A 56949-nucleotide genomic window follows, 5' to 3' on the forward strand; every position below is an offset into this window, starting at 1 on the left:
ACGACCATAGCGGTCTGGAACCACCTGATCCCATCCCGAACTCAGCAGTGAAACAGACCAGCGCCGATGGTAGTGTGGCTTCTGCCCATGTGAGAGTAGGTCATCGTCAGGCTCCTAATACCCAAACCCCAGCACCTCAAGTGCTGGGGTTTTTTATTGGATGGAAGAAAAGAAGCCGGAATGTATGAAATCAGGGCAACCAGATTTCGAAAACACCGCCACCCAGTTCTCCGCCGTTGTGAAGGCGGATCGAGCCTTCTGTGTCACCTTCGCGGTGAAGCTTCGCTACGGAAGCGGCAAAGAACAGACCCAGGCTGGTGCTGCCCGTGTTGAAATCCAGTGCTTTGAAATTTGGAGTGCCGGTGTGCTGCATGTTTTCGGGGTATCCGTGGCCGTCGTCTTCCACTGCAATGACAAGGTAGCCATCCCGCTCTGCGGCTGTTAACCGGATCTTGGATTTGGTATAGCGAAGTGCATTGTTGATGGTGTTGTTCAACACGCCTGTCAGAAGGTCCGCATCGAAAAAACCGTTGGTCTCTTCTGCATCCAGCTCGAACTCTATGCCCATGCCATCGAGAAGGGGGGTGTGCCGTGCCATGTGTTCGGAGAGAAAATCCGGTACGAAATGCTCTTCAATATGCGCAGACAGGTTATTTTCGCCAAGCCTGTATATGCCCAGCAACTGCACCAGATCGCTGTGCATGCGTTCCGCTTCGTATTGCAGCGTGTTAAACGAGGGTGTTTCGCCTAGCGCCTGATTCTGTTCACGACGCAAATCATCAAGGGTGTTAAGAAGCATTCCCAGCGAGTTCTTCATGTCGTGGACAGCCGATGCCAGGACCATTGAAAAGTCGATCTCATGATCCGATTGCCGCGTTGTCTTTTGGGTTTCCGGATAATCAGAGGTCATGCACTCATTCCTTTCAGTTTCTGTCTCAATGACACCAGCCGACGATACTGGCGGTGTTGTTCTGGTAAGCTGTCGAGTCTCGCGATGTGCTTTTGGGCGTCCCGGATGAGAGATTGATCTTCTGATCCCTGATACTTCTTGATCAGAACCTGAGTGAGGTTCAGATTAAGGGCGGCGTGATCAGGGACAATAGACAGGGCTTCCGAGAAGATCCTGATGGCTTCGTCCAGGTTCCCGTCTTCGAAGGCTTTGATCCCGTTTCGATTCAAAGAACGGGCTTTCAGCTTTTGTTGGAATCCAACGGGTTCATCCAGCAGATTTTCGATCTTCTGGAGCAGTGAGGGGTCGTTTTCGCAGCGGTGCGCCAACTTTCCGAGTAGCTGTTTTGCCTCATCGTGTTCGTCGAGGCGAAACAGGGTTTTCGCGTAATCAAGGCCCAGTTCCGGATCCAGGTTTTCTATAGTCGCGAGTTCGTCCTTTACGCTCTCCAGGGCTTTGTTCGCTTCTTTAAGGCTGCCCTGGCCGGCGTGAACCCTTGACTGAACAACCCTGCTTCGCAGTTTGACATTTTCCTCTTCTGGGAAGCGCCTTTCCATTCGCCGGAGTATGGCCAGCGCCTCCGAAGCCCAGCCCTGACCATCCGTTGAGGTGTCACCTTCGCTCAGATCGGACAGAGAACTGCCTAATTGCAGGTAGTGATCTGAACTGTCGTGAATAGAGTGTGTGCCAAGGGTGACGGTCTGACGCCAAGCGTCAGACGCCGTCGGAAGATCCTGGTTCGAGGTAGCCAGATTGGCCAGCTGTTTATGTCGAAGCAGCGCGTTGGGCGATAGGTCGGCGGCTTTTTCAAGTATCTTCTGGGCCTGCGTGGGTTGCCCTTTGCGCTCAAGAGCCTCGGCTAAAAGGTCGTAAGCCTCCATGTAGTCAGGGTGTTTTTCGACTAGATCGCTCAGGTTGGAGATGGCTTCTGGATAGTTTTCGGTTGCGACCTGAATGCGTCCCTTTCCCAGTCGGGCCCAGGACAGATCTCTTTGTCCCAGAACGTCGTCATAGATTTTCAGAGCGTGGCTAAAGTCGCCAACCTGAAAGTAGAGGTCGGCAAGTGTCTTCAGGAGCCAGGTTTTATATCTGGGCTGGGTTGGCAAATATTTCAGGCAGAGCGAAATGGCCTCGGGGTAGTTCTCAAGGTCGATTTCGCGGTTAATTGGAAGAAGGGCGTTGCGCTGTCTTATCAGACTGTCCAGACGCTTCTTAAGTACTGAACGGTTGATAGGTTTGGTCAGGTATGCATCCGGCTGATATTCCCTGGCGCCCATGACCATTTCTTTTGAGGTTTCCGCAGTCACCATGAGAAAGATCGATGAGCGTTTCAGCAGTTTCTTGTGTCTCAGCTCTTCAAGAACGTGTTGACCGTTTTTTCCTTCCCCCAGGTTAAAATCGCAAAGCACCACATCGACATGATTATAGGCACAGTGCTGGATGGCAGGCGCTGCCTTGGCGAAGGTTTCGATGCGTTCAGCACCGCAGCTTCTGAGCATCTCACGAATGGAGACCCGAAAATTCTCGAAATCATCGATAACCAGGTAGCTTAATTTACCAAATGGATTGGCTGCCGATGTGGATTTTGTGTCAGTCATTGTTTCCGCTGCTTGAGAAGTTTATTAACCATAGCCCGCAGAGCGGCTGGTTTTACCGGCTTGTACAACACCTGATAGCCCCGGTTGATGGCGTCTTCCCGCACTTCGGGGGCCATATATCCTGTAATCAGAATGCCGGGAATGTTCATGTCCAGTTCCTTTCGAATTGAATCCATGGCATCCAGACCATTCTGATTATCATCAAGCTGGTAGTCGGCCAGAATGATGTCTGGTCGTTCGTTCTCCAGCTTGTTTCTGGCAGCTTCAAGGCTCTCGGCTGTCTTGATGTCGCAATCCCAGTTCGCCAGAAGTGCGGTCATGCCGTGCAGTATCGACGGGTCATTGTCGATACAGAGCACCTTTAGCCCTCCCAGACTGGACACCCGTCGGCTAGCAACATTCTGCTGTTTTGGGGTTGCTTCAGTTCGCTCCGGGACAGCCAGTGGCACGGTAATGGAAAAGACGCTACCGATACCCTGCACAGAGCGCACATTGACCGGGTGATCCAGCATATTGCTGATCCGGTCGACGATCGCCAGGCCAAGCCCCAGGCCTTTTTGATCCCTGCCTTGCTGAAATCGCCGGAATTCCTCGAATATTTTTGCAATCTGATCGTCGGGAATTCCCGGCCCGGTGTCCCAGACCTCAATACGAATATAGCCGCGAAGTCGCCGACAGCCCAAAAGTATTCGTCCATTCGGAGTATAGCGAATGGCGTTCGAGAGGAAATTCTGGATGACCCGTCGCAAAAGCTTGGAATCCGACCGCACCCAGGCACGGCTTGGCACGACATGCAGGTCCAACCCTTGATCTTTCGCAATGGCAGAAAAATCATTGGCCAGATGACGCATGATGTCATTAACAGGAAAGGTGCCTATGTCTGGTTCCAGGGCACCGGCATCCAGTTTGGAAATGTCCAACAGTGTGCTGATGATTTCCTCTGCCGCGCCCAGTGAGCTGTCGATGTGGTCTACCAGATCGGCGGTCTCGGAATCGGTCTTTTTGCCGGCCAGCGCTGAAGTGAACAGGCGGGCAGCGTTCAGAGGCTGAAGCAAATCGTGGCTGGCCGACGCCAGAAAACGGGTTTTGCTCTGGTTGGCCTGTTCCGCCACTGATTTGGCTTTCAGCATTTGTTCGTTGATAACCTGCAATTCCTGCGTGCGCTCTTTGACCCGTTGTTCCAGGTAGATGTTGGTTTCCTTCAGGGCCTGCTCTGTGCGACGCATGGACGTGATGTCCTGGAAGGTGGTGACGTAGCCACCGCCGGGAATGGGGCTGCCATCAATACGGATGACAGTTCCGTCAGGTCGCTGACGCTCGTAGGACATGGGCAGGCCGTCGCGCATGCTGCTGCAGCGGTCCTCGATGATTTCATCGATGCGTGTGGCAGGTAGATTGGCGCTGGTAAGGTTGTACCGCATCAGGTCCTGAATTGGTCGCCCGACTCGCACAAATCCGGTGGGGTAACCGAACATTTCCAGATAGCGATGGTTCCAAACCACCAACTGCTGCTGATTGTTAACCAGGGACACGCCCAGGCTGATGTTCTCGATAGCAGACTGCAGGAGTTCCCTGCTGAAGGTCATTGCCTGCGATGCTTCGTCGACAATGCTCACCACATCCTCGATCTGCATATCGCGACCGGTGAGCGTGGACTCCAGCACCACCCGAGCGGTTGACGCACCAATCACCGATGCCAGTTGCCGCTCAATGAATTTCATCAAATGGGCAGACGCAGGACGCTGGGGATGCAGGCGAATGGCATTTCGCCGTTCGTAGTTACGGAAGATGGCTTCCGCGCGCTCTTCCCCCATGAACCGGTCCGTGATGGCTTGCAGATCCGAGGTCAAAACCTCGCCTTGCCAGCTTTGCTGTTGGACAGTCTCAGCGCGGGGCTGTGGGTCATGGAAAAAAGACGCAATCTGAATTTTTTCTCTGACTCTTTGGCGGGTAAGCAATGACAGAAGCACATAAGTCGCCGTGTTGACCCCAAGGCTCCAGATGATGCCGTGGCTGATCTGGTCAAGCTCAAGACCAAACAAAGCGGTAGGTCTTGTCCAGCTCAGGCCGCCAATGCCATTGGTAATCAGCGTGTCGTTTAGCCAGCCAGTCGAGGCAAGCGCTGGAAGCAAAAGGGTATATCCCCACAGCAGGAAGCCCAGCCCAAGCCCCCAGATAGCGCCCTGATAGTTGCCGTTACGCCAAAGTATACCGCCCACCAACGCGGGCCCGAATTGGGCGGCTGCGGCAAAGGATAGCAGCCCAAATGCTGTCAGGCTGTAGTCCTCACCCGCCATTCTGTAGAAGCCGTAGGCTGTCAGCAGAATCACAAAAATGGCAATACGCCGAATGCTTAACAGCAGGTCGCTCAGGTCCGCACGCTTGTTCATCCTGGGCCGGAAAAATTTCAATAGCGCCGGCATGATGATTTCGTTGGAGATCATGGTGGAGATGGCTACTGAACAAACGATAACCATGGCGGCAGCGGCAGAACCTCCCCCGAGAAAGGCCAGTATCGCCAGCCATTGTTCCCCGGCCAGAATCGGCAGGTTGAGAATCAGGATGTCAGGGTCTGCAGCGGACGCTTCAGCAGACAGCAACCCGGCGGCGGCAATAGGAAGCACGAAAGCGCTGGCAATCACCAGATAGATGGGCATGGCCCATCTGGCTGTCTCGAAATCTCGATGGTCGGTGTTCTCCACGACCATCACATGGAATTGGCGGGGCAAACAGATAATGGCCAGCATCGCCACCAGCGTCTGAGTAATGAAGGCAGGTGCCTCAATACCGTCCGTGGTTAGCTTACCCATCAGATTCTTGTCGCTTACCTGCTGCCAGAGATCGCCAAAGCCGCCGTAGAGTCCATAACCGACGAACAGTCCCACGGCAACAAACGCAACGATCTTGATGATTGATTCGAAGGCGACGGCCTGAATCATGCCGCGATGGTGCTCGGTGGATTCCAGGTGACGCGTGCCGAACAGAACCGTGAAAATGGCCAGCGCCAGAGTGATGTACCAGGCAGAGTCGTTCCATGCCAAATTGCTGACGTAGTTGCTGGTATCTCCTGAAGAAAGGACATTGAAGCCCATCGAGATAGCTTTCAGTTGCAGGGCGATGTAGGGCACGCTGCCAATCAGCGCAAAAATGGCAACCAGGGCAGCAAGCGACTGGGATTTGCCATAGCGCGAAGCAATAAAGTCAGCGATGGACGTGGTGTTGTTACGTTTGCTGATAAAGATGATGCGTCGGAGCAGGGGAGCGCCAAACACAAATATCAGCAATGGGCCAAGGTAGATCGGCAGATATCCCAGCCCCTCCTGGGTTGCGCGCCCGACGGCACCGTAGAAGGTCCATGATGTGAAATAGACCGCCAGAGAAAGCCCATAGATGTGTGTTCTGACCAGACGCCGACGGTAAAGTCCCGGATACTTGTCGCCGGCCCAGGCAATGAAAAACAGAACCGAAATGTAGGAAATTGAGATTAATACCAGTAGCCAGGCGCTGATCATATCCTGCTCTTTACTGACAGACGGTCTGGAGCAGCCTGTCTTTCGCTCCCAGCCGCTTCATATTATCGACCCTTGGCTTACCATCGGAGCCAACGGGCACCAATTCCCGGTTGCCGCAGTGCAGCAGGTGCACCTGATGTGACACGACATCGGTGATTTTCTGCTCAAATCGATACAGGGTGAAATGGAATACCTCCTCGTTGCCTTCACTACGCTTGATGCTTTTGGTGTCAACGGTTGAAAAAGCGGTCACGTAGGGCGCAACAAATGTCCATGGGCGCCAGAGAATGCCGTCAGATTCTGTATCCACGATAACGGCTTCTTCTGGCAACTGAGACTGTTTCAGTTCGAACCAGGTGTACTCGCCATATATAAGGTAGCCCAGCATGCCGGCGCCGGCGAACACGGGAATGAGCCATTTCGGAGCTTTGTTGCCGGCAACGGCGCGGATGCCGAGCGCAATGCCTGCTGCCCCCAGCCCGCAGAATATCGTGGCGATAAACGTCCAGAACATAGATAGAATTCCCTCAAAAAAGAACGGGCTCCCTCAAGGAGGAAGCCCGCTCGGTATTAACCTGCCAGCCAAGAGGCCGTTTCAGGTTGGTTTAGTACTCAGTGGTCGTGAGCTGAGCCGGCCCCACGTGGGTAACGGACGCTTTCGACCAGTTCCTGAATCTCAACCGGCGGTTCTTCAGTTGCATTGGATACAATGAAGGCTACCGTAAAGTTGACGACTGCACCAATCGCACCGATGGACAGTGGGGAGATGCCCAGTACCCAGTTTTCAGGGGTATCTGCCAGGTTGTTGGTGCCAGGAATGAACAGCCAGCCCTTGTAGACGAATATGTAGGTCAGCGTGAAGGCCAGACCGCTCAACATGCCGGCAATGGCGCCAACGTTGTTCACCCGCTTGGAGAAGATCCCCATCATCAGGGCAGGGAACAACGATGCGGCCGCAATACCAAAGGCCAGTGCCACCACCTGCGCCGCGAACCCGGGCGGGTTTGCACCCAGATAGGTTGCGACGACGATCGCGACTGCCATTGATATCCGCGCTGCCATCAATTCCCCTTTATCCGTTATGCTGGGATTGATTCGCCCTTTTATCAGGTCGTGACTGACTGCCGAGGATATCGCCAGCAACAGACCGGCCGCTGTCGACAAGGCTGCTGCCAGACCACCCGCGGCGATCAGGCCGATGACCCAGCCGGGCAGGTTGGCAATCTCCGGGTTGGCCAGTACCAGGATGTCCCTGTTAACGACCAGCTCGTTGCCGTTCCAGCCACGGGATTCGGCTTCATCCTCAAATGCTGGCGTGTCGTTGTACAGCTGAATACGGCCGTCGTTGTTCTTGTCTTCAAAGGTGATCAGCCCGGTGATTTCCCACTCTTTGATCCAGTTCGGGCGCTCATCGTACTCAAGCGGTGCCGCTGCCGTGCCATCAGGATAGATGGTGGTCATCAGGTTCAGGCGGGCCATGGATGCAACGGCCGGAGCAGTCAGGTACAGCAGTGCAATGAATACCAGAGCCCAACCACCAGACCAGCGGGCATCGGCTACTTTCGGTACCGTGAAGAAGCGGATGATCACGTGTGGCAAGCCGGCAGTACCGATCATCAGGGTCAACGTAAACAGAACCATGTTCAGTTTATTGTCGACATCCGCCGTGTACTCGTTGAAGCCCAGATCAGTGATGACCTGGTTCAATTTCTGGAGCAGAGGCAAGCCCGATTCGGTGTGGGTCGAGAACAGTCCCAGGCCCGGAATCGGATTGCCTGTCAGCTGCAACGAGATGAACACCGCAGGAATGGTGTAAGCGATGATAAGCACGCAGTACTGGGCAACCTGGGTATAAGTGATGCCCTTCATGCCGCCCATGACGGCGTAGAGGAAAATCACCACCGCAGCGATCATCAGTCCCATCGTGGAATCGACTTCCAGGAACCGGGAGAAGGCAACACCGGCACCGGCCATCTGTCCGATTACGTAGGTGACCGAAGCCACGATCAGGCAGATAACGGCAACCAAACGGGCATTCTGGCTGTAGTAGCGATCACCAATAAATTCGGGAACGGTGAACTTACCAAACTTACGCAGATAAGGCGCAAGCAACATCGCCAGCAGAACATAACCACCGGTCCACCCCATCAGGAAGGTGGAGTTGGCATAGCCGCCTGCCGCAATCAGGCCCGCCATGGAGATGAACGATGCTGCGGACATCCAGTCAGCACCGATTGCTGCGCCGTTGGTGATCGGATGAACACCGCCACCGGCCACATAGAAATCACTGGTACTACCGGCTTTCGCCCAGATGGCGATACCGATATAGAGGGCAAAGGAGCCGCCTACGAATAATAGATTGATATAAAACTGGTCCATTGCGTTTACTCCTCATGTACGCCGAATTTTTCATCGAGCTTGTTCATGCGCCAGGCATAATGAAAAATCAGAGCGATGAAGGTAAGAATGGAGCCCTGCTGGGCAAACCAGAAACCGAGGTCGGTTCCGCCAATCGGAATGCCTGCCAGCATGGGCCGGAGTAGGATGGCAAAGCCATACGAAACCAGCGCCCAGACAACCAGGCTTCCAAATATTAGGCGGAGATTAGCCTTCCAGTAGGCTTCAGCGTCGTAGCTATGACCTGACATAGGATCACTCCTGTTTTGTTGTTGTAGTGGTGCGTTTTTTGGTGGTACGTGAACGTTCTTATTGCTTTTCGAATTGACGGTCCTTTCTTGACCGCTAGTCCTAATTGACTTTACCCGTCAATAGCGGGATAGATATTGGCAAAAGGTCTAATTCTCGGGTACTTATGCCGGATTGAGAGATTCTTGAGAGCGATGAAGCGGCGGTATTGCTGGCGTTCAGTGGCGATGAACGTCGCGCAGACGACGATAGTATTTAAGGCGTTCGCTGAGCGCTTTCAGGGTGGAAATTCCTTTTTTTTGAGCCTGGTTGATAGCCACCAGGGTCAACTCTGCAGTCGCCAGGGCATCTGCGGCTGCGTGGTGTCTGGCACTGACCTCAAGTCCGAAATGATCAGCCCAGTCGTCCAGGCCGTGACCGGAAGGCTTTGAATCAGGAAAAAAAGCAGGCATAAGATCGGCGACATCGAACCAGGTGTGGCTTTTGGTGTATGCGAGTTTTCGTCGTAGAGTTCGTTCGAGAAAGCTCTGATCAAAGGCCGAGTGGTAAGCCAGAACCGGATCGCCATTCATCCATTCCAGCAAATGCAACAGGGCATCTTCGGTTTCATGTCCTCGGGTCAGGGCTTCAGGCCCAATACCATGAATCAGTACCGTTTCACTGATATCCAGTTCCGGTCGACGTAGCACCAGATCGAACTGATCGCTTAAATCAACGGCATTGTCCTGAATAGCCACAGCGCCAATGGCGATCACCTCATCCTTGGATTGATTGAGACCGGTTGTCTCCAGATCCAGTACGATCAGGCGGCAATCCGTCAGAGACTGCTCTCCCGGCACAACCGGAGGGGGCAGGTCTTCCAGTCTTGGATGCTTGGCTCCCTTCGAACCGATTCGTCCTATAAGCTGCTTCAAGCTATTGATCATGGTCGCGTTCCGGGCGTCTAGAGCTGATAGGTCACTTCCAGTTTCTGCTGAAGGCGCTGGGCTTGCCGAAAAGACTCTCGCAGGATGCGCCGATCCAGAGGATTGAGATCGTCCGGATTAATATAATTGGACAGCGGTTCATTCCGATTCAAAAGTTCCTGATGAGAGCGCATCCTGATGGCCTGGATCAGGCTGTATGCTTCTTTCCAGGCATTGGCGTCCTTCGGATCGAACACTCCTTTCTTCGCCAGCTGATCCATTCTCTCCAGCGTGTTGGCTTGAGCCACGCCGTTGGCGAGGGCAAATACCCGGGCCGCCTCCACAAATGGAGCAAGGCCTTGCCGTTTTAGATCCAGAGATTTGCGGTCGCCGTCTGGCGCGTATCGAAAATTCCGGAACATGGTCAGCGGCGGTTTCCTTTGAACGGCATTACCGGCCAGCATTTTCTGGAACAGATCGTTCTTGCGAATTCTGGTCAAGACCTTGTCCAGCAGTTTGTCCAGCGGCGCCCGGTCGCCAAACACGGCGCGCATGTCGAGAAAGATAGAGGAGTAAACAAGATTCTGGGGTGTTGAGGCGTCGATAAACCGGAGGAACCATTCGTCCCACTCATCACCGCTCAGGCAGAGCTTGGGGTTGCTCGCCATAATGTTGCCCTTACACAGTGTAAAGCCACACTCTGCAAGCTCTTTGGTGACGGTTTCTGCGAAGGGGAGCAGTTTCTCTCGTGCCTGATCTTCTGACATGCCATCCGGCGTCACAAACAGAATGCCGTTGTCCTGATCGGTCAACAGCGTTTGCTCTTGCCGGCCTTCGCTGCCAAACGTCAGCCAGGTGAAGGGCACACCCGGGTCGTTTTTCATCAGGTTGAGTTCCAGAACACGCCGAACCGTCACGTCGTTTAACGTGGTGATGATTTTTACCACCTGTCCGGAGTCCGCTCCGTGTGCCAGCATGGCGTCAACCAGCCGGGATACGTCAGTGCGCAGGCTGACCAGAGTGCGCAGATGGTTCGCCGTGCCAATGGTGCGGGCAAGATTAACCAGGTCAACTCGTTGAAGGGCGAACAGATCTCGTTCTGAAACCATGCCGATCAGCCGGCCGTCATCATCCACCACGCACACGTGCGAAAAGTGGAATTCCGCCATTTTCATCGCCGCCTCGAATGCGTCGGCCTCTGCCGTCAGGCAGCAGGGATCAGGTGTCATCACCTGGCCGATAGGCGTGTCGAGTGGCGCCCGTTCCTCGGCGACCAGTGTTCGCAGATCCCTGAGAGTGAAAATTCCTTTGGGGTGGCGCGTGTCATTGGTAATGACGATGCTGCCCACGCTGTTCTCATGCATGCGCGCTACCGCTTTTCTCACAGGCAGGTCAGGCGAACAGACAATTGGATTACGGATGGCATAGCGTTCCAGCGGCGTGTCCAGCGAGCTGCCGCCACCCATGGATACCATGGCGTTGGACTGAATATTCTGATTGACCTGATCAAGCAGGCTGCTAACGCCGCGAATGCAGAAATCGCGGAAGGCTTCGCTCTCGGATAGCAACGTGATGAATGCATCGTTCTCGATGCTCAGACAGAATGTGTCTCCGGCGGCGCGATGAAGGGTGTGTGTTGGCCGTTCACCAATAAGCGCAGCCAACGGGAAGCATTCGCCAACACTGATTTCGAAGGTGGTTTCTGTCTCTCCGTCTTTCAGACTTCCGCGCTCCCCAACGATTCGCCCCTGCTTTACGATATGAAAGCGGGTAACCGGACCCTCATCGGGCGATAGCACGACATCACCGTCAGCATAGAAACGAAGCGACGCGTGTTCGGCAAAGTGGGCGAGGTGGTTCTCGTCCATGCTCGTAAAAGGCGCATGCTCCCTCAAAAAAGCCATGATGGCTCGGGTATTCTGGGGGCGCGGATTGTCCCTGGAGGTTGCAGGTGATGAAGCGGCCATAATCACTTTCCGTAGTCTTCGATTGTAGCGACAAGTGTAGCCGAATGCAGACCGGCGATTCTTTATGATGGGACAGGCCGGTGATAAAGTTCCAGCTCGTCATGAAAGAAACGATAGCAATATGACAAGTAGAGATGAACGGTTAAGTTTCCTTGAAGAGATGAAAGACGTGCGTCGCATCCGCAAGGCGAACAAAGCCGACGTCAAAGCGCCGAAAGATCTGACGCCCGGGCACCTTGAGCGCCAGAGGGCTGCCGTCGACCAGCGGGCGCCTGATCGCAACCCGCTCACTTCCGATATGGTGGAACCACTGACGGCCCACGATGTCCTCAGCTGGCAGCGCCCGGGTGTACAGCACGGTGTGTTCAAAAAACTGCGGTTGGGGCATTACCCGATTGAGGCCAGGCTGGATCTGCATCGTATGACGGTAGAGCAGGCCAGGCGAGAGGTCTTCGGCTTCGTGAATGACTGTGTTCGCTATGGTCTTCGCTCGGTCATAATTCTGCACGGTAAGGGCGAGCGGAACCCGGATGGCATCGCGCAGCTGAAGAGTTATCTGGCCAAATGGCTGCCCGAATTGAGTGACGTGCTGGCTTTTCACTCCGCCCAGAAACATCATGGTGGCACTGGCGCTGTTTATGTGATGGTTCGTAAAGGCGATCGAGACAAACAGCGTAATCGTGAGATTCACGGCCGAAGATAAGTGTCGGCCTCACTGACAATTACTAGAAAGCCCTGTAACCCTTGGAGAAATTGATGAAGACACTGGTTTTGGTTGTATTTGCAGCGTTCGCGCTGATCGGGTGTAAAGACCGGGTTATCTGGAACGATAACGGCAAAGTGGAAAGCGCGACTGAGGGACGTGAAATCTGGGATTCCAAGGGAAAAATCGACACGGGCGAGCGCAAGATCTGGAACGACAAGGAAGGCGACGCGGTCGTCAAATAACGTGTACGAACGATAACAAAGAACGGGAGAGGACGAATGGCAGTTAACCTGACTGTGAACGGGCAGCCACGCACGCTGAATATTGAGCCGGACACGCCGTTGCTCTGGGTTGTGCGGGATGAGTTGAATCTCAAGGGCACCAAGTTCGGCTGTGGCGCCGGGCTTTGCGGTGCCTGCACCGTTCACCTGAATGGCCAGCCGGTTCGTTCCTGTTCGACACCCGTGCAACTGGCGGAAGGCCAGAGTGTGGTCACGATTGAAGGCCTTGCCCCTCAGGATGGCCTTCATGACCTGCAGCAGGCATGGATCGACCATGGCGTTCCCCAGTGCGGTTACTGTCAGTCTGGCCAGATCATGAGTGCTGCTCATCTGCTTGCCCACAATAGCAACCCGTCCAGGGACGATATTGTCGCTTCTCTGAGCGGAAACCTGTGCCGCTGCGGCACCTATTCCCGAATCATTGCGGCGGTTGAATCGGTCGTTGAGGGTCGAAAAATGAACGATACCGCCAAGGAGGAAGCGTAATGACGTTAAACCGACGCGACTTTCTCAAGGTATCTGCGGCCAGTTCGGGAGGCTTGCTGATTTCATTGTCTCTGCCCGGATGCTCCACTCTGTCCTCTGAATCGGAGAAGGGCGACGAATCCTGGCAGCCTGATGCTTGGCTGGAGCTGACAGGCGATAACCAGATCTATTTCACCCTGGCCCGCGTTGAAATGGGGCAGGGCACCTACACTGGCCTGACAACGCTGATCGCTGAAGAGCTGGACGTCCATCCGGACTTGATCCAGCCAAGATTTGCCCCTGTCGCATCCGTTTACCGAAACCCCCTCTACAAACTTCAGCTGACTGGTGGCAGCACCAGTGTCGCGACCAGTTGGGAGCCGCTGCGCGTGGCAGGGGCTTCTGCTCGAACCATGCTGGTCAAGGCGGCTGCAAAGGTCTGGAAGGTTGATCCTCAATCCTGCTCAACCTCTGACGGCCAGGTCTTTCATCCCAATGAGTCCGATAGCCTCAGTTACGGCAAATTGGTGGCGCTGGCGGCCAAGGAATCGGCACCGTCTAATCCTGCCCTGAAACCACGCAGTGACTGGAAATACATTGGCAAGCAGGGCCCAAGACTGGACGCCGAAGCCAAGTCCACCGGCCAGCCCATTTATGGCATTGATGTGGAACTGGACGACATGGTGTATGCCGTGGTCTCGCGGGCCCCGCGCCACGGAGGCCGTGTTGGTTCTTTCGATGCGTCTAAAGCCCTTGCCATGCCGGGCGTTCTGGATGTGTTCGAGATTGATCGTGGTATCGCGGTCGTGGCAGACAAGTATTGGCGTGCCAGAAAGGCACAGGATGCGCTGACCGTCGAATGGGACAACAGTGAGGCGCTGTCGCTGTCCACTGAGGACGTGTTCGCAAGCTATCACCAGGCCGCGGAAGAGGACGACGGAGAAAGTGAGCGCAGCGAGGGTGATTTTGAAGAGGCGGCAGATACGGCAGATTCCATCGTCGATGCCAGCTACGAGCAGCCCTATCTGGCGCACGCAACCCTGGAGCCGATGAACGCAACGGCGCACTATCGCGATGGGAGTATCGATATCTGGGCGCCGACTCAGGCCCCGGATCTGGGCCGAATCGCAGCAGCCCGGGCCACGGATTTGTCGCCTGATGAAGTCACTATTCACACAACCTTTCTGGGCGGTGGCTTTGGGCGCCGTTTGACCAACGATTACATTGAAGAAGCCGCTGCTGTGGCTTACAAAACCGGCCGACCGGTTAAATTGATCTGGAGCCGGGAGGAAGACACCCGCCACGACTTTTACCGACCAGCCATGCTGCACCGTATGAAGGCCAGTATAAAAGGTGATCAGGTGACGGGTTGGCACCATCAGATCGTCGGGCCACAGATTCTTGACTGGTACGTTCGCAACGCCGCCCCTGCGCAATACCCCTGGGCCCCCAAGTTCATGTACGACACCCTTGGGAAAGTCGGGTTGATGGCGGAAGGCATTGCGACTCCGAAAGATCACTCGGCTATTGAGGGTGCCATCGAATACCCGTATGCGGTTCCCAGCCTGGATATTCGCCATACTCACACCGACCCTGGCGTGCCGATTTCCTGGTGGCGTTCTGTCGGTTTCTCCCACAACGGCTTTGCGGTGGAAACCTTTATGGACGAATTGGCCCACACCCTTGGCCAAGACCCCTACGAGTTTCGGCGCTCGCTGATTGATCATGAGCCCAGGCATCTGGAAGTACTTGAGCGTGTCGTCGCCATGTCCGGTTGGAAGCAGCCTGTGAAAGAGGGGCGTGCCAGGGGTATTGCGCTGTTCCGAAGCTTTGGCACTTACGTAGCTCAAGTTGTGGAGGCAAGCATCAACAATGGCCAGGTTGAGGTGCATCGGGTGGATTGCGCCGTGGATTGTGGCCAGGTGGTCAACCCCGGAATTGTGCGCGACCAGATTGAAGGCGGCATTGTGTTCGGTATTACGGCGGCATTGTTCGGCGAAATTACCCTCAAGGAGGGTGAAATCCAGCAAAGTAACTTCCACGATTACCTGTTGATGCGCAATTATCAGTTGCCGGAGATTGCAGTGGACATCGTGGATAGCCAGGAATCACCGACCGGTGTGGGCGAGCCGGGAGTGCCTCCTGTGATCCCGGCGCTCGGCAATGCGCTGTTCGCATTGACCGGCAAGCGCCAGAGGCGCCTGCCATTGACAGCGAGCGTCTGATCCATGTTTGATGTTATTCGATATTCGAAAGCTGCTGAGGCCATCGTCGAGGCTGGCCGCTTTCTCTACAGCCGCGGCTGGTCTCCGGCTACCAGCAGCAATTATTCTGCGAGAATCGATGAGCAGCATGTTGCTATCACGGTCTCTGGTCGCCACAAGGGCCGCCTGGAGGCCGCAGATGTGATGGTTGTGGATCTTAATGGCAGCCCGGTTCAGAGTGATGCACGGTCGTCAGCCGAAACGCAGCTTCATACGGTGCTGTATCAGGTGTTTCCTTCGGTTGGTGCGGTATTGCACACCCATTCTGTGAACGCGACCGTGCTGAGCCGGCTGTCATCGGCCAATGGCCCGCTGGTGCTGGAAGGGTATGAGCTGCAAAAGGCGTTCGAAGGCATCGATACTCATGAATCCACACTGACAGTGCCGGTGTTCGACAACACCCAGAACATCAGCGAACTGGCAGAAAAAACAGCTCGATGGTTTACCGAACACCCTGACCAGCCTGGCTACCTGATCAGAGGCCATGGCTTGTATACCTGGGGCTCGACCATGGAAGACTGCCTGCGCCATGTAGAGGCCTTTGAATTTCTTTTTGAATGTGAACTTGAAACCATGAGGGTTCGACCATGACGACTTTGAGCATCTTTGATCAAAACACACCAGACACACCGCGTGTGGTGACCGAAGACGCCGGGAAAATTGCCAATCTGCTCGCCGAGCACGGCATTCGGTTCGAGCGTTGGTCTACCCGGAATTTGCCCGCAGACGCCTCGCAGGATGAGATTCTTGAGGCCTATGACGAAGAAATCCAGGCGCTCAAAAAACAATGTGGTTTTCAGGCTGCTGATGTCATCAGCCTGAACCCCGACAATCCTCAGAAAGAGGCCTTCCGCAATAAGTTCATTGATGAGCACGTGCACAGTGAGGACGAGATCCGATTCTTCGTTCGGGGGCAGGGCCTGTTCTATCTCCATCTGGGAGATCAGGTGTATGCCGTGATGTGCCAGAAGAATGATCTGATCAGCGTACCCCACGGTACCCGACACTGGTTCGACATGGGGCCGGAGCCAGCGTTTACCTGTATCCGTCTGTTCACCAACCCGGAAGGCTGGGTAGCGGATTTCACCGGCGAAGACATTGCCAGTCGTCTGCCGCGCTATGAAACTCTGGAGCAGGCGACCGCATGATTCGGGTAATTCTGACGGACATAGAAGGGACAACCAGTTCGATATCCTTCGTTCACGATGTTCTGTTTCCCTACGCGGCGGAGCACATGGCCGACTTCGTCAAAGATGCCTACCAGAGCAGTACGGACGTGTCTGAACAGTTGGATGCGGTAGCAGAAGTGTCCGGAGTTGATCGAGATGACACAGACGGCCTGGTGGATGTTTTGCTGGGCTGGATTCGGGAGGATCGCAAGGAAACGTCTCTCAAGACTCTGCAGGGTATGCTCTGGCAGAAGGGGTATCAGGAGGGGGCGTTTAAGGGCCATGTCTACCCGGACGCAGCCGATTACCTTCAACGCTGGCATGATCGGGGTCTACGGCTATTCGTCTACTCTTCCGGTTCCGTGAAGGCACAGAAGCTGATCTTCGGATTCAGTGAAGCCGGAGATCTGACCCCCTTCTTTTCGGGCTATTTTGACACGCGGGTTGGCGGTAAAAAGGAACCTGAGTCTTATCGAACCATTCTAAACGAACTGGGCGTGGAGGCCTCCTCGGTTCTGTTTCTGTCGGACGTTGAGGCCGAGCTTGAGGCGGCTGAGGCGTCCGGCATGAAAACCGTCTGGTTGGTTCGGGACGCGGACAAGCCCGATTCCCATCGCCCAGTGGCGGCCAATTTTGCGGAAGTCGACGCCGTCCTGCAGGCACGCTGACATGCGGTTCTGCCGATTGCTTGCACTGCTGGCGGTCGGATGGCTTCTGACCGGTTGCAACCCTTTTGACAGCGCCGACCCGATGATGGAGGAGTACGTCGAACGGGTGGCAAGGGTTTTGGAACTGGATGCTGTTTACTCTGAACTGCCTGCCGCTTCCAATCTTCCCCGACGCCGCGACCGCCAGCTGGTCATGCCCGAGCTGGACATGGATATGCTGGACTTCCTGTCACTGTATGGCTGCGAACTGCAGTACGTGATCGGCGAGAAGAATTCTGTGATGGGAAAGGTCATGCAGCCGCTTAACCGTTTGCGATATGAATTGCGGTTTATTGACGCAGCCGAGGACTGTTTGCCTGATATTGAACGGGAAGGAGTAAAAGCGTCTCTACAAGAGGCGGTGGCCAGTAAAAAAGAATCGCTTCCAATTGCCTTGTGGAATGCAACCTGGGGTGTGGAAGAAATCGAGACGCTGTTTACCCTGGCGAAAGGAGATTATCCCGTCGCGCATGAGGGCAATCCGGTCTCTGATCTTTCGATTGATGCGAACCGACTAAACGATACAGCCGCACAATTGCTTGCGGGAGATCTGTCACCTTCACTGGATTACGTGGGCGGCGTCCAACAACGCTGGCAGGCAGAGCATCGTGCCGGGCAGTTGATTAACAGCGCCAGGCTGCTGGTTGCCCGCCTGGAGGATGCGTCGACCTTGCTTAAACAGCGCATTGACGGGCGCCCCCTTTGCATCGATGGAAAGCCGAACAATCAATCTGACATCGTGCAGAGCATGTTTTTCAGCGTTTATATTGAGAAAATTCAGCCCTACATGAGTCAGGTCCAGAAAGCCGAAACGCAGCTGCTAGAGCCATTGAGCCAACTGGCGAGCATGCAATTTCCCGTCATGCCGCCGGAATTCAGGGAATGGTATGACTACCACCTGAATATTGAGGGGAAAGAATCTTTGTGGGGTAGGTTGGACAGTGCGATGGCAGAGCATACCCGCTTGTGGCAAACACTGTTGGAGCAGTGTGGCCTCAGGCCGCAAGCCTAGGGGGTGACCCGCAGCCACTAATTCTGGCGCTGGCTCTCTGGCGTTACCCGCAGAATTTCCTCGACGGTGGTTTCGCCAGCAGCCACCTTCTGAGCCCCGCTCAGCCGCAGGGACTTCATTCCTTCTTTATAAGCGGTAATGCGAATCTGCTCCAGCTCGCACTGTTCGGTGATCTTGTTGATCAAACCGTCGCTCAGTTTCATGATCTCGTACACCCCCGCCCGGCCCAGGTAGCCAGTATTTCGACATTCCAGGCAACCAACAGGTTGATGAAACTGCTTGGGCGCAGCCGCTTTCCAGGGGCGCGTCAGGCTCTGCCACGCCTTTTCATCGGCATCGCACGGTGCCTTGCAGTGCGGGCAAAGCGTGCGCGCCAGTCGCTGGGCCATGACGCCCAGCACGGTGGCGCGAATCAGGTAAGGCGGAATGCCCAGTTCCATAAGCCGGGTTATCGCGCTGGGAGCATCGTTGGTGTGCAGGGTAGACAGCACAAGGTGACCGGTTAATGCTGCCTGAACCGCCATTTCCGCTGTCTCCAGGTCCCGGATTTCACCAATCATGATGATATCCGGGTCCTGTCGCATCAGCGCCCGCACGCCGGAGGCGAAGGTCAGGTCGATATTGGTTTGCACCTGCATCTGATTGAAAGCGGGTTCCACCATTTCAATCGGGTCTTCAATGGTGCAGATGTTTACCTCGGATGTGGCCAGCTGTTTCAGAGTGGAATACAGCGTCGTGGTTTTGCCCGAGCCGGTCGGACCGGTCACAAGCACGATGCCGTGGGGCCGCTCCGTAATGCTGCGCCACTTCTCGCGATCCTCTTCAGAAAAGCCCAGTTGTTCGAAGGATTTCAGCAACACTTCCGGGTCAAAAATTCGCATGACCATCTTTTCGCCAAACGCCGTGGGCATGGTCGCCAGGCGCAGCTCAATTTCCCGGTTGTCGGGCTTCCTGGTTTTGATCCGGCCGTCCTGGGGCTTGCGCTTCTCGGCCACGTTCAGGCGGCCCAGAATTTTAAGGCGACTGGTTACCGCAACGCCCACTTGTTCCGGGAATTCGTAGACATTGTGCAACACACCGTCGATACGGAAACGCACTTGCGTGACCGTCCGGCGTGGCTCGATGTGAATATCCGAAGCCCGCTGGTCAAAGGCGTACTGGAGCAGCCAATCCACGATCTTGACCACATGTTGGTCGTTGGCGTCCGGGTTTTGGCTGGCGCCCAGGTCCAGCAGCTGTTCAAAGTTCTGGGACCCGGCGGCGTTGCCACCCTTGTTGCCGCTGGCTTTGCTGACAGAGCTTGCCAGCTGGTAGAACTCCACCGTGTAACGGCGAATGTCTTCGGGGTTGGCCACAACGCGACGGATGTCTTTCTGGACGGCCTGGCGGAGGTTACTTTCCCAATCGCTCTTGAAGGGTTCTGTGCTGGCGATCAGCACTTCATCCCGTCTTATTTCTACCGCCAGAATGCCGTGGCGCTGAGCGAACGCATAAGACATCACCCTGGCGATTGAGGGTGTGTCAATTTTCAGAGGGTCGATGTGGTAATAGGGTTGATCCGCCCAGCCTGCCAGCCACTGGGTAAGCCGGTCCAGATCGAGCGTCAGGCCGGTTCTCTGGCTTTCAAGGCCTGCCTTGGCGATCAGTTCCAGCGGGTGGCGTTGATTTGCCGGATGGCCCGCCTGGGTATTAAGACCGATGTTGGCCGACAACACCTTTTCGGCATCTTCCTGAGTGATTTCTTCACTTTTCACCAGCCCGGTGCAGAGATCCCTGAGAGTGAGAGTGCTTCTGTGGGGAGGTGGCGGATAGTTCGGCTCACTCATTGTCTGTTCCCTATCAGGCAGCGTCTTCTGCCGGTTTCCGGTTAACCTTCAGGTGAACCATAGCCGAGGTAAACAGCAAGAAAGTCAGCGTAGCCAGAATCATTGGGGCGAGTCCGCCCTGGCTCAGCCATGCCGATACAACGTACTGGGTAAAATAGAAAATCACCACAAAGCTCATCCAGATGAATCCACGATTGTCTGCTCGAAACACGGGCACTGCAAACAATAGCATTGGAATCAGCTTGACGCTGAGCATCAGCGGTACCGATACGCCGGGTGTTGGTGCGGGGTAAAATGTTGTTACCGCCAGAGCGGCGAGCGTGGCCAGGTACAGGAATAGGGTCAGCCTGGCTGTCAGTCGGGCTTTGTCATTGTGAAGCATGGAAGAATCCTGCGTTGTTCGCCGGTGAAGTCATTGAAGTTTCAGTGCAAAGTTTGCAAGCCGTTGCCCGAGAGACTGGCAAATGGTTTTCTCAGTGTCGCTCAGTCCTTTCGGCTGACCGGTGCCGGCCCAGTGGGACGGGCCGTACGGCGTGCCGCCGGTGGATGTCTCGTTCAACGCCTTTTCCGAATAGGGCACCCCGCACAGCAACATGCCATGATGCAGTAAAGGTATCATCATGGTTAATAGCGTTGTCTCCTGACCGCCATGAAGGCTGCCTGTGGACGTGAATGTGCTTGCCGGTTTTCCAGACAGCGCGCCGCTGAGCCAGAGGTCGCCGGTCGAGTCGAGAAAATGCTTCAACGGCGCCGCCATGTTTCCGAAACGGGTGGGGCTGCCAATTGCCAGTCCGGCGCAGTGTTGAAGGTCTGCCTTGGAAGCATAAGGGGCTCCTTCATCCGGCACTGCGGGCAGTGAAGCATCGGTGTCGGGTGACACCGGAGGAACGCAGCGCAGGCGGGCGTCAATGCCGGTTACTCTGGCGACGCCACGGGCTATCTGTTGAGCCATTTCTGCGGTCTGACCGGTACGGCTATAATAGAGCACCAGAATGTAGGGGGTCTCAGTGGTCATGGGTATCCCTGATCCAGCAGTTGAAGTGGAAAATCGCCGTGGGTTCTGTCATGGTTCCTGCCGCATTGCGTCGGCGACTACGCTCTTTGGGCGTCGAATCTGCAAGCGCGCCAGTCTAACAGGAGGACACCCTTTGCAGTACCCTGAAGCATCCCTTGCTTTTATCAACTCACGTCGTAGGTACGGTTTGGCTAGTCTGCTGGTTCTGCTTTTGCTGGCCGGGTGCCAGAATCAGGAATTCGAGCGGGCGGATGGCACTGTGCTCGACTGGGAAAGCCTCCGGGGACACTGGGTGCTGGTGAATTATTGGGCAGAATGGTGCAAACCCTGCCTGGAAGAAATTCCCGAATTAAACAACCTGGATCGGTCTAGCTCTGTGGTGGTGCTGGGTGTTAATTTTGATGGTGTAAAAGGCCAGTCTCTGATCGATCTCGGTAATGAAATGGGTATCGAATATGGGATGCTGGCGGAAGATCCGGGCCCGGAATTTGGCTGGCAATTGCCGGTCGGTCTGCCAGTGACCTTTGTCGTCGACCCGGACGGCAATCTTAAAGAGGCCCGTTTCGGTCCCCAGACCGAAGAAGATATCACGGCCCTGATCAACCAGTAATTTGGCACCGGTAAGCAACCCAGGAAGAACCCGAACCCATGACTGATACGTTTGTTCATCTACGCGTCCATTCCGAATACTCCATGGTGGACGGTCTGGTACGGGTCAAGCCACTGATTGACCGGGTTGCGGAACTGGATATGCCGGCCGTTGGGCTGACCGAGCAGTCCAACATGTGTTCGCTGGTGCGATTCTACAAAGCCGCCATGGGAGCGGGTGTTAAGCCAATCATTGGTGCCGATCTGTGGGTCGACAACCCGGACGAACCAGAAACCCCCTTTCGCCTGACCCTTCTTGCCCGCAACCAGGCGGGTTACCTGAATCTGACCGAGATTATTTCCCGCGGCTATACCGAGGGTCAGCGGTTTGGTATTCCGATCATCCAGCGACAGTGGCTGGAGCAGGGGCGAGAGGGCCTGATTGCTCTTTCTGGCGCAAAAATGGGGGATGTAGGGCGAGCGCTGCTGGCCGGCAAGAATGACTTGGCTCGGGACCGCGCCGAATACTGGATGAATCTGTACCCCGGCGCCTTTTACCTGGAACTACAGCGCACCGGCCGTGCCGGAGATGAAGACTGCCTGCACGCCAGCGTTGAATTGGCAACCAAATTGTCTTGTCCGGTGGTCGCCACCAATGACGTTCATTTCCTCCATGCAGAGGATTTTGAGGCCCACGAAGCCCGCGTTTGCATTGGTGAGAGCCGAACGCTTGATGATCCCCGGCGCGACCGCCGTTTTAGCGACCAGCAGTACCTTCGCAGCGCCGACGAGATGATCGAGCTGTTCTCGGATATTCCGGAAGCGATCCAGAATACGGTGGAGATCGCACGCCGATGTTCCGTGCAGGTACGCATGGGCGAGTATTTTTTGCCTGATTACCCGATTCCGGACGGCATGGGTATTGACGAGTTTTTCCGGAAGGTGTCTGAGGAAGGGCTGGAAGATCGCCTGGCGAAGACCCTCAGCAAAGATGATCCCGAATATGACGAAAAGAGGGAAGCCTATTACAAACGTCTGAATTTTGAGCTGGACATCATTATCCAGATGGGATTTCCAGGCTACTTTCTGATCGTGATGGACTTTATCAAATGGGCCAAGCAGAACGGTGTTCCAGTTGGCCCGGGTCGAGGTTCCGGTGCTGGCTCGCTGGTGGCTTACGCCCAGCTCATTACGGATCTGGATCCCCTGGAGTACGATCTGCTGTTCGAGCGCTTCCTCAACCCGGAGCGGGTATCCATGCCGGACTTCGATGTGGATTTCTGTATGGAGGGCCGGGATCGCGTTATTGCCTATGTGGCTGAAAAATATGGCCGCGAGGCGGTATCCCAGATCATTACCTTCGGCACCATGGCCGCGAAAGCGGTGGTGCGTGACGTTGCCCGGGTGCAGGGCAAATCCTATGGCCTGGCCGATAAGCTTTCCAAACTTATTCCGTTTGAACCGGGCATGACGCTGGAAAAAGCGTTAGAACAGGAACCACAGCTGACGGATTTCCTTGAGCAGGATGAAGAAGCCCAGGAGATCTGGGAAATGGCGCTCAAGCTCGAAGGCGTGTGCAGAAACGCTGGTAAACACGCCGGTGGTGTCGTGATTGCGCCGACCAAGATCACTGATTTCTCGCCGCTGTATTGCGATGACGAGGGCGGCAGCGTGGTAACCCAGTTCGATAAGGGCGATGTCGAGGACGCCGGATTGGTGAAATTCGACTTCCTGGGCCTGCGAACACTGACCATCATCGACTGGGCACTGAAGATGATCAACCCGCGACGAGAAAAGCGCGGTGAGCCAGAGCTCGATATCAACGAAATTCCCCTGGACGACGTGCCCTCGTTCACCATGCTGAAGAAGGCGGAGACCACCGCCGTATTCCAGCTGGAATCCCGCGGTATGAAGGACCTGATCCGTCGCCTGCAGCCCGATTCCCTGGAAGACATGATCGCTCTTGTGGCCCTGTTCCGCCCGGGGCCCCTGCAATCCGGCATGGTGGATGACTTTATCGACCGGAAGCACGGGCGGCAGCCCATGTCCTTTCCGCATCCGGACTATCAATACGAAGGACTGAAGCCGGTTCTGGAGCCCACCTATGGGGTCATCCTTTACCAGGAGCAGGTAATGCAGATCGCCCAGGTTATGGCGGGCTACAGCCTGGGCAACGCCGACATGCTGCGCCGGGCCATGGGTAAGAAAAAGCCTGAGGAAATGGCCAAGCAGAAGCAGTTCTTCCTGGACGGCTGCGAGAAAAACGGCATTGATAAAACGCTGGCAGAAAACATCTTTGACCTGGTGGAGAAATTCGCCGGTTACGGCTTCAACAAATCCCACTCAGCGGCCTACGCACTGGTGTCCTATCAGACTCTGTGGCTGAAGGCGCATTATCCGGCCGAGTTTATGGCGGCGGTGCTGACGGCGGATATGCAGAACACCGATAAGGTTGTGACGCTGGTTGAAGAGTGCCGTAGCATGGGACTGGACTTGCTGGTACCGGATGTAAGCCGGTCAGAGTTCACCTTTACCGTTAACGATGAAGGGCAAATTGTATACGGTCTGGGCGCCATCAAAGGCCTGGGGGAAGGACCCATTCAAAGCATTGTAGAAGGTCGCGCCGATGGCGAACCCTACCAGGACCTGTTCGATTTTTGCCGCAGGGTGGATCTGAAAAAGGTAAACAAGAGAGCCATGGAAGCCCTGATTCGATCGGGCGCCATGGACAAGCTGGGCGCCGGGCGTGCTCAGCTGATGGCCAGTATCGACAAGGCTATTCAACAGGCAGGGCAGCAATCACGAAACGAATCGGTCGGCATGACGGATATGTTTGGTGACATTTTTTCCGGTGGTGACGACCGCGATCCCTATGAGGATGTGGCTTCTGTACGCGAATGGCCTGAAAAGCAACGGCTGAAGGGTGAGAAGGATACCCTCGGTCTTTACCTGACGGGCCATCCCTTCGATGAGTACGAAAAAGAAGTGCGCCGGTTCGTGCGCTCATCTATTGCTGACCTGAAACCCTCCCGTCAGCCTCAGCGAGTCGCTGGTCTTGTGGTGGCGCAACGCTCGATGAAGACTCGAACCGGTTCAACCATGGCCTTTATCACCCTGGACGATCGCAGCGCCCGTATTGAGGCCACACTGTTTTCCGAGGCCTTTTTCGAACACCGTGAACTGCTCCAGTCTGATCAGGTGATCGTTGTCGAAGGGCAGGTCAGCCACGACGACTATTCCGGCCAGATGAAGATGCGCGTAAGTTCAGTGATGGACGTGGCAACGGCCCGACAGCAATTCAGTCGTGGACTGAAATTGTCACTTCATGCAGATCAACTGCAGAATGGGCTGCTGGATAAACTGGATTCGACCCTGCGTCCGTTCCGGTGTGAAGGCAGTCCGGTCTGGATCGACTACAGCACGGATCAAGCCAGCACACGTATTGAATTGGGCGAGTCCTGGCGGGTACAGCCAGACGACGACCTGTTGCTGGAACTCAAGTATCTGGTGGGCGACCAGGCTGTAGAGTTGGTCTATGATTGATAGTATTCGACGAGAGGCCTCATACAAAGGTCCGCTTTAGCGCTCGTCAATGCGCTGCTATCTTTGTCCAAACTCTTGATTTTGGCGGCCACGCTTGTGCTCGCCGTGCAATCACACTGATGGAACGTCATGAACCCTAATTATCTGGATTTCGAACAGCCTATTGCCGATCTGGAAGCCAAGATTGAAGAGCTTCGCATGGTGGGTAATGACACGGATATCAACATTACTGATGAAATTGCCCGTCTGAAAAAGAAAAGTATCAGTCTGACCGAGAGCATTTTTTCGGACCTCAAACCCTGGGACGTGGCGCGTCTTGCCCGCCATCCGCGCCGCCCTTATACATTCGATTACATCGAGATGATGTTTGACGATTTCGACGAGCTGCACGGTGATCGCGCTTATGCAGATGACCAGGCCATTGTAGGTGGCACGGCCAGGCTGAACGGCAAGCCGGTGATGATCATCGGTCACCAGAAAGGCCGTGAAGTTCGGGATAAGGTGAAACGCAACTTTGGCATGCCGCGCCCTGAGGGCTATCGCAAGGCATTGCGGCTGATGGAGTTGGCTGAGCGTTTTCACATGCCGATTCTTACCTTCATTGATACGCCCGGAGCCTATCCCGGAATTGGCGCGGAAGAACGAGGCCAGAGTGAGGCTATTGCCCGCAATCTGGCGGTCATGTCGCGCCTGAAGACGCCGATTATTTCAACGGTTGTTGGAGAGGGCGGCTCTGGTGGCGCTTTGGCGATCGGTGTCTGCGACCAGCTCAATATGCTTCAGTATTCCACCTATGCGGTCATCTCGCCGGAAGGCTGTGCTTCTATTCTCTGGAAAAGCGCAGAACACGCCGCCCAGGCCGCAGAGGCTATGGGTGTCACCGCTGATCGGTTGAAAGAACTGGGTATCGCCGACAATATTATTGAGGAGCCGCTGGGTGGCGCACACCGGGATCCGGACAAGATGTCTGTATCGCTCAAGGACAGGCTGGCTCAGGGCGTTGAAGAGCTTTGTGCCTTACCCGTTGATGAGTTAGTGGCTCGCCGCTACGCGCGACTGACGAGCTATGACACCGGCCGGTAATCCCGGCCCGGAATATCGGTGGCCGGTGGAGCTTCTGGCATCCGTCCGTCACCTCCCGCCCCATTCGACACTCTTTGTTGCCCTCAGCGGTGGTCTGGATTCGGTACTGCTGCTGCATGCTGTGGTCAGACAATATCCGCAACGGGAGCGGCTGGCGGCCATTCACATCAATCACCAATTGCAGGATAACGCTGCCGAAACGGACGCCTTTTGCGAGCGCCTTTGCGGCTCGCTGGGTGTTCGGTTCCTGGGGATTAAAGTGGATGTGCCCGCTAATCAGCCTGAGGCTGAAACCGGCACCGGTGGTTTGGAAGAAGCGGCTCGGGATGCACGCTATCAGGCCTTTGATGACTGCCTCGGGAAAAACGATCTTCTGCTTCTGGCCCATCACCAGGACGACCAGCTGGAAACGCTGCTGTTTCGAATGTTTCGGGGCTCCGGCGTTGCAGGTCTGGCAGGGATGCCGATGTCCCGTCCGCTTGGTCAGGGTTCCCTCTACCGTCCTTTGCTCAGATTCAGTCGATCGCAACTGGAGGCCTGGGCCTCGGAACTGAAGCTTGATTGGATGGAAGATCCTAGCAATCAAGACTCACGATTTGATCGGAATTTTCTCCGCAATCGCATTATTCCAGCCCTGAAAGAACGCTGGCCGAGCCTCAATCAAAGGCTTTTGGCAACCTCCTCTGCGTGTAAGGAGAGCGCAGAGCTCAATGACAGATTGGCCCAACTGCAGTTTCGGGAGTGCCGTACGGAAGAGGGCGATCTCAATCTTGATGCTTTGAGTTCGTTGTCGATCGTTGAGCAGAAAAATATCATCCGCTGGTGGGTCAGCCAGCATAGGTTGCCGGCGCCAAACCCCGCTGACTGGCCTCAGTTGCTGGCGGAATTTCAGAGTTCTGGTCCAGACCGGCAGCCGGAGTTCAGAGGCCAGGGCTATACCCTTCGTCGGCACCAGAACCATTTGTGCCTGATAACAGGTCCGTTGGTGGCCGGACGTGACGAGGCGCTTTTACCTGTCAATGGCAAGATTGTATGGGGAAGCTGGCGGCTGGCCCTGAGTCCTGTATCCGGGAATTACGATGCCCCTCCGAAACTGAAGGTGGCCTGTCGCGGCGGAGGAGAGCGGGTGCGGACTAATAGTGATGGCCCGTCGAAGTCTCTGAAAAACTGGCTGCAGGAACAGAAAGTGCCCGCCTGGGATCGCAACGCATTGCCATTGATCTTTGATCTGGATTCACCAGGCCCGGAGTTGGTAGCTGTTGGTGACCTGTGGGTGTCACAAAAATACTGTGGGGAGGCGCCCGCGAGTGGCTGGCGCCTGATTGTTGAGAGGGATTCTAATTGAGTAGGTGGGGGCTTTCTGGTAATCTGATGTCCCATCTTGAGATGACAATCTCCCTCCTTCACCGAACCAGACAAATCACGGAATCTGCATGACGCGTTATATTTTCGTCACCGGCGGTGTTGTGTCCTCCTTGGGTAAAGGTATCGCTTCTGCCTCTCTGGCAGCGATCCTGGAGGCGCGCGGCCTGAAGGTTACTATTCTCAAGCTGGACCCGTATATCAACGTGGACCCCGGCACCATGAGCCCCTTCCAGCACGGTGAGGTTTTTGTCACCGAAGATGGCGCTGAAACAGATCTGGACCTGGGGCACTATGAGCGGTTTATCCGCACCCCCATGTCTCGCCGGAACAACTTCACCACCGGCCGTGTGTATGAGGAAGTCATCCGCAAGGAACGTCGCGGTGATTATCTCGGTGGCACGGTGCAGGTCATTCCGCACATTACCGACGAGATCAAGCGCCGGGTCGTTGAAGGTGCTGCGGGTGCCGATGTCGCGTTGATCGAAATCGGCGGTACTGTGGGCGACATCGAGTCCCTGCCATTCCTGGAAGCCTGTCGTCAGTTAAAAGTGGAAGTAGGGGCCCAGCGTGCCCTGTTCATGCATCTGACTCTGGTTCCGTACATCGCCACGGCCGGCGAAATCAAAACCAAACCGACCCAGCACTCTGTGAAAGAGATGCGTTCGATCGGTTTGCAGCCAGACATTCTGTTGTGCCGCTCTGAGCACGAAGTCGATGCCAGCTCGCGCCGCAAGATCGCTTTGTTTACCAACGTCGAAGAGCGGGCGGTGATTCCGTTGCAGGACGCAAAGTCCATCTACGCGATTCCGCGCATGCTCCATGAATTCGGCCTGGATCAGCTGGTTATCGAACGTTTTTCTCTGGATGCGAATGCGGCGGATCTAAGCGAGTGGGACGCCGTGGTGGAGTCCCTGCTGAATCCGGAAGGCGAAGTGACGGTTGCCATGGTTGGCAAATACATGGAGTTGCTGGATGCCTACAAATCCCTGGTTGAATCGCTGCTCCACGCCGGCATCAAGACCCGCACCAAAGTTCGTATCAACTACATAGATTCTGAAGACATCGAACGTGACGGTACTGCGCCTCTTGAAAGCGCAGATGCGATTCTGGTGCCCGGCGGCTTTGGTGAGCGTGGGGTAGAAGGCAAGATTCGGACAGTGCAATATGCCCGCGAAAACAATGTGCCGTATCTTGGCATCTGCCTGGGCATGCAGGTAGCAGTGATTGAATACGCCCGCAATGTGGCCGGTTTGAAAGACGCGCACAGCACTGAATTCCGCGAACACACGCCTGAGCCCGTTGTTGGTCTGATCACCGAATGGCTCGACGCCAGCGGCGAGAAAGAAGAGCGCACGGAAGAATCGGATCTGGGCGGAACCATGCGTCTGGGTGCGCAGGACTGTGTGGTGTCTGAAGGGTCCACCATTGCCGGCTGCTATGGCAAGAAGACGATTCGCGAGCGCCATCGTCACCGCTATGAAGTGAATAATCATTTCCTGCCACAGCTCGAGGGTAGCGGGTTGCGCATATCCGGTCGGTCCACAGACGGCAAGTTGGTCGAAGTGGTGGAGGTTCCGGATCATCCCTGGTTCGTGGCCTGTCAGTTCCATCCGGAATTTACGTCAACACCCCGGGATGGCCATCCGCTGTTCAAAGGCTTTATTGAAGCCGCTGTGAATCGAAAAAAGGAATCCTGAGAATGGCCCGGAGCATGGTCGAGGTAGCGGACATTCAGGTTGCCAACGACAAGCCCTTCGTCCTGTTTGGCGGCATGAACGTTCTGGAATCCCGGGATCTGGCCTTCGAAGTAGCCGATGCCTACGTTAACGCTTGCGCGAAGCTTGGTATCCCTTACGTTTTCAAGGCGTCTTTCGACAAGGCCAACCGTTCATCGGTTAACTCCTTTCGGGGGCCAGGCCTGGAGAAAGGCTTACAGATACTGGCGGATATCAAAGCCAAGTACGGCGTGCCAATAATCTCTGACGTTCATGAGCCAGAGCAGGCGGCGCCCGCAGCGCAAGTGTGCGACATCATCCAGCTTCCCGCTTTCCTGAGCCGGCAAACCGACCTGGTGGTAGCAATGGCGGAAACCGGCGCGGTGATCAATATCAAAAAGGCCCAGTTTCTGGCACCCCAAGAAATGAAGCACATTATTACCAAGTGCGGGGAAGCGGGGAACGATAAGATTATCCTTTGTGAGCGTGGCACCAGCTTTGGTTACAACAATCTGGTCGTGGACATGCTGGGCTTCGGCATCATGAAATCAATGAATGTGCCGGTAATGTTCGACGTGACCCATTCGTTGCAAATGCCCGGCGGGCGCGCGGATTCGGCCGGTGGCCGGCGGGCACAGGTAACCGATCTTGCGCTGGCGGGCATGTCGCAAGGTCTCGCAGGCTTGTTTCTCGAGGCCCATCCGGACCCAGACAAGGCCAAGTGCGACGGGCCGTGCGCGCTTCGGTTGAGTCAGCTGGAACCCTTCCTTGAAAGGGTCAAAGCCGTTGACGATCTGGTGAAAAGCTTTAAACCTATCGACACCGCCTGAATGGCGGTGTTTGTTTTATTTGGGAGTACGAGCAGGTGGAGAAGGGCTTTCCGAAACACGCTCCTTGCGGCACATCCATGTGACGCTTGGGCTCCGCCATCCATGGCTCCGCACAGTTTCGGAAAGCCCTTCTCCACCTGCTCTATGCCCAGTTTATAATTAGAACCGTTTAGATATTGAAGATCTGGAGAATGATTCGAATGACAAAGATTGCCAACATCAAAGGCCGTGAAGTTCTGGATTCTCGCGGTAACCCAACGGTAGAAGCAGACGTTATCCTTGAAGACGGCACCGTGGGTAGCGCTTGTGCGCCTTCTGGTGCGTCGACCGGCTCTCGCGAAGCTCTTGAGCTTCGTGATGGCGATAAATCCCGCTACCTGGGAAAGGGCGTTACCAAGGCGGTTGGCGCAGTTAACGGTAAAATCCGCGACGCACTGGTCGGCAAAGACTCGGCCGATCAGCGAGCGCTGGATCAGATCATGCTGGACCTGGACGGTACCGATAACAAAGCCAACCTGGGTGCCAACGCTATTCTTGCGGTATCTCTAGCGGCAGCCAAAGCGGCGGCCGCGTCTTTGAAAAAACCGCTGTACGAGCACATTGCAGACATTAACGGCACCTCCGGCAAGTTCTCCATGCCCGTGCCGATGATGAATATCCTCAACGGCGGTGAGCACGCCGATAACAACGTGGATATTCAGGAGTTCATGATTCAGCCAGTGGCAGCGAAAACCTTTGCAGAAGCGCTGCGCATTGGTGCCGAGATTTTCCACGCGCTGAAGAAAGTGCTGAACAGCAAAGGCTTGAACACCGCCGTGGGGGACGAAGGTGGTTTTGCTCCCGACCTGCCGTCTAACGAAGGCGCACTGGCAGTGATTCAGGAAGCCGTTGAACAAGCGGGTTACAAACTTGGCACCGACGTGACCCTGGCGCTGGACTGTGCGTCCTCGGAATTCTACAAAGACGGCCAATATCAGCTGTCCGGTGAGGGCAAGAGCTTTGATTCCGAAGGCTTTGCCGATTACCTGTCAGGCCTGTGCGATCGCTACCCCATCGTATCCATCGAGGACGGTATGGATGAAAGCGATTGGGACGGCTGGAAAGTGCTGACCGATAAACTGGGTAGCAAGGTCCAGCTGGTGGGTGACGATCTGTTCGTCACCAATACCAAGATTCTGAAAGATGGCATCGACAAAGGTGTTGGTAACTCCATCCTGATCAAGTTCAACCAGATCGGCAGCCTGAGCGAGACTCTGGACGCCATCAAGATGGCCCAGGACGCTGGCTATACCGCGGTAATTTCCCACCGGTCCGGTGAAACGGAGGATACCACCATTGCCGATCTTGCGGTGGCCACCTGTGCCGGGCAGATCAAGACCGGCTCTCTGTGTCGTTCTGACCGAGTTGCCAAATACAACCAGCTGCTTCGCATTGAAGAAGCATTGGGCAGTAGCGCGCCTTATCGCGGTCTGAGCGAAATCAAAGGTCAGTAACTTCCCCCGACAGCTGTTCACAGGCCATCGCACTCCGAAGGTGTGATGGCCTTTTTATACAACCGCTTAGCAAAACTTGTTGAAAAACTACACTAACGTCTATACTCAACATTCGTTGTTGACGCGGTAAACGGAATTGCAATGAAGTTGCTCTGGTCCATCATGGTTTTGCTGATCATTCTGCTACAGGTTCGCCTGTGGGTGGGTGAGGGCAGTTTTGCGCAGGTCTGGGGGCTGGAAGACGCCATCGCAGAGCAGCGTGCCGAAAACGCCGATCTTGCGGCGCGGAATGAGCGGCTGTTTGCCGAAGTTCGTAACCTTCGCGGCAAGCAAGGTGCTCTGGAAGAGCGGGCCCGCATGAATCTGGGTCTGATTCGAGAAGACGAAACCTTTTTCCTCGTCGTCGAGCAGTAGCGTTCTAATTTCAAATCGACCATGCCCATGACTGATCCCAAACTCTGGCTAGTGATTCCCGCCGCTGGCTCGGGCCAGAGAATGCAGTCCACTCGCCCAAAGCAATACCTCACCATTGCCGATCAGTTTATTCTTGATCTCTCTATCTCCGCCGTTCTGGACCATGCACCCATGGCAGGATGCGTTGTGGCGCTGAGCCCGGATGATTCGCTGTGGCATGACACCCGAGCCAGCAAGGATCCCCGGGTGCAACGATGCGACGGCGGCAAGGAACGGGCGGACTCTGTGTTGGCGGCTCTGGAAGCGTTAGGCTCTTCGGCAGATCGGGAGGATTGGGTTTTGGTTCACGATGCTGCACGACCGTGCCTGCACCCGGACGACCTTGGAAGCTTGATCAGAGTCGTGTCTGAACATTCTGTCGGCGGTTTGCTGGCGACACCGGTCACCGATACGATCAAAAAAGCAGATACGACGGGCACGGAGGTCACGGAAACCGTCGACCGACGTCACCTATGGCGTGCGCTGACGCCACAGATGTTTCGTTTCGGAATCCTGTCTGATGCTCTGCGGTCTGCGTTCAAAGAGGGGCTTCCCGTGACTGACGAGGCATCGGCTATTGAGCAGGTTGGCTATTCCCCCTGTATTGTCGAGGGCCGTCCCGATAACATTAAAGTGACCGTGCCAGCGGATTTGGCGTTGGCGGAGTTCATACTGAACCGCTTCTGAGTCACGTCTCATCGACTGCAAGTGAATCCGCACAGTAATCTACACAATAAGGAAGCCGCATTATGCGAATCGGGCAGGGCTTTGACGTCCATGCGTTCTGCGAGGGTGATCATGTCATTTTGGGTGGCGTAAGCATTCCATTTAACCAGGGCCTGAAGGCTCATTCGGACGGGGATGTTCTTCTTCACGCTCTGGCGGATGCTTTACTGGGCGCCGTGGCCCTGGGTGATATCGGCCATTTTTTTCCCGACAGCAGCGAAGAATGGGCAGATGCAGACAGCCGGGACCTGCTTCGCCGAGTGCTTGAGAGTGTTCAGGATGAGGGATTTCGGGTTGTGAACGTGGACGCCACCATCATCGCCCAGGCACCTAAAATGGCTCCCCATATTCAGGCGATGCGTTTGAATATAGCGGAGGATCTGAATATTCCGGCCAATCGGGTGAGTGTCAAAGCCACTACGACAGAGCGACTTGGCTTTACGGGTCGAGGCGAGGGCATTGCGTGCCAGGCGGTCTGCCTGCTTGAGCCAGAAACGCTATGACCAGCGACTGGCGTCTCGACTGGCCAACGTCCAAAGGGCGCCGAGTTGGCCGTGGCATCCTGAAAGCCTGTCCTGCGGATTTTCGGGTTGATGAAATCCTGGATGTGTCTGACTGCAAGGGTGGTGAACATCTGTATCTGCGCCTCGAGAAAACCGGTGACAATACAGAGTATGTGGCCCGACAACTTGCCCACCTTGCCGAATGCCGGCCGCTTGATGTCAGTTTCTGTGGCTTGAAAGATCGCCATGCTGTCACTCGACAGTGGTTCAGTCTTTATCGGCCGGGGCTTGAGGACGGTGATGAGGCTTTGAAAGCAAGTATTGACGAACGGTGGCCCGTGCTTGAAAGCTGTCGCGCCGCCAGGAAGCTCAGGCGATCTGATCACTCAGGCAATCGATTCGAGATCATTATCTCCGGTCTTGCGGGGCAGCGTGATTCCATCGATTCCGCGCTTGAAATTCTCCGCGAATCGGGAAGCCCGAATTACTTCGGCCCCCAGCGTTTTGGCCACGATGGCGGCAATCTTGATCAGGCTATTCGCATGGATACGTCGAGTCTGATTTCCGGGCGGGGTGGAAAAGGAAAAAAGCGCGGTCGTGGCAGGGGTAGTACTGGCGGTAGAGACGCTAAAAACGTATTGTACTTTTCGGCGGCACGTTCGTGGCTATTTAATGAGGTTCTGGCTCATCGAGTCGAAACCGGAACCTGGCGGGAGATTCTCAATGGCGAGCCGGGTCTGCCGGAATCTCCATCGCCAGTTGCAACTGGCCCGCTTTGGGGCGATGGGGGAACGGAGGCCTCAGACGAGTTGGGCGTCCTGGAACGACAAGTGGTTTCCCGTCATCCAGAGGTAGAATCTGTGTTCTCCCTGACTCGAATGAAACCCGAGCGCCGCCAGCTGGTTATGATGCCAGATCAATTGAAATGGCATTGGCTGGATAACGAGCGGTTACACGTGAACTTTGGTCTTCAACCAGGGCACTATGCGACCACACTACTCAGTGACGTATTTGACTTAGAGGTAAGCGGAGGCAATCGTGCGAATTCTCTTGTCCAATGATGACGGTGTGCATTCGCCGGGACTCAAGGCCTTGTATGAAGGGCTTGAGGGGCTTGGGGAATTGCATGTGGTAGCGCCGGATCGGGATCACAGCGGTGCCAGTAATGCGCTGACCCTCAACAGGCCTCTGACCGTCGAGAATCACCCAGCTGGTTTCCGTTCGGTGGATGGCACCCCGACAGATTGCGTTCATCTTGCCGTTAATGGCCTGTTCGACCAGCCGTTTGACCGGGTTGTATCCGGCATTAATACCCACGCCAATCTTGGTGATGACATTATCTACTCGGGTACTGTCGCCGCAGCAACGGAAGGCCGGCACCTTGGGTTGCCCGCCATTGCTGTGTCGCTGGTCAATGAGGGGCACTTTCATTACGAAACGGCTGCGAGGGTAGTAAGGCACCTGCTGGAAGACACCAACCCGTTGGCTCTGGGGCCGCGCTGCATATTGAACGTGAATGTTCCGGATTTGCCATGGGAGTCACTGGCAGGATTTCGCGTGACCCGTCTTGGCCATCGCGGACGCGCCGAAGGGGCTGTGCCCGTGACCTGTCCGCGTGGCAAGTCCCGATACTGGATAGGTGCTGCCGGAGCAGGCAGCGACGCAGGAGAGGGCACAGACTTTCAGGCGGTTCAGGAGGGGTATGTCAGCATCACGCCTGTCCAAGTAGATATGACTCGTCATGAGGTGCTCCCCGCCCTTGAGGCGTGGATCAGCGGACTGAATCAGGGAGGGGGTCGTTAATGGTCGCCGAACTGGATGGTATTGGAATGACTTCCCGGCGCACCCGCATGCGCCTGATCCAGCGTCTTCGCGATTCGGGCATTGAAGACGAGCAGGTGTTGGAAGCCATGTCGAATGTTCCCCGCCATATCTTTCTGGACGAGGCGTTGGCTCATCGCTCGTACGAAGATACCGCTTTGCCAATTGGCTACGGCCAGACCCTGTCTCAGCCATACATTGTTGCGCGTATGACGGAAGTGCTGATGCGCAACAAGCCTTCCAGGGTACTGGAGCTTGGCACAGGCTCCGGCTATCAGACCGCTATTCTGGCCGGCCTTGTGGACCAGGTTTTCAGTGTCGAGAGAATCAAACCGCTGCAGGATCGGGCGCGTGACCGGCTGCGCACTCTGGGTATAAGAAACGTACTTCTGAAGCATGCGGATGGTGGCATGGGATGGCCAGACAAAGGCCCCTTCGATGGCATTATTGTCACGGCGGCGCCGCGGGAAGTGCCGGAAGAGCTCAAAACCCAGCTAGCAGATGGCGGCGTTCTTGTTGCGCCAATCGGGGAAGAGACCCAGATGCTGACCGAAATCGTGCGTCACGGCGATGACTATCAAGTTAATGAAGTTGAGCCGGTAAGGTTTGTTCCGCTGCTGGGCGGAGTCGTACGGTGAGCCAACCCGAAACAGAACGCAATCATCGGCTGTGGGCGGTGTTTATTCGGGGCATGGCAATGGGTGCTGCCGACATAGTGCCGGGTGTGTCCGGTGGAACTGTGGCGTTTATTACCGGGATCTACTTCAGGCTTTTGCAGGCCGTCAGCGGTCTGCCAGAGGCTGTAATCAATCACCTTCTGAAAGCTCGTTGGCGGGCTTTCTGGGAGGCTGCTGATGGTAACTTCCTGCTGTGTCTGCTGGCAGGTATTCTCGCAAGCATTGTCACGCTCGCTTCTGCCATTAGCTTCGGCCTGAATGAATACCCCATCCTGATCTGGAGCTTTTTCTTCGGATTGATAATTGCCTCAGTCTGGCACGTCAGCCGTCAGGTCCAACAACCGGTTTACGGTCTTTTGGTGCCCTTTTTGGCAGGTGTAGTCGTTGCCTGGTGGGTAACAACACTGACAGGTACGCCGCTTCAGCCCTCAATGCCGTTGTTTTTGGGCGCAGGAGCACTGGCCATCTGCGCCATGATACTTCCCGGAATTTCAGGTTCGTTCATCCTGGTGATACTCGGCATGTATGCGCCGGTGTTGGACGCTATAAAAGCCCTGGACCTGGCCATTGTTGGTGTATTCGCCACCGGCTGTCTAATCGGGCTTTTGTCGGTAGCGCGCGTGATTACGTGGGCGTTTCGCCGGTTTCATGACCCGGTGCTGGCGCTGTTGATTGGCTTTATGGTGGGGGCCCTGAACAAAGTCTGGCCCTGGAAAGAAACGCTGACCTGGCGAACGAACAGCTCAGGAGATGAAGTCCCGCTGAACGAGGCAAGCGTGAGCCCGTTCAACTATGCTGAACTGACCGGGCAGGATCCCCAGGTCCTGATGGCCTTCCTCTGTGCGGTTATTGGTTTTTCCGTTGTTCTGGTACTGGAATGGACGGGAAAGCGCAGCTGAAACTGTGCGCGGGTTCACACCTGTTTTGCGACAGATGTTACTTTTTTGGCCTTTGTACTGTTTCGAGCGGTAACAAATAGCGGTGCACAGTAACTTGGTTCTGCCCTGGAAATGTGCAATAAATTAGCGAGTTACTGCGAATACCTGATAAAAGGCCGCATTTTTTATACAAAGATACTCTAACAGGCTAGTTTTTATTCTTTATAGATTGGTGGTTGGGTTTTTTGCGTCGGTTGTCAGAACGTCACTTTGGTGCCCCATGAGTGTCGCCCCACGGTTTCGCCCGGAATCTCTGTTCCTCGGAGCGCTACCGCCGGCATGCCGGCTGGTTGTCCTCTTTTTTGCGTTCGCAGCAATGCTTGTCATGACTGGCTGCAATACACAATCTATCCACCAGGACGATCGATACAATCCGCCGGTCTACTGGGGCAGTCATGTGGTCAAGTCTGGCGAGACACTATACAGCATCGCGTGGCGTTACGGGCGCGACTACCGTGAGCTCGGTGACGCCAACGACATAGCGCCGCCCTATAATCTCAAGGCTGGCCAGGTCATTCGACTGGATAAACGCGGCAGCGTTTCCAGTGCTTCCGCTCCCAGCCAACCTGCTTCGCCGGCCAGACCTTCACCGCGGCCCGAAACTTCTAAACCAAAGGTTTCCAGGCCAGCCAAAACCTCGGGTCCCACCAATAAACAACATCAAACCGTCGCCAACATCGAATGGCGCTGGCCGCACGTTGGCACTGTAATTGCAGGGTATTCTACGTCAGGAAAAGTCAATAAAGGTATTGATATTGCTGGAAAACCGGGTGATTCTGTTTATGCAGCTGCAAGCGGTCATGTGGTCTATGCAGGGGATGGATTGCTCGGTTACGGCAACCTGGTCATCGTAAACCACAACGAGCACTATTTGAGTGCTTATGCACATAACCGGAAAATTCTGGTGAAAGAAGGGGAGGATGTCGCTGCCGGGCAGACCATAGCCGAGTTGGGCAGCAGCGGAACGGATCGGCCAAAACTGCATTTTGAGATTCGCAAGAACGGTAATCCCGTGAATCCATTGCCGTATTTGCCATCTCGCTAGCTGACTCATCCAATGCAGGCTGCCTGTGAGGATTTCCAGATCGAAGTGAAGATCGATAACCGGCAAAAATAAAAAGCGGCCATCAAAGGCAACGTAAAGCCGGTAGAAAATGTCCTGAACAAGAAAATAGATAAGAACAGGTGCTCATCACAATAAGAAGACTTGAGCGAATATCCAGGATCATTGAAAGGCGGGGCAAGCGCTATGTCATCAGAGCAGGAAGAACTCATCATTGATCGTGTGTCCGATGTGGAAGAGTCAGACGATCAGCTGTTAGCAGAAGATAAAGTCGAAGAAAAAGAAGAATCGGCGGAGACAGAGGCCGCCGCCTCAGAAGAAGACATTCCGGCCCAGGGCCGTTATTTCACCAGCCAGAAACAGCTGGATGCCACCCAGCTTTACCTCAACGAAATCGGTTTTTCACCACTACTTACACCAGAGGAAGAAGTCTATTTTGCTCGACTCGCCCGCAAGGGAGAAGAGTCTGGTCGAAAGCGTATGATCGAGAGCAACCTTCGACTGGTGGTCAAGATTGCCCGTCGTTATGTCAATCGCGGCCTGACCCTTCTTGATTTGATCGAGGAAGGCAATCTGGGGCTGATCCGGGCGGTGGAAAAGTTTGATCCGGAGCGTGGTTTCCGGTTCTCGACTTACGCTACCTGGTGGATCCGCCAGACCATCGAGCGGGCCATCATGAACCAGACCCGCACAATCCGTCTGCCGATTCATGTGGTGAAAGAGCTTAATCTGTATCTACGTGCCGCCCGTGAGCTGACCCAGAAGCTGGATCATGAGCCATCGGCCGAAGAAATCGCGCAGATGGTCGACAAGCCGGTGTCCGACGTCAAACGGATGCTAGGCCTGAATGAGCGTGTGGCGTCGATGGATACGCCAATCGGAACGGGCGGTGAGAAGTCATTGCTTGATACCGTTGCCGACGAGGGCGCCTCTGATCCTGCAGATCTTCTGCAGGACAACAACATGTGTTCCTGTGTCGAGAAATGGATTGACCAGCTCAGTGATAAGCAGCAGGAAGTGCTTTCTCGGCGCTTCGGGCTTCGCGGTTATCCCATCAGTACACTGGAGGAAGTTGGCCAGGAGATTGGCCTGACCCGCGAACGTGTTCGCCAGATCCAGGTGGAGGCGCTACGTCGTCTGCGAGAGATTCTGGAAAAAGAGGGCCTTTCCGGTACCATGCTATTCAAGTAAGTCTCTCTGTGTCACAAAAACCGGCCCTTTTCAGGGCCGGTTTTTTTTCGCCTGCACAAATGAGAACCAGCCCGCGAAAGATGAAGTTTACATCCTGTTACACTTGGCACGCCGGAGTGGGATAAGGGTGTCGAGCTTCGGTGAATCACCAATAAGAGATTCTATAATAACGATCGAAAAGGAAAAGACGATGAAAAAGGCTCTATCAACAGGATTCGCTTCACTGCTATTGACCACCGTATTGTCCGCTCCGGCTTCGGCCCTGGAAGTGGACGGTGTTGACGTTCCAGAAACCTATTCCGCTATGGGCACTGAGCTCAAGCTGAATGGCGCGGGTACGCGTTCCAAGTGGTTCATGGATCTATATGTTGGCGGTCTGTATGTGCCAAGCACCATCGACGATGGTCAGGCAATCATTAACGCCGACGAACCGCAGGCGATTACTCTGCACATCATTTCCGGCATGATCACCAGTGACAAGATGAAGTCAGCGACCCTCGAAGGTTTTGAAAACGCGACTGGTGGTGATCTGGCGGCGATCCAGACTGAAGTGGATGCGTTCCTCGACGTGTTCTCCGAAGAAATCAAAGACGGCGATGTGTTTGATCTGGTATACCTGCCGGGCGAAGGTACTCGCGTGATGAAGAACGGCGAAGCCCGTGCAACCATCGGCGACCTGGAATTCAAGAAAGCGCTGTTTGGTATTTGGCTGTCTGACGAGCCAGCTCAGGAAGACCTGAAAGAGAAAATGCTGGGCCAGCGTTAAGCCCGGATCTCTCATTGGCTGGCTCTCTCTGATCGGGGAGTCAGCCAGCACTCCCCCTGTATTATTCCATGTAATCCCGTTTCTTTTTGAACTCGCACAAATCTTCAATGACGCAGGCGCCGCATTTCGGTTTGCGGGCAGTGCAGGTGTAGCGGCCGTGAAGAATCAGCCAATGGTGCGCATCCAGAAGAAACTCTTTGGGCACCAGTCTCATCAGCCGCTTTTCAACTTCCAATACGTTTTTGCCCGGTGCGATGCCAGTTCTGTTTGACACTCTGAAAATGTGCGTATCGACCGCCATGGCGGGTTGACCAAAGGCCGTGTTCAGAACCACGTTGGCGGTTTTTCGACCGACTCCAGGTAGGGCCTCCAGAGCTTCACGAGTGTCCGGCACCTCCCCGTCGTGTTTCTCAATGAGCGCCTTGCAGGTCTTGATGACATTTTCTGCCTTGCTGTTAAACAGGCCGATGGTTTTGATGTATTCCTTCAAGCCGTCCACGCCCAATTGATAGATGCCTTCCGGCGTATTCGCTACGGGATAAAGCTTGGCGGTTGCCTTGTTGACTCCAACATCTGTGGCCTGTGCCGAGAGGATGACCGCAATCAGCAATTCAAACGCGTTCGAGTAGTTCAACTCTGTTGTTGGCGAAGGGTTGGCTTCACGCAGGCGGGTAAATATGGCGGTGCGTTTTTCTTTATTCATCGGGGACCCAGAGTTCGTTCAATTCAGGATACGTGGCCAGTCACGCGCACACGCTTACTTCCTGCTTCCACTGGCTGGCTCGCCAATGCGCGACGTGCCTTGATGCGATTATCGATGCCGTTTTTCAGGGCGATCAGCAGCCCAAGGCCCACGAATGCCCCTGGTGGCAACACCATAAATAAAACGTCGGGATAGCTTTCCAGCGGGCGAAAACCCCAGTCGCTGGCAACAGGTCCAAGCAACAGATCCATGTCGGTAAAGAGGGTACCCTGGCCAACCAGCTCGCGAATGGCGCCCAAAGCAATCAACACAATCAGAAAGCCCAGGCCCATCATGAAACCGTCCAGCAACGCGGGCAGTGGTGGATTCTTGGATGCAAAGGCATCGGCGCGTCCCAGAATGGCGCAGTTGGTGACAATCAGCGGGATGAAAATGCCCAGTATCTGGTAGAGCTCGTAGGTGAACGCCTGCATCAGCAGTTCTGCGCAGGTCACGAACGAAGCAATGATCATTACAAACGCGGGCAAACGAACGGAATCGCTGACGAAATTCCGGATCAAGGATACCGACAGATTCGACCCCATCAGCACCAGTAAGGTTGCCAATCCCAGTCCAATGGCGTTGACTACCGTGCTGGTCACGGCCAGAAGAGGGCACAGGCCAAGAACCTGTACCAGGGCCGGGTTGTTGGTCCACAGGCCATCACGAATGATCTCGGAGCTGGTTTTCGTCGACATGTCAGGAATGCTCCTGTTCCGATGCGTTACCCGCCAATGCTTCCGGAGTTAGCGGTTCGCTGTCTGGTTGCGCTGGCTGCTGTTTCATCGTCTTGATGATCTGCTTTCTGTGCTCACGAAAATAGGTCAGCGTTTCCTTGACTGTGCCTACCACGGCTCTGGGCGTAATCGTGGCGCCGGTGAACTGATCAAATGCGCCACCGTCCTTTTTGACAGCCCACTCTTCAGGCTCCGGATTGTTTAGGGATTGACCCTCAAAAGTGTAGATCCAGTCGGATTTCTTGGTTTCGATCTTGTCGCCCAGCCCCGGTGTTTCCCGGTGGCTGGTAACGCGAACGCCCAGAATGGTGCCTTTCATGTTCACCCCGACAAGCAGATGAATGCTGCCGGAGTAACCATCCGGTGCGGTCACTGGAAGAATCAGTCCCATGGGTCTGCCGTTATTTCGCGCCACCCAGCCAATTGCTTGTCGGTCTTTATTGAACAGTTTATCCCCGGGAAGCGTAATTGTGTCACGCAGCAGGTTATTGTCATGTTTGCTTTCCGGAATGATTTCGAACAGCGCCTGTGCTTCCGCTTTCGCCGCCTGTTCCTCAATTCGTTCCTGCGTGAGTGCCTGGGTCACCGCGATGGTGCCGCCAGTAATGACTGCAAAGAGACCAAGGCCAATGGCGTTTCGCCTGATGGATTGTCCGAGAGTCGCCATACTTACCCCTGACTCTTGGTTGGAATGCCTCGCCTGGCCTTGTGGTGGCCGTAGGTGCGAGGTGGCGTGTAATGATCGATAAAAGGCACGGCGAAGTTCATTAGCAACACGCCGAAAGCGACCGCGTCGGGGTAAGACCCCCAGGTACGGATCAGATAGATCAGAACGCCAATGCCGGCACCGTAAATCAGCTTGCCCTGATGGCTCGTTGCGGCAGACACGGGATCGGTGGCGATAAAGAACGCGCCCAGCATGGTGCCGCCAGCCAGAAGATGCATGGATAGCGGCGCGTACAAATCCGGGTTGCTGCCAAAGGCCAGACTCATGATGGCCAGCCCTGCCAGAAAACTCACCGGAATGTGCCAGGTAATGATCCTCATGGCGAGTAACAGCAGGCCGCCTGCGAGGAAGCCCGCATTCACCCATTCCCAACCCCGGGCAACGCCATCACCAAAGGTTGGATGGGTCAGTACTTCAGCGGCGGTCTTGGAACTGATCGAGTGTTTGTACTGATCCAGCGGTGTGGCCATTGTGAACGCGTCCACGGCCGATTGCTTGCCCGAGGCCATGGTGGCCAGAGTGTCCGCAAGGCTTGGTGCACCTTGCCAGAGTATCGCCGGCTCGGCCCAGTTGGTGGTCATGGCGACGGGAAATGAAATGAGCACCAGCGCATAGCCAACCATGGCAGGGTTGAACGGGTTTGACCCAAGTCCGCCGTACAGTTGTTTGGCTAGAACAATTGCCGCTATGACCGCGATGGCGGATACCCAGAATGGCGCCAATGGTGGTAGCGATAAACCCAACAGCAGGCCAGTCACAGCGGCGGTGTTGTCTCGGATAAAGAACATCACCGGCCGTTTGCGCAATTTCAGCATCGCGGCCTCGGTGCCGACGGCCAGTACGACGCACCAGATCACGTTAATAAGGTTGCCCCAGCCAAAGAAAATGGTCTGGGCGAGCAGACCTGGCAGAGAGGCCAGAATGACCCATAGCATCACGTTCGAGGTCGAACGGGCTCGTCTGGCATGAGGAGATGACTGTTGCGCTAGTGCCATGAAGGTATCGGCCTGTTCGTCAGGAGTCGGTCGTTTGGGTGTCGGCAAGGACGCTGCGCGCGTCGGCGAGGGCCGTCTCGGCGCGCTTTACGCGGTCGTGGTTCTTGGCCACGGCACGTTCAAGCTTTTCGACGTTGTCGGCGTTTTCCGCTTTTGCATCGTTCAGCATGCTCTGCATGGTGTTGAGCTTGGCGGTGGCTTGGCTCAACTGCTTCTCCAGGGCCTCAAGATCAGGCTTTTCTTGCTCGGCAGGAGTCTCTTTGGCTGGGCCGGCCGATCCGGCCGATTCGGTCTTGGCCTTTTTCCGGGCGAGAGCTTCCTGAACCAACGCCGCTTTTGCAGCACGGTCGTTCGTCGGCCCGTCTTCGGATTCCGCTTTTTCAGCTTCGGCCTGTTTCCTGGCCTGGGCTTCCGCAGCCGCCTTTGCGCGATCTTTACGGCGTTGTTCCTTTTCTTGTTGCTCCCGTTCCAGTCGCGCCTGGCGGGCTTCGAACCGTTCCCGCGCCCGGTCAGCTTTCAGGTGTTCAGCCTGCTGGACCCGGATTTCGCCTTTCGCCGCACGGTAGTACTGCACCAGTGGAATGGAGCTGGGGCAGACGTAGGAGCACGCCCCACATTCTATGCAGTCGAACAGATTCAGGTGTTCTGCCTTTTCATACTCTCCGGCCTTGGAGTACCAGAAAAGCTGCTGTGGCAACAGTTCCATCGGGCAGGCTTCGGCACACATGCCACAGCGAATGCAGGGCTGTTCCGGTGGTGGAGCGGGCAGTTCCTGTGCCGTTGATGCGATCACGCAGTTGGTCGTTTTGACCACCGGAACGTCGGGTGTTTCAAGGGTGTAGCCCATCATTGGGCCGCCCAGAATCAATCGATCCACTGCCTGCTCATTCAGGCCTGCCTGCTTGAGCAGGTGGCTGATTGGCGTGCCCAGCAGCACGTCGAACGTCCCGGGCTCGGACACTGCCTGACCGGTAATGGTTGTCACCCGGGAAATGAGAGGCTCGCCACGGTGTATGGCACGGGACACCGCAATGGCTGTTCCGATGTTCTGGCACATGACGCCAATATCGGCAGGAATGCCGCCACTGGGGACTTCCATGCCAGTGAGAATCTGGATCAGCTGCTTTTCGCCACCCGAGGGGTATTTGGTGGGGATTACCACCACTTCGGTCTGGGTTCCCGACGTCGCTTTCCTGAGCGCAGTAATGGCTTCCGGTTTGTTGTCCTCGACCGCAATGACGCAGCGCTCCGGCCGAAGAATCCACGCCATGAGCCGCAGGCCCGAGGCTATCTCATCCGAACGCTCGCGCATGGTCATATCGTCAGCCGTGATATAGGGCTCGCATTCAGCGCCATTCAGGATCAGAGTGCTGACCTTGCGGTCTTTGGGCGGACGCAGTTTGATGTTGGTCGGAAATCCGGCGCCACCGAGGCCGGCAATGCCGTAATCACGAATGCGTTGAAGCACCGTTTCCCGGTCCAGAGTGTGAAAGTCTTCAACCGGGGTTCGCTGGATCCATTCTTCCTTCCCGTCCGGAATCAGAATGATGCACTGGTCACTCATACCAGACGGATGGGGTACCGGGTGCATGGAAACTGCTTCAATCGTGCCGGAGGTGGGTGCATGCACCGGCACGCCGAGAGTGCCGGATACCGTCGCGATGGTCTGGCCTTTGAGCACCCGGTCTCCAACCGCAACACAGGGTTCTGCCGGTGCGCCGATGTGTTGCTGCAACGGCAGTATCAGCCGCTCCGGAAGCGTAGACGATTCGATCGGCCGGCGGGTGGACAGGACTTTGTTTTCCGCGGGATGAATGCCGCCACTGAAGTCCCAGAGTTGGCTGTTCATGCGCTTACCCCCGGGCGATCAGTCGCGATAATGCCGGATTTAGGGGGTGTCCAGGTCCAGGTTCTTATGTCGGGCTCAACCGTGACCATATCGATGCAGTCGACCGGGCAGGGGTCAACACACAGATCACAACCCGTGCACTCGCTTTCAATCACTGTATGCATCTGCTTTGCCGCGCCCAGAATGGCATCCACCGGGCAGGCCTGAATGCATTTGGTGCAGCCAATGCACTCGTCCTCACGAATGACTGCAACGCGCTTTTCCTGCTCCACGCCGTGCTCCGCGTCAAGCGGCTGCGGTTCTACGTCGAGCAGGTCCGCCAGAGCTTTGATGGTGGTTTCACCGCCGGGTGGGCACTTGTTAATGGCATCGCCATTTGCGATGGACTCTGCGTAAGGTCTGCAGCCGGGAAAACCGCACTGGCCACATTGAGTCTGTGGAAGAAGGGAATCGATCTGGTCCACCAGTGGATTGCCTTCCACCTTGAAGCGCTCAGACGCAAAGCCCAGCAAACCGCCAAATACAACGGCCAGAGCAAGCAGCACAACGATCGCTATCAGAATGCTTGTCCACATAGATCGAGCGCTCCGTCAGACACTTACCAGGCCGGTGAAGCCCAGAAACGCCAGTGACATCAGGCCTGCGGTAACCATGCCAATGGCAGCACCCTGAAAGGCCACCGGTACGTCGGCAACCGCAATGCGCTCGCGCATGGCAGCGAACAAGACCAGAACGAGAGAAAAGCCGGCGGCAGCACCGAAACCATAGAGTACCGATTCGACAAAATTGTTGTTTTTGTTGAGGTTCAGCAGCGCAACGCCGAGAACGGCGCAGTTGGTGGTAATCAGCGGTAGGAATATGCCCAGTACCCGGTATAACAGCGGACTGGTTTTGCGAACCACCATTTCAGTGAACTGAACCACCACCGCGATCACCAGAATAAAGGTGATGGTTTTCAGAAACGCCAGGTCCAGAGGCTCCAGAAGATAGGTGTAGGCCAGATAACTGCATACAGACGCCAGCGTCAGTACGAAGGTGGTTGCCAGCGACATGCCCATAGCGGTCTCCAGCTTCCCGGAAACGCCCATGAATGGGCACAGACCGAGGAACTGAACCAGCACAAAGTTGTTCACCAGTATGGTGCTGACCAGAATCAGCAGGTATTCAGTCATCTGACTGCTCCAATTACATCACGCGCATGCCGGGCGTAGCACCGGAATCAGGCGACAGAATATGAATATCCTTTCCGCCAGGTCCGGCTGCCAGAACCATACCTTCCGACACCCCGAACTTCATCTTTCGAGGCTTGAGGTTGGCCACCATGACCGTCAATCGACCGGTCAGATCTTCCGGTTCGTAGGCGGATTTGATGCCCGCAAACACATTACGTTCACCGTGGCCGATGTCCAGCGTCAGTTGCAGCAGTTTGTCGGCGCCTTCAACGCGCTCCGCTTTCACAATTCTGGCGACTCGCAGGTCCACTTTCGAGAACTGGTCAAAATCAATTTCGTCCGCCAGCGGCTCCAGGTCTTTCGTGTCCGAACCTGCATCCTTGTTAGCAGCGGACTGATCTCCAGTGGCTGCGGGCATCTCTTCCTTGGAGGCATCCAGCATCTTGTCGATCTGGGCCATATCCACGCGGTTCATCAGTGGTTTGAACTTGTTGATCGCGTGGTCTTCAAGACGATCCGCGCGGTTGTTCCAGTCCAGCTTGGCGTTCAGGAAAGCCTCTGACGCCTTCGCGGTCTCCGGCAACACTGGAGCCAGGTAAGTCATGAGCAAGTGGAACATGTTGATGGCGTTGGTGCAGATAGCCTGCAGGTTCTCTTCCTGGCCTTCCTGTTTGGCAATAACCCAGGGCTGTTCGTCGTTGACGTACTGGTTGGCGATGTCTGCCAGTTCCATGATGCGGCGCATGCCGCGACCGAATTCGCGGCTTTCGTAATAATCAGCGATGTCCCGGCCCGCATCGACAAATTCCCTGATTTTGTCGTGCTCAGTGACCTTGCCTAGTTTGCCGTCAAAGCGCTTGGTAATGAAGCCTGCACTGCGGCTGGCAATGTTGACTACTTTGCCGACCAGGTCCGAATTCACCCGCGCGGCGAAGTCTTCAAGATTCAGGTCCATGTCGTCCACACTGCCGGTCAGCTTTGCGGCGAAGTAGTAACGCAGGTATTCCGGATTGAGATGATCCAGATAGGTGCGGGCCATGATAAAGGTGCCGCGGGACTTGGACATCTTCTTGCCGTTAACGGTCACAAACCCGTGCGACCAGACGGCAGACGGCGTACGGAACCCGGCGCTGTGCAGCATCGACGGCCAGAACAGCGCGTGGAAGTTGATGATGTCCTTACCGATAAAATGATAGACCTCAGCGGTGGAATCCGCCTTCCAGAAGTGCTCGAAATCAACGCCTTCGCGATCGCAGAAATTCTTGAAGCTCGCGAGGTAACCAATGGGGGCATCCAGCCAGACATAAAAGTATTTGCCCGGCGCATCCGGTATTTCAAAGCCGAAATAGGGCGCGTCGCGGCTGATGTCCCATTCCTGGAGGCCCGCATCCAGCCATTCAGCCAGTTTGTTGGCTACCTGCGGCTGAAGCGTACCGCTGCGGGTCCACTTGGCGAGGAAGTCAGCGAACTCCGGCAGCTTGAAGAAGTAGTGTTCCGATTCCTTCTCGATGGGGGTTGCACCGGAAACCGCTGATCTCGGATCAATCAGCTCGCCAGGCGTATAGGTAGCACCGCAGGCTTCGCAGTTGTCACCGTACTGATCTTCGGTTTTGCACTTGGGGCAGGTGCCTTTGATAAAACGATCGGCCAGAAACATCTGCTTTTCCGGATCGAAGGCCTGAGTAATCTTGCGTGTCGCAATGTGCCCGTTTTCCTGCAATTGACGGTAGATGTACTCTGAAAACTGACGGTTCTCGGTGGAATGGGTTGTGTAATAATTGTCAAAACGGATATGGAATCCGGCAAAATCTTCCTGATGCTCGGTACGAATTCGATCAATCAACCGTTCGGACGAAATGCCCTCGCGTTCTGCCCGCAGCATGATAGCAGTACCGTGGGCATCATCCGCGCAAACGTAATAACAGTTATGGCCCCGCATGTTCTGATAGCGTACCCAGATGTCTGTCTGGATGTACTCCAGCAGGTGGCCCAGATGAATCGGGCCGTTGGCGTAGGGCAGGGCGCTGGTTACCAGAATATCGCGCTGTTGGTTGGAGCTCGTTTGCGTCATGTTTTGATCCGAACCTTAAAAAGTGAGGATTGATGCTATATGGCCAGAAACGGGCACAGATGATACCTTCCAAGCAGATTTTTTTCACCCGAAACCCCCGCTTCCGGCCACAAAATCCTGGCGGATGTGCGAATGGAGACATCGATGACACAGATTTCACAGCAGGCTCTTGAACTGGCCGTCAAACAGTACCGGGATCCGTATCTGAACAAGGATCTGTACGAGCTGGACGCCGTTAAGTCGCTGAATGCGGATGAGGCGGGCAACGTGAAAGTGGTCATTGAGATTCCCTACGCCTCACAGGGCATTGCCGGTGCGGTAAAAGAACTGGTGGGTAATGCAGTCGAAGGAATCGACGGCGTTGAGTCCGTTGATGTGTCGGTCAACCAGCGGATTTACGCCCACAAAACGCAGAAAGACATCGCGTCAGTGCCCGGCGTTAAGAACATCATTGCGGTCGCATCCGGCAAGGGCGGCGTCGGCAAGTCAACCACGGCGGTAAATCTGGCGTTGGCTCTGCACGCCGAGGGCGCCCGAGTAGGCATTCTGGATGCCGACATATACGGCCCCAGCATCGGTATGATGCTGGGTGTGCCCGAAGGCAAACGGCCTGACACCCGGGAAAACAAGTATTTCATTCCCATGCAGGCACACGGCCTGCAGGCCAATTCCATGGCCTTTGTCGTCACCGACAAAACCCCCATGGTCTGGCGCGGCCCCATGGTCAGTGGCGCAGTGACCCAACTGCTCCAGCAGACTTTGTGGGATGAACTGGACTACCTGATTCTGGACATGCCTCCCGGCACCGGCGACATCCAGCTCACCGTTGCTCAGAAAGTCCCTGTCACCGGTGCCGTGGTCGTCACCACGCCACAGGACATTGCGTTGCTGGATGGCAAAAAGGGTATCGAAATGTTCCGCAAAGTGGACATTCCAGTGCTGGGCATCGTGGAAAACATGAGCGTTCACATCTGCAGCAACTGCGGCCATGAGGAACCTCTGTTCGGCCATGGTGGTGGGGAGCGAATTGCCGAAGAGTACGACACCACGCTGCTTGGCCAGTTGCCATTGCACATGACGATTCGCGAACAGACGGATAGCGGAACGCCCTCGGTGGTGGCAGAGCCGGATTCAGAAGTGGCCCGTCGGTACAAGGATATTGCGCGTCGTGTGAGCGCCGAACTGTCCACTCGTGAGCGTCATTTGACGGGGTCAATCTCAAGCGTGTCAGTCACTGAACACTGAGTCTCAACGATGGCATGAATGGCGTGTTTTAGCTTCGACACCACAACGCCTAGAAGGTAAACTACCGCCACTTTTTCAGACGGAAACGAGACACCACCCATGAGCATCAAATCCGACCATTGGATTCGCCGGATGGCCCAGGAACACGGAATGATTGAGCCTTTCGAGTACGACCAGGTGCGCGAGAGCGAAAAAGGCCGAGTTATCTCCTACGGCACTTCCAGCTACGGTTACGACGTGCGCTGCAGCAACGAATTCAAGATATTCACCAACGTTCACTCGGCCACAGTCGACCCCAAGAACTTTGATGAAAACAGTTTCGTTAACTACACCGGTGATGTCTGCATCATTCCGCCCAACTCCTTTGCGCTGGCTCGCACCGTGGAATACTTTCGCATTCCACGCAGCACACTCACGATCTGCCTCGGCAAGTCCACTTATGCCCGTTGCGGCATTATCGTGAATGTCACGCCGCTTGAGCCGGAATGGGAAGGACAGGTAACACTGGAGTTTTCCAACACCACCAACCTGCCGGCCAAAATCTACGCCAATGAAGGCGTTGCCCAAATGCTGTTTTTTGAATCGGATGAGGTCTGTGCCACCAGCTATAAAGACCGCGGCGGCAAATACCTCGGCCAGACAGGCGTCACCCTGCCGCGCACATGATGGCCACGGGCAAGCGAGGCGTGAATTGAACGCAAACCAGTTCCTTAAAGCGGTTTCTCAGTTGCAGGGTTGGCGCGAATACACATTTCTGCTCGCCCTGGCCGAGCGCTCGTTTCCAAATTACGCCCTGTTTGCAGATGCAGTAGGCCTCAAAACTGGCGCCAAAATGCGCCATCTGCTGGATATCGGCTGGGACATGCTGCAACAGAACACTGAAGAAACGGTCATCCCCCAATTACTGGCGAAGCTGGAAACTCTGTCTCCAGACGTAGACGCCTACGACGCCTACGGTGTTTACCCTGCCTTCGACTTCTGTCAGTTGCTTGAACAGGCTCTGCTGAATCGTCTGAACCCTGCAAAGCACCGCGCCAGCGACGCATCTCAGATGGCCACAGCCACTGTCGTGAATTTCATTGAGCTGTCTGAGGGTGAGGGCCTAGCTGAAGATGAGCTGGTGCGCCTGCTGGACCATCATCCATTGATGAAGGAAGACAAGCTGTTCCAGCGGGACCTGGTACTGTCCTTCAAGCGACAGCGCACGCCTACGACCCAGTTTATCGAGCAAACCCGCGAAGAGGCGGCAAACGACGGTGTCAGCAATCTGGGTATTTCGCTGAACGACTGACCGGCGAGCCCATTTCGACTGGCCTACACTGATTCTGAAAGCCACATTTTTATAAATCGACACTGACCATGAAACTTTCCTCATTTGGCCAAAAATTTACGGCAGACTCGGGCATTACCTCCCTGATGGATGATCTGGGCAACGCGCTTGCTTCCGGCGATGACATGATCATGATGGGCGGCGGCAACCCTGGCCATGTGCCCGAAATCCAGCAGCGCGTTCAACAGATCCTCAGTGACATGAGCCGCAGCGAGGATGACGTAAGACGGGTTGTGGGGATTTACGATCCGCCGCAGGGAGAGAAGCAGTTCATCGCCTCACTGGCTGAACTACTGAACGAGGAATACGACTGGGGGCTGAAGCCAGAGAATATTGCCCTGACCAACGGCAGTCAGGCGGCCTTCTTCATGTTGTTCAACATGTTCGGTGGCAGTTACGACGGTGGTCAGCACAAGCACATTCTGCTGCCGCTGGCGCCAGAATACATTGGCTACGCGGATGCCGGCATTGAGCCTGGATTATTCCGTGCGGTACAGCCTGATATTTCATTCACTGACGCCCACGAATTCAAATACCGCGTTGATTTCAATGCCGTGGAGGTGACGTCTGAAACCGGGGCTATCTGCGTTTCCAGGCCAACCAACCCGACAGGCAACGTCATTACGGACGACGAGTTGAACCGTCTTGAAGCGCTTGCACGTCAGCACGACATTCCCTTGATTGTGGATGGTGCCTACGGTACGCCGTTTCCCAGCCTCTTGTTCGTGGATGCCACGCCTCACTGGAACGACCAGATCATTCTGTGTCTAAGTCTCTCCAAGTTGGGGCTTCCGGCGGCAAGAACCGGTATCGTGATCGCCTCCGAACCGGTGATCAAGGCTCTGTCCAGCATAAACGCCATTATGAATCTGGCGACTGGCAGTTTTGGGGCGATGGTTGCCGATCCATTGGTAAAATCCGGAGAGATCCTGTCACTCAGTCGCGAGGTAGTTTGCCCGTTTTACAAGGCTAAAATGGAAAGAGCCGTGTCGGTTTTCAAGGACGCGATGGGCGAGGAGAGTTGCCGCTGGTACGTTCACAAACCGGAGGGTGCCATGTTTCTCTGGCTCTGGTTCCCGGACTTGCCGATCACCAGTCTGGAGCTGTATCAGCGATTAAAGGCCCGGGGCGTATTGGTGGTGTCTGGCCACTATTTCTTTCCCGGCTTGCCGGAAGATGGCTGGAAACATCGCCATCAGTGCCTGCGAGTTACTTATTCCCAGGACGACGACCGTGTAGCCGAAGGTTTGAGAATCATTGCGGATGAAGTGAAGTCGCTTACTGCATGAATCTTGCGTCGTCGATGGTGATCTGGTATTCACTGCCGTCGGGTTCGATCTGTAGCAATCTAACCAACAGAAAATCCTGATCCGGTGCGAACCACATCAGGGTTTTGCGCTTACTGTCTTCGCCCCGGACTTTCTCTGCCTTGACCGTTTTGACCGCCTTGCCGTCCGGGCTCAGAGTTTCTTCGTCAATGACCGCAAAGCGGTCGGTATCAAAGCGGCCTTTGTCGAGCACCCGGTAGGACATCTCACGCTGGCCAGCTTTGATGTCGCGCCTGAGTTGCAGGTGAAACCCCATGGGGTCCAGGGTGCCTTCTTCCAGATTCAGGGAAAATCGGTTGCCCCGGTAGTGGCCGGTTGCCTGTTTTTTATCCCAATCAAAATCGATTGCCTGTTTGCGATCCTTGATCAGAAACCCGGACAGGCTATAGCGATAGCGAAGGGGAATAACCTGCCCATCTTCCCAACGAAATACCAGTGACTCATCGATGTCGGCAATAAAGGAATCCACATCAGTGCGGTAGAACCAGGTGCCATCCTTGCTTTCCTTCAAGACGCGACGTGCATCCCCATTCAGGGAAATGCCTTTTTCCATTGAAGCGTTGTAGCTGACCTGAAGCGGCTTCAGAGGTTCGGAGCCAAAGGCGGATGAGGCAAAAACCAGTGCAATCAGACACAGACTGTGAATAAACAGTGCGGGTGAGCGTTTTGATGCAACCATATCGTCATCCCATACGAAACGTGAGCAAAAGGTTATGTCATCAGCATAACGCTTCGGGCAGGCATCGACGATGACGAAATGTTTAATCAGGCGCTGGTGGTTACAGGCTCATCCGGGAGGACCAGAGGCTGGGCAAGAGGCTGACCATCAAAAATGACCTGGTCTGATCCCAGGCGGACCCGGCCTTCGCAAAACCAACGAACCACAATGGGGTACAGCAGGTGTTCTTTTGCCTGTACCTTTTCCGCGAGAGATTCTGCGGTATCGTCTTCGTCGATCTTCACCTGTGCCTGGGCAATCACCGGGCCACCATCGAGCTCTTCGGTGACAAAGTGGATGGATGTGCCGTGCATCGTGTCCCCGGCGTCCAGCGCCCGCTGATGCGTGTTCAGGCCGGTGTAGTTGGGCAGCAGCGATGGGTGAACATTCAGCAATGTGCCCCTTAGCGCGCGGACAAAATCGGTCGTGAGGATGCGCATGAAGCCTGCAAGTAAAATCAGGTCGGGATTGCGGCGGCGGATCTCTGCCATCAGCATCCCATCAAATTCTTCCCGCGACCCGTATTTGGTGTGATCAACAGTGAAGTGGTCAATGTGGGCCTGAGCTGCACGTTCCAATGCAAACGCGTTGGGCCTGTTGCAGCCAACCGCGATGATCTGGCCCGGAAAATCACGTTCCTGACATGCGTCAATCAACGCCTGCAGGTTGGTACCGCTTCCCGATGCAAGAACAAGAATACGCGGGGCGTTTAGCGGATCTGCCTTCATAGTGCCAACAGCCCTGGTGCATAGCGAACGGACGCCTTGGCGGCGTTGTCTTCAGCGGCTTCAATCGCGCCAATTTGCCAGACGCTCTCACCCTGCGCTGTCAAAATATCCATCGCAAGGTCTTTCTGATTGGCCGGTACGCAAATGACCATGCCCACGCCACAATTGAAGGTGCGGTACATTTCTTCATCCGCAACACCGCCTGCTTGTTTGAGCCAGTCGAAAACCGCCGGCAGTTTCCAGCTTTCGGTGTCGATGGCGGCAATGGAGCCGTCAGGCAGTACCCTGGGGATATTCTCCGGCAGACCGCCGCCGGTAATGTGTGACAGGGCGCGTACGTCGATTTCTTTGATCAGCTCAAGGATATTTCTGACATAAATGCGGGTCGGCGCCATCAAAGCGTTGGCCAGCGTGGTGTTGCCCATGGGTTGATCAAGATTGGCGCCGCTGACGTCGATGATTTTACGAATCAGTGAATAACCATTGGAATGAGGTCCTGACGATCCGAGGGCAAGCAGGGAATCGCCTGGCTGAACCCGGCTGCCGTCAATGATGTCACTACGTTCGGCAATACCCACGCAGAAGCCGGCCAAGTCGTAGTCGTCGCCTTCGTACATGCCGGGCATTTCGGCTGTTTCGCCACCCACCAGTGCGCAACCCGCAAGTTCGCAGCCTTGACCAATACCTTCAACAACCTGAGCTGCTACCTCAACATTGAGCTTGCCGGTGGCGTAGTAATCCAGGAAGAACAGTGGTTCAGCGCCGCCGACAACCAGGTCATTCACGCACATCGCGACCAGGTCTATGCCAATGGTGTCGTGCTTCTGAAGTTGCATGGCCAGCCGCAGCTTGGTGCCAACCCCGTCCGTGCCTGACACCATCACTGGTTCACGATAGCCGGGCGGAATCGATACCATGGCGCCGAATCCGCCCAGACCTCCCAATACTTCCGGCCGGCGGGTTCTGGCCGCGGTGTTTTTGATCCGATCGACCAGGTCGTTGCCTGCGTCAATGTCGACGCCGGCGTCACGGTAAGTCAGGGAAGGCTTCTGTTCGCTCATGGAGAGGGTAACCAAGTTGGGCGTTGAAAATTCGGCAATAAGACAAGCCGCGGATTTTAACAGGTGCAGGGTGACGGTCCAAATGCAATCGAGTTATAAATTACCGCAATACTCGTTCGCTACTTTCAATAAGTACCTTGGTGTATCCTAGGCGGCATTCTAACCGTTTCCAGGACGATTCATGCGAGGCAAAGCAATCAAATCGATAGGAATCAGGCACATGAGTGGCCGGGTAGGCGCCTTGATGGCGCTGCTGACATTGTTCTCATTACCGATATCGGCGGCAACCGTTACCGGGCTCTATGCGGTGGATGTCCCGGTCGAAAGTTCCAGCCCGGACGACCTGGCGCAGGGGTATTCAGATGGCCTCAAACGGGTGATGGTGCGGGTATCTGGCACTCAGGATGTGCTGGCCCTTGAGGGTGTGTCAGAGCTGCTCGAAAACGCCGAATCATTGTTGCAGTCCTATCAGTACCTTCGTTCTGAAGAAAACGGCAACCAGTTGCAGATGGTGTTTGGAGCCGTTGGCGTCAATAAGGCCCTGGCCTCAATTGGAGCGCCGGTCTGGGGCGCAAACCGTCCGCTGACCCTGGCGTGGATAGCCGTTGAATCCGGCGGCACTCGCCAGTTACTTCACCAGAGCGCAGACACAGGCGTTTCCGGGCCCTGGCTAAAAGCCTTCCGTAAAGCGGCAGAAGACCGCGGCCTTCCAGTAACACTGCCGCCAGAGGAGTACGCCGATCGAAGGGAGCTGATGTCGGATATCTGGGGGCAATTTACCTCCAACGTACGCACTGCCTCCGAAGACATGGCCTACGATTTGATGTCGCTGGTTCGGGTAAGCCGCTCCACGGGCCAATGGCGTGCCGGCTGGGTGTTTGACGGAATGGGTCTTGATAGTGCCGAGCAATCGCTTACCGCTGCCACTCCGGAAGAGCTTGCGGCCGCCGTCGTGGGCCGTTGGGCCGACACCTTTGCAGAGCGCTATGCAGTGGAGAGCAGTGATGTGGGTGAGTCGCCTCAGGTGGATATTGTGCTTCACGGGATTCGTGAGCTGGAAGACTATGCAACGGCAAACCGGGTGCTGAAGAACCTGTCACCGGTTGTAAGCGCAAGCGCCACGGCTACGCGGAATGGTCGGGTTACCATGAACATTACTTTCTCTGGCGAAATAGAGCAGTTAAAGCGCTATATTGCTCTTGATCCGCGTCTTGTGCCGCTTTCAAATGCCGAGGTATCCCAGTTGCCAGCGCAAGACACTGAAAGCAAGGCCGAGGTCGATACCGACACTGACACCGACACGGATACGCAACAGGCCAGAGGTCTTGTCTCGATGCCCGGGAAGGATGCGCAAACCTCTGCACCTTCGAACCCTTTCGTGACGTACGAATCGTTGTTTGTTGAACAAAATGACGCTGAAAAGGCCTTCGATTCCCTTTACCAGGTGCTTCACTACCGGTGGCAGCCGGCGTCCGTGATTGAGGGCGAAACCGGTGAGTAACTCGGTAGGTTAGCGGCAGGGAGAAATCATATGGCCTGGAACTGGCGCTGGATACCAAATGCGCTGACGTTTTTGCGCATACTGCTGGTGCTGCCGTTCGCTGTTGCTCTATGGGCAAAGGATTACCGCGTCGCCCTGATTATCTTCTTCGTTGCCGCTACGACCGATGCGTTTGATGGTTTTCTGGCGCGGGAATTTGATTGGCGGACCCGTCTGGGCGCCATCGCAGACCCGTTGGCAGATAAAGCCCTGTTGATTGCCGCCTACCTGATGCTCACCCTGACCGGAGTGCTTCCTTACTGGCTTTTCTGGCTTGTGTTGGGCAGAGATCTTCTGATCGTGGGAGGTGGGTTAGCTTATCACTATGGAATTGGCCGCTTTGAAATGCAGCCGAGCCTGCCTGGTAAATGCAATACGCTGATTCAGATTCTGGTAGCGCTTGCCATCATTGTTTTGTTGGCCGGCTTGCCGATGCAGCCCTGGGTCATTGATGTCGGTGTTATTCTTGTCGCGTTTTCGACCGTGCTTAGCGGTGCCCACTACGTGATCGTGTGGGGTATCAGGGCCTGGAGGGCCGGGCGGACATGAATGAGGGCCAGTTGGCTTTGGGGATCAAGTTAAGGGACGACGCGCGCTTTGATAACTTTCATGGTGAACGTAACGCCGCAGCTGCCGGCCGACTCAGGGCGACGGTGGCTCCCAATTCCACCGCCCCTACAGTACTACTATGTGGGGACGAAGATACTGGTAAAAGCCACCTTTTACAGGCGGTTTGTCACGTGGCTGAACAGCAGCAGCGGTCTGCGATTTGCGTGAGCCTCGAGGAGTTTTTGCCATTTGGTCCGGAAGCGCTGGAAGGCATGGAAGCGCATTCACTGGTTTGCCTGGATGATCTTGATCAGGTTGCCGGGGCCGGGGATTGGGAAGAGGCGGTGTTTCATCTGTATAATCGGGTTTCGGACCAGGGG

54 protein-coding genes and 1 rRNA gene (1 of these 55 only partly in view) are annotated in these 56949 nt (G+C 55.4%); 33 read left to right on the forward strand and 22 right to left on the reverse strand.

The genetic code is table 11. The features are described from left to right. Positions 1 to 112: ribosomal RNA gene (gene rrf, locus QLQ17_RS16300) — 5S ribosomal RNA — on the forward strand; the annotation flags it as partial. A 78-nt stretch (positions 113 to 190) separates the two neighbouring features. Here rrf and QLQ17_RS16305 read toward each other — a convergent pair. From QLQ17_RS16305 to QLQ17_RS16340, 8 genes are all read right to left on the reverse strand, one after another. Then, the gene (locus QLQ17_RS16305; RefSeq protein ID WP_283210674.1) at positions 191 to 910 is read right to left on the reverse strand and encodes a sensor histidine kinase; all 720 of its coding nucleotides are present in this window, start codon (positions 908 to 910) and stop codon (positions 191 to 193) included. Next, positions 907 to 2547 carry a tetratricopeptide repeat protein gene (locus QLQ17_RS16310; protein WP_283210675.1) on the reverse strand — a complete coding sequence of 547 codons (1641 nt, stop codon included), beginning with the start codon at positions 2545 to 2547 and terminating at the stop codon, positions 907 to 909. Before QLQ17_RS16310 ends, QLQ17_RS16305 begins: the two co-directional genes overlap by 4 nt. Continuing rightward, the gene (locus tag QLQ17_RS16315; RefSeq protein WP_283210676.1) at positions 2544 to 6059 is read right to left on the reverse strand and encodes a hybrid sensor histidine kinase/response regulator; all 3516 of its coding nucleotides are present in this window, start codon (positions 6057 to 6059) and stop codon (positions 2544 to 2546) included. The genes QLQ17_RS16310 and QLQ17_RS16315 overlap by 4 nt, the downstream gene beginning before the upstream one ends. A 10-nt stretch (positions 6060 to 6069) precedes the next feature. Beyond that, the gene (locus QLQ17_RS16320; RefSeq protein WP_283210677.1) at positions 6070 to 6573 is read right to left on the reverse strand and encodes a hypothetical protein; all 504 of its coding nucleotides are present in this window, start codon (positions 6571 to 6573) and stop codon (positions 6070 to 6072) included. 98 nt (positions 6574 to 6671) lie between these two features. Beyond that, the gene (locus QLQ17_RS16325) at positions 6672 to 8438 is read right to left on the reverse strand and encodes a sodium:solute symporter family protein (RefSeq protein ID WP_283210678.1); all 1767 of its coding nucleotides are present in this window, start codon (positions 8436 to 8438) and stop codon (positions 6672 to 6674) included. A 5-nt stretch (positions 8439 to 8443) separates the two neighbouring features. Next, on the reverse strand, positions 8444 to 8707 hold the full coding sequence (locus QLQ17_RS16330) for a DUF4212 domain-containing protein (RefSeq protein ID WP_283210679.1): 264 nt from the start codon (positions 8705 to 8707) through the stop codon (positions 8444 to 8446). A gap of 216 nt (positions 8708 to 8923) precedes the next feature. Then, positions 8924 to 9631, reverse strand: coding sequence for a 3'-5' exonuclease (locus tag QLQ17_RS16335; RefSeq protein ID WP_283210680.1), 708 nt, complete (start codon positions 9629 to 9631; stop codon positions 8924 to 8926). A gap of 17 nt (positions 9632 to 9648) precedes the next feature. Continuing rightward, a complete protein-coding gene (locus QLQ17_RS16340; protein WP_283210681.1) occupies positions 9649 to 11577 on the reverse strand; it encodes a putative nucleotidyltransferase substrate binding domain-containing protein in 1929 nt (642 codons plus the stop codon). A 121-nt stretch (positions 11578 to 11698) separates the two neighbouring features. Between QLQ17_RS16340 and smrA the strand changes: the two genes are divergently transcribed. The 8 genes from smrA to QLQ17_RS16380 are packed head-to-tail and all read left to right on the forward strand — an operon-like array spanning position 11699 to position 18181. Next, positions 11699 to 12280, forward strand: a complete 582-nt coding sequence (gene smrA / locus QLQ17_RS16345; protein ID WP_283210682.1) for a DNA endonuclease SmrA — start codon at positions 11699 to 11701, stop codon at positions 12278 to 12280. Between the two features lie 53 nt (positions 12281 to 12333). Continuing rightward, complete coding sequence (locus QLQ17_RS16350) at positions 12334 to 12525, forward strand: hypothetical protein (protein WP_283210683.1); 192 nt, start codon at positions 12334 to 12336, stop codon at positions 12523 to 12525. Positions 12526 to 12561: 36 nt separating this feature from the next. Next, positions 12562 to 13050: a (2Fe-2S)-binding protein gene (locus tag QLQ17_RS16355; protein ID WP_283210684.1), complete on the forward strand. Its 489-nt coding sequence runs from the start codon at positions 12562 to 12564 to the stop codon at positions 13048 to 13050. After that, positions 13050 to 15254: a xanthine dehydrogenase family protein molybdopterin-binding subunit gene (locus tag QLQ17_RS16360; protein ID WP_283210685.1), complete on the forward strand. Its 2205-nt coding sequence runs from the start codon at positions 13050 to 13052 to the stop codon at positions 15252 to 15254. Before QLQ17_RS16355 ends, QLQ17_RS16360 begins: the two co-directional genes overlap by 1 nt. Before the next feature lie 3 nt (positions 15255 to 15257). After that, positions 15258 to 15884: a methylthioribulose 1-phosphate dehydratase gene (locus QLQ17_RS16365; RefSeq protein ID WP_283210686.1), complete on the forward strand. Its 627-nt coding sequence runs from the start codon at positions 15258 to 15260 to the stop codon at positions 15882 to 15884. Then, positions 15881 to 16441: a 1,2-dihydroxy-3-keto-5-methylthiopentene dioxygenase gene (locus QLQ17_RS16370; RefSeq protein WP_283210687.1), complete on the forward strand. Its 561-nt coding sequence runs from the start codon at positions 15881 to 15883 to the stop codon at positions 16439 to 16441. Before QLQ17_RS16365 ends, QLQ17_RS16370 begins: the two co-directional genes overlap by 4 nt. Continuing rightward, entirely contained in the window at positions 16438 to 17130 is a 693-nt protein-coding gene (gene mtnC, locus QLQ17_RS16375; RefSeq protein WP_283210688.1) for an acireductone synthase, read from the forward strand. The genes QLQ17_RS16370 and mtnC overlap by 4 nt, the downstream gene beginning before the upstream one ends. A gap of 1 nt (position 17131) precedes the next feature. After that, a complete protein-coding gene (locus tag QLQ17_RS16380; protein WP_283210689.1) occupies positions 17132 to 18181 on the forward strand; it encodes a DUF3080 domain-containing protein in 1050 nt (349 codons plus the stop codon). 17 nt (positions 18182 to 18198) lie between these two features. Here the strand turns inward: QLQ17_RS16380 and tfpB are convergent, their stop codons facing one another. Genes tfpB through wrbA form a run of 3 tightly spaced genes read right to left on the reverse strand, consistent with a single transcriptional unit; the run spans position 18199 to position 21022 of the window. After that, the gene (gene tfpB / locus QLQ17_RS16385; RefSeq protein ID WP_283210690.1) at positions 18199 to 20007 is read right to left on the reverse strand and encodes a type IV pilus assembly ATPase TfpB; all 1809 of its coding nucleotides are present in this window, start codon (positions 20005 to 20007) and stop codon (positions 18199 to 18201) included. Positions 20008 to 20020: 13 nt separating this feature from the next. Continuing rightward, positions 20021 to 20389, reverse strand: coding sequence for a DUF2069 domain-containing protein (locus QLQ17_RS16390; protein WP_283210691.1), 369 nt, complete (start codon positions 20387 to 20389; stop codon positions 20021 to 20023). Between the two features lie 30 nt (positions 20390 to 20419). Further along, a complete protein-coding gene (gene wrbA / locus QLQ17_RS16395) occupies positions 20420 to 21022 on the reverse strand; it encodes an NAD(P)H:quinone oxidoreductase (protein WP_283210692.1) in 603 nt (200 codons plus the stop codon). 133 nt (positions 21023 to 21155) lie between these two features. Between wrbA and QLQ17_RS16400 the strand changes: the two genes are divergently transcribed. From QLQ17_RS16400 to QLQ17_RS16480, 17 genes are all read left to right on the forward strand, one after another. Beyond that, a complete protein-coding gene (locus QLQ17_RS16400; RefSeq protein WP_283210693.1) occupies positions 21156 to 21632 on the forward strand; it encodes a TlpA family protein disulfide reductase in 477 nt (158 codons plus the stop codon). A gap of 38 nt (positions 21633 to 21670) precedes the next feature. Further along, positions 21671 to 25153, forward strand: coding sequence for a DNA polymerase III subunit alpha (dnaE, locus tag QLQ17_RS16405; RefSeq protein WP_283210694.1), 3483 nt, complete (start codon positions 21671 to 21673; stop codon positions 25151 to 25153). 129 nt (positions 25154 to 25282) lie between these two features. Continuing rightward, positions 25283 to 26236 (forward strand): acetyl-CoA carboxylase carboxyl transferase subunit alpha, encoded by a 954-nt coding sequence (gene accA, locus QLQ17_RS16410; protein ID WP_283210695.1) that lies wholly within the window; start codon positions 25283 to 25285, stop codon positions 26234 to 26236. Further along, positions 26220 to 27581 carry a tRNA lysidine(34) synthetase TilS gene (gene tilS / locus QLQ17_RS16415; RefSeq protein ID WP_283210696.1) on the forward strand — a complete coding sequence of 454 codons (1362 nt, stop codon included), beginning with the start codon at positions 26220 to 26222 and terminating at the stop codon, positions 27579 to 27581. The genes accA and tilS overlap by 17 nt, the downstream gene beginning before the upstream one ends. Before the next feature lie 88 nt (positions 27582 to 27669). After that, positions 27670 to 29298, forward strand: a complete 1629-nt coding sequence (pyrG, locus tag QLQ17_RS16420) for a CTP synthase (protein WP_283210697.1) — start codon at positions 27670 to 27672, stop codon at positions 29296 to 29298. A 2-nt stretch (positions 29299 to 29300) separates the two neighbouring features. Then, complete coding sequence (gene kdsA / locus QLQ17_RS16425; RefSeq protein ID WP_283210698.1) at positions 29301 to 30146, forward strand: 3-deoxy-8-phosphooctulonate synthase; 846 nt, start codon at positions 29301 to 29303, stop codon at positions 30144 to 30146. Between the two features lie 200 nt (positions 30147 to 30346). Further along, a complete protein-coding gene (gene eno / locus QLQ17_RS16430; RefSeq protein WP_283210699.1) occupies positions 30347 to 31639 on the forward strand; it encodes a phosphopyruvate hydratase in 1293 nt (430 codons plus the stop codon). A gap of 141 nt (positions 31640 to 31780) precedes the next feature. Beyond that, positions 31781 to 32053: a septum formation initiator family protein gene (locus QLQ17_RS16435; protein WP_283210700.1), complete on the forward strand. Its 273-nt coding sequence runs from the start codon at positions 31781 to 31783 to the stop codon at positions 32051 to 32053. Between the two features lie 27 nt (positions 32054 to 32080). Beyond that, complete coding sequence (gene ispD / locus QLQ17_RS16440; RefSeq protein WP_283210701.1) at positions 32081 to 32779, forward strand: 2-C-methyl-D-erythritol 4-phosphate cytidylyltransferase; 699 nt, start codon at positions 32081 to 32083, stop codon at positions 32777 to 32779. Positions 32780 to 32841: 62 nt separating this feature from the next. Then, entirely contained in the window at positions 32842 to 33321 is a 480-nt protein-coding gene (gene ispF / locus QLQ17_RS16445; RefSeq protein ID WP_283210702.1) for a 2-C-methyl-D-erythritol 2,4-cyclodiphosphate synthase, read from the forward strand. After that, positions 33318 to 34382 (forward strand): tRNA pseudouridine(13) synthase TruD, encoded by a 1065-nt coding sequence (gene truD / locus QLQ17_RS16450; protein ID WP_283210703.1) that lies wholly within the window; start codon positions 33318 to 33320, stop codon positions 34380 to 34382. The genes ispF and truD overlap by 4 nt, the downstream gene beginning before the upstream one ends. Continuing rightward, on the forward strand, positions 34360 to 35124 hold the full coding sequence (surE, locus tag QLQ17_RS16455; protein WP_283210704.1) for a 5'/3'-nucleotidase SurE: 765 nt from the start codon (positions 34360 to 34362) through the stop codon (positions 35122 to 35124). The genes truD and surE overlap by 23 nt, the downstream gene beginning before the upstream one ends. Beyond that, on the forward strand, positions 35124 to 35780 hold the full coding sequence (locus QLQ17_RS16460; protein WP_283210705.1) for a protein-L-isoaspartate(D-aspartate) O-methyltransferase: 657 nt from the start codon (positions 35124 to 35126) through the stop codon (positions 35778 to 35780). The genes surE and QLQ17_RS16460 overlap by 1 nt, the downstream gene beginning before the upstream one ends. A 53-nt stretch (positions 35781 to 35833) precedes the next feature. After that, a complete protein-coding gene (locus QLQ17_RS16465) occupies positions 35834 to 36718 on the forward strand; it encodes a DUF368 domain-containing protein (protein ID WP_349306804.1) in 885 nt (294 codons plus the stop codon). Positions 36719 to 37073: 355 nt separating this feature from the next. Further along, positions 37074 to 37802, forward strand: a complete 729-nt coding sequence (locus QLQ17_RS16470; protein ID WP_283210824.1) for a peptidoglycan DD-metalloendopeptidase family protein — start codon at positions 37074 to 37076, stop codon at positions 37800 to 37802. Between the two features lie 204 nt (positions 37803 to 38006). Then, entirely contained in the window at positions 38007 to 39011 is a 1005-nt protein-coding gene (gene rpoS / locus QLQ17_RS16475; RefSeq protein WP_283210706.1) for an RNA polymerase sigma factor RpoS, read from the forward strand. Between the two features lie 190 nt (positions 39012 to 39201). Next, positions 39202 to 39777: a chalcone isomerase family protein gene (locus tag QLQ17_RS16480; protein WP_283210707.1), complete on the forward strand. Its 576-nt coding sequence runs from the start codon at positions 39202 to 39204 to the stop codon at positions 39775 to 39777. A gap of 61 nt (positions 39778 to 39838) precedes the next feature. Here the strand turns inward: QLQ17_RS16480 and nth are convergent, their stop codons facing one another. Genes nth through metG form a run of 8 tightly spaced genes read right to left on the reverse strand, consistent with a single transcriptional unit; the run spans position 39839 to position 48070 of the window. Continuing rightward, positions 39839 to 40480 (reverse strand): endonuclease III, encoded by a 642-nt coding sequence (gene nth / locus QLQ17_RS16485; protein WP_283210708.1) that lies wholly within the window; start codon positions 40478 to 40480, stop codon positions 39839 to 39841. Between the two features lie 23 nt (positions 40481 to 40503). Further along, positions 40504 to 41217 (reverse strand): electron transport complex subunit E, encoded by a 714-nt coding sequence (locus QLQ17_RS16490; protein WP_283210709.1) that lies wholly within the window; start codon positions 41215 to 41217, stop codon positions 40504 to 40506. 1 nt (position 41218) lies between these two features. Next, complete coding sequence (rsxG, locus tag QLQ17_RS16495; RefSeq protein ID WP_283210710.1) at positions 41219 to 41923, reverse strand: electron transport complex subunit RsxG; 705 nt, start codon at positions 41921 to 41923, stop codon at positions 41219 to 41221. Between the two features lie 2 nt (positions 41924 to 41925). Continuing rightward, on the reverse strand, positions 41926 to 42978 hold the full coding sequence (rsxD, locus tag QLQ17_RS16500; protein ID WP_283210711.1) for an electron transport complex subunit RsxD: 1053 nt from the start codon (positions 42976 to 42978) through the stop codon (positions 41926 to 41928). A 19-nt stretch (positions 42979 to 42997) separates the two neighbouring features. Beyond that, on the reverse strand, positions 42998 to 44827 hold the full coding sequence (gene rsxC, locus QLQ17_RS16505) for an electron transport complex subunit RsxC (RefSeq protein ID WP_283210712.1): 1830 nt from the start codon (positions 44825 to 44827) through the stop codon (positions 42998 to 43000). Further along, complete coding sequence (rsxB, locus tag QLQ17_RS16510) at positions 44824 to 45402, reverse strand: electron transport complex subunit RsxB (RefSeq protein ID WP_283210713.1); 579 nt, start codon at positions 45400 to 45402, stop codon at positions 44824 to 44826. The genes rsxC and rsxB overlap by 4 nt, the downstream gene beginning before the upstream one ends. Positions 45403 to 45417: 15 nt before the next feature. Further along, positions 45418 to 45999 (reverse strand): electron transport complex subunit RsxA, encoded by a 582-nt coding sequence (gene rsxA, locus QLQ17_RS16515; RefSeq protein ID WP_275709929.1) that lies wholly within the window; start codon positions 45997 to 45999, stop codon positions 45418 to 45420. A 13-nt stretch (positions 46000 to 46012) separates the two neighbouring features. Further along, entirely contained in the window at positions 46013 to 48070 is a 2058-nt protein-coding gene (metG, locus tag QLQ17_RS16520) for a methionine--tRNA ligase (protein WP_283210714.1), read from the reverse strand. A 144-nt stretch (positions 48071 to 48214) separates the two neighbouring features. Here metG and apbC point away from each other — a divergent pair, with 144 nt between their 5' ends. From apbC to QLQ17_RS16540, 4 genes are all read left to right on the forward strand, one after another. Next, positions 48215 to 49315: an iron-sulfur cluster carrier protein ApbC gene (apbC, locus tag QLQ17_RS16525; protein ID WP_283210715.1), complete on the forward strand. Its 1101-nt coding sequence runs from the start codon at positions 48215 to 48217 to the stop codon at positions 49313 to 49315. 99 nt (positions 49316 to 49414) lie between these two features. Further along, entirely contained in the window at positions 49415 to 49981 is a 567-nt protein-coding gene (gene dcd / locus QLQ17_RS16530) for a dCTP deaminase (protein ID WP_283210716.1), read from the forward strand. 25 nt (positions 49982 to 50006) lie between these two features. Then, on the forward strand, positions 50007 to 50606 hold the full coding sequence (locus QLQ17_RS16535; protein WP_283210717.1) for a YjaG family protein: 600 nt from the start codon (positions 50007 to 50009) through the stop codon (positions 50604 to 50606). 68 nt (positions 50607 to 50674) lie between these two features. Next, positions 50675 to 51934, forward strand: a complete 1260-nt coding sequence (locus QLQ17_RS16540) for a valine--pyruvate transaminase (protein WP_283210718.1) — start codon at positions 50675 to 50677, stop codon at positions 51932 to 51934. Here QLQ17_RS16540 and QLQ17_RS16545 read toward each other — a convergent pair. The 3 genes from QLQ17_RS16545 to purM form a co-directional block, all read right to left on the reverse strand. Further along, positions 51924 to 52652 carry a DUF3108 domain-containing protein gene (locus QLQ17_RS16545; protein ID WP_283210719.1) on the reverse strand — a complete coding sequence of 243 codons (729 nt, stop codon included), beginning with the start codon at positions 52650 to 52652 and terminating at the stop codon, positions 51924 to 51926. The two genes, QLQ17_RS16540 and QLQ17_RS16545, sit on opposite strands and share 11 nt — an antisense overlap. An 86-nt stretch (positions 52653 to 52738) precedes the next feature. Continuing rightward, positions 52739 to 53419 carry a phosphoribosylglycinamide formyltransferase gene (gene purN, locus QLQ17_RS16550; RefSeq protein WP_283210720.1) on the reverse strand — a complete coding sequence of 227 codons (681 nt, stop codon included), beginning with the start codon at positions 53417 to 53419 and terminating at the stop codon, positions 52739 to 52741. Beyond that, positions 53416 to 54480, reverse strand: a complete 1065-nt coding sequence (gene purM / locus QLQ17_RS16555) for a phosphoribosylformylglycinamidine cyclo-ligase (protein WP_283210721.1) — start codon at positions 54478 to 54480, stop codon at positions 53416 to 53418. Before purM ends, purN begins: the two co-directional genes overlap by 4 nt. A gap of 220 nt (positions 54481 to 54700) precedes the next feature. On the opposite strand from purM, the gene QLQ17_RS16560 reads away from it, so the two are divergent. The 3 genes in view from QLQ17_RS16560 to hda are tightly spaced (at most 30 nt apart) and all read left to right on the forward strand, a layout consistent with a single transcriptional unit that may run on beyond the window. Next, positions 54701 to 55981 carry a DUF2066 domain-containing protein gene (locus QLQ17_RS16560; protein WP_283210722.1) on the forward strand — a complete coding sequence of 427 codons (1281 nt, stop codon included), beginning with the start codon at positions 54701 to 54703 and terminating at the stop codon, positions 55979 to 55981. Positions 55982 to 56011: 30 nt separating this feature from the next. Continuing rightward, positions 56012 to 56569, forward strand: a complete 558-nt coding sequence (locus QLQ17_RS16565) for a CDP-alcohol phosphatidyltransferase family protein (protein WP_283210723.1) — start codon at positions 56012 to 56014, stop codon at positions 56567 to 56569. After that, on the forward strand, positions 56566 to 56949 hold the 5' portion of the coding sequence (gene hda / locus QLQ17_RS16570; protein WP_283210724.1) for a DnaA regulatory inactivator Hda. It continues 315 nt past the right edge of the window; 384 of the gene's 699 nt are visible here — the first part of the coding sequence; the start codon lies at positions 56566 to 56568; its stop codon lies off the right edge, out of view. Before QLQ17_RS16565 ends, hda begins: the two co-directional genes overlap by 4 nt.

Origin of the sequence: Marinobacter sp. CHS3-4 (assembly GCF_030053415.1) — a bacterium.
In the GTDB taxonomy this organism is placed as follows: Bacteria; Pseudomonadota; Gammaproteobacteria; order Pseudomonadales; family Oleiphilaceae; genus Marinobacter.

Excerpts from the sequence above, each read along its gene's own strand:
- QLQ17_RS16305 (WP_283210674.1), bottom strand. The coding sequence starts at position 910 with ATGACCTCTGATTATCCGGAAACCCAAAAGACAACGCGGCAATCGGAT.
- QLQ17_RS16310 (WP_283210675.1), bottom strand. The coding sequence starts at position 2,547 with ATGACTGACACAAAATCCACATCGGCAGCCAATCCATTTGGTAAATTA.
- QLQ17_RS16315 (WP_283210676.1), bottom strand. The coding sequence starts at position 6,059 with ATGATCAGCGCCTGGCTACTGGTATTAATCTCAATTTCCTACATTTCG.
- QLQ17_RS16320 (WP_283210677.1), bottom strand. The coding sequence starts at position 6,573 with ATGTTCTGGACGTTTATCGCCACGATATTCTGCGGGCTGGGGGCAGCA.
- QLQ17_RS16325 (WP_283210678.1), bottom strand. The coding sequence starts at position 8,438 with ATGGACCAGTTTTATATCAATCTATTATTCGTAGGCGGCTCCTTTGCC.
- QLQ17_RS16330 (WP_283210679.1), bottom strand. The coding sequence starts at position 8,707 with ATGTCAGGTCATAGCTACGACGCTGAAGCCTACTGGAAGGCTAATCTC.
- QLQ17_RS16335 (WP_283210680.1), bottom strand. The coding sequence starts at position 9,631 with ATGATCAATAGCTTGAAGCAGCTTATAGGACGAATCGGTTCGAAGGGA.
- QLQ17_RS16340 (WP_283210681.1), bottom strand. The coding sequence starts at position 11,577 with ATGGCCGCTTCATCACCTGCAACCTCCAGGGACAATCCGCGCCCCCAG.
- smrA (WP_283210682.1), top strand. The coding sequence starts at position 11,699 with ATGACAAGTAGAGATGAACGGTTAAGTTTCCTTGAAGAGATGAAAGAC.
- QLQ17_RS16350 (WP_283210683.1), top strand. The coding sequence starts at position 12,334 with ATGAAGACACTGGTTTTGGTTGTATTTGCAGCGTTCGCGCTGATCGGG.
- QLQ17_RS16355 (WP_283210684.1), top strand. The coding sequence starts at position 12,562 with ATGGCAGTTAACCTGACTGTGAACGGGCAGCCACGCACGCTGAATATT.
- QLQ17_RS16360 (WP_283210685.1), top strand. The coding sequence starts at position 13,050 with ATGACGTTAAACCGACGCGACTTTCTCAAGGTATCTGCGGCCAGTTCG.
- QLQ17_RS16365 (WP_283210686.1), top strand. The coding sequence starts at position 15,258 with ATGTTTGATGTTATTCGATATTCGAAAGCTGCTGAGGCCATCGTCGAG.
- QLQ17_RS16370 (WP_283210687.1), top strand. The coding sequence starts at position 15,881 with ATGACGACTTTGAGCATCTTTGATCAAAACACACCAGACACACCGCGT.
- mtnC (WP_283210688.1), top strand. The coding sequence starts at position 16,438 with ATGATTCGGGTAATTCTGACGGACATAGAAGGGACAACCAGTTCGATA.
- QLQ17_RS16380 (WP_283210689.1), top strand. The coding sequence starts at position 17,132 with ATGCGGTTCTGCCGATTGCTTGCACTGCTGGCGGTCGGATGGCTTCTG.
- tfpB (WP_283210690.1), bottom strand. The coding sequence starts at position 20,007 with ATGAGTGAGCCGAACTATCCGCCACCTCCCCACAGAAGCACTCTCACT.
- QLQ17_RS16390 (WP_283210691.1), bottom strand. The coding sequence starts at position 20,389 with ATGCTTCACAATGACAAAGCCCGACTGACAGCCAGGCTGACCCTATTC.
- wrbA (WP_283210692.1), bottom strand. The coding sequence starts at position 21,022 with ATGACCACTGAGACCCCCTACATTCTGGTGCTCTATTATAGCCGTACC.
- dnaE (WP_283210694.1), top strand. The coding sequence starts at position 21,671 with ATGACTGATACGTTTGTTCATCTACGCGTCCATTCCGAATACTCCATG.
- accA (WP_283210695.1), top strand. The coding sequence starts at position 25,283 with ATGAACCCTAATTATCTGGATTTCGAACAGCCTATTGCCGATCTGGAA.
- tilS (WP_283210696.1), top strand. The coding sequence starts at position 26,220 with ATGACACCGGCCGGTAATCCCGGCCCGGAATATCGGTGGCCGGTGGAG.
- pyrG (WP_283210697.1), top strand. The coding sequence starts at position 27,670 with ATGACGCGTTATATTTTCGTCACCGGCGGTGTTGTGTCCTCCTTGGGT.
- kdsA (WP_283210698.1), top strand. The coding sequence starts at position 29,301 with ATGGCCCGGAGCATGGTCGAGGTAGCGGACATTCAGGTTGCCAACGAC.
- eno (WP_283210699.1), top strand. The coding sequence starts at position 30,347 with ATGACAAAGATTGCCAACATCAAAGGCCGTGAAGTTCTGGATTCTCGC.
- QLQ17_RS16435 (WP_283210700.1), top strand. The coding sequence starts at position 31,781 with ATGAAGTTGCTCTGGTCCATCATGGTTTTGCTGATCATTCTGCTACAG.
- ispD (WP_283210701.1), top strand. The coding sequence starts at position 32,081 with ATGACTGATCCCAAACTCTGGCTAGTGATTCCCGCCGCTGGCTCGGGC.
- ispF (WP_283210702.1), top strand. The coding sequence starts at position 32,842 with ATGCGAATCGGGCAGGGCTTTGACGTCCATGCGTTCTGCGAGGGTGAT.
- truD (WP_283210703.1), top strand. The coding sequence starts at position 33,318 with ATGACCAGCGACTGGCGTCTCGACTGGCCAACGTCCAAAGGGCGCCGA.
- QLQ17_RS16460 (WP_283210705.1), top strand. The coding sequence starts at position 35,124 with ATGGTCGCCGAACTGGATGGTATTGGAATGACTTCCCGGCGCACCCGC.
- QLQ17_RS16465 (WP_349306804.1), top strand. The coding sequence starts at position 35,834 with ATGGCAATGGGTGCTGCCGACATAGTGCCGGGTGTGTCCGGTGGAACT.
- QLQ17_RS16470 (WP_283210824.1), top strand. The coding sequence starts at position 37,074 with ATGCTTGTCATGACTGGCTGCAATACACAATCTATCCACCAGGACGAT.
- rpoS (WP_283210706.1), top strand. The coding sequence starts at position 38,007 with ATGTCATCAGAGCAGGAAGAACTCATCATTGATCGTGTGTCCGATGTG.
- QLQ17_RS16480 (WP_283210707.1), top strand. The coding sequence starts at position 39,202 with ATGAAAAAGGCTCTATCAACAGGATTCGCTTCACTGCTATTGACCACC.
- nth (WP_283210708.1), bottom strand. The coding sequence starts at position 40,480 with ATGAATAAAGAAAAACGCACCGCCATATTTACCCGCCTGCGTGAAGCC.
- QLQ17_RS16490 (WP_283210709.1), bottom strand. The coding sequence starts at position 41,217 with ATGTCGACGAAAACCAGCTCCGAGATCATTCGTGATGGCCTGTGGACC.
- rsxG (WP_283210710.1), bottom strand. The coding sequence starts at position 41,923 with ATGGCGACTCTCGGACAATCCATCAGGCGAAACGCCATTGGCCTTGGT.
- rsxD (WP_283210711.1), bottom strand. The coding sequence starts at position 42,978 with ATGGCACTAGCGCAACAGTCATCTCCTCATGCCAGACGAGCCCGTTCG.
- rsxC (WP_283210712.1), bottom strand. The coding sequence starts at position 44,827 with ATGAACAGCCAACTCTGGGACTTCAGTGGCGGCATTCATCCCGCGGAA.
- rsxB (WP_283210713.1), bottom strand. The coding sequence starts at position 45,402 with ATGTGGACAAGCATTCTGATAGCGATCGTTGTGCTGCTTGCTCTGGCC.
- rsxA (WP_275709929.1), bottom strand. The coding sequence starts at position 45,999 with ATGACTGAATACCTGCTGATTCTGGTCAGCACCATACTGGTGAACAAC.
- metG (WP_283210714.1), bottom strand. The coding sequence starts at position 48,070 with ATGACGCAAACGAGCTCCAACCAACAGCGCGATATTCTGGTAACCAGC.
- apbC (WP_283210715.1), top strand. The coding sequence starts at position 48,215 with ATGACACAGATTTCACAGCAGGCTCTTGAACTGGCCGTCAAACAGTAC.
- dcd (WP_283210716.1), top strand. The coding sequence starts at position 49,415 with ATGAGCATCAAATCCGACCATTGGATTCGCCGGATGGCCCAGGAACAC.
- QLQ17_RS16540 (WP_283210718.1), top strand. The coding sequence starts at position 50,675 with ATGAAACTTTCCTCATTTGGCCAAAAATTTACGGCAGACTCGGGCATT.
- QLQ17_RS16545 (WP_283210719.1), bottom strand. The coding sequence starts at position 52,652 with ATGGTTGCATCAAAACGCTCACCCGCACTGTTTATTCACAGTCTGTGT.
- purN (WP_283210720.1), bottom strand. The coding sequence starts at position 53,419 with ATGAAGGCAGATCCGCTAAACGCCCCGCGTATTCTTGTTCTTGCATCG.
- purM (WP_283210721.1), bottom strand. The coding sequence starts at position 54,480 with ATGAGCGAACAGAAGCCTTCCCTGACTTACCGTGACGCCGGCGTCGAC.
- QLQ17_RS16560 (WP_283210722.1), top strand. The coding sequence starts at position 54,701 with ATGAGTGGCCGGGTAGGCGCCTTGATGGCGCTGCTGACATTGTTCTCA.
- QLQ17_RS16565 (WP_283210723.1), top strand. The coding sequence starts at position 56,012 with ATGGCCTGGAACTGGCGCTGGATACCAAATGCGCTGACGTTTTTGCGC.